The following is a 43362-nucleotide window of genomic DNA, read 5'->3' as shown; positions in this document are numbered from 1 at the left end:
TCGCTGGTTCGAACCCAGCCGGAGCAGTTCTTAAAAGTAGGCTTAGCGGCCTACTTTTTATTTTGCCATTTTTCTCATTTTGAGCCGATTGAGTTTGCGAACTTTTCACACATAGTGGAATATGATACGATACAGATACTGTTACCGAAATGAGTGTACAGCATTGGGGGGATTGCTTTGAACTTACATAAATCCATTCGAAGATTTTCCGTTATTGTCATTGCCTCTGTGGGCCTGAGCGTTTCAGGGCTTCTGATCCAGTCTGGGCGTGTGGCTGCCGACTCGGCTGTTAATTCATATATTTTCAACCAACACCTGACACCGGCTAATGTGACCAAATCCATCTGGAGCGGCTTTCCGAAAAACGCTTATACGGCCGGGGCACCCACTGGCGTCGTTGTGCACGAAACCGGCAACCCCAGTTCGACGATTTACGGTGAAATTGCCTACATGAAACGCAATTATCAAAATGCCTTTGTTCATTCTTACGTGGATGCGTCCCGGGTGATTAACATTGCCGACACCAACTATTTGGCGTGGGGCTGTGGATTTCCAGGTAACGGACGGTTCATACAGTTCGAACAAGTCGAAGTTCACAGTAAGGCTGCGTTCGCCAAAGAAGTCAATAATGCGGCCAATTATACGGCAGAGTTGCTGCACCAGTATAATTTGCCACTCAATAACGCGGTTAATGATGGCAAGGGGACAGTCTGGTCACACAAAGCAGTTGCCAAATACCTGGGTGGGTCAGACCATGTCGATCCGGACGGCTATTACGCCAAGGCCGGGCAAACCTACTTTGGTGAGGCTTATACCATGAATGATTTTTATACCCTGGTTAAACATTATTATGACAACAGTTCAGCTTCGACCAGCTCGTCAACTACCAATCAAACATCCGGCACCAGTGGGGCACTGAACGCCAACTCTGCTTCCCAGCAGGCGGCTGTTAAATATTATCGCGGTCAAGGCAACGAAACCGCAACGCTTCTTCCCACCTTCAGCCACTATCGTTTATACAATCACGTTAAGGGTGCCGGATACAGCACTTATAGCTACAGTTGGGCGTCTCTTCCGGCGTATACCGGCAAGAAGGTTTACGTCGACTCCCGGGGCGTCAAGACGCCGTCGAAGTCAACTTGGTACCGGATTCGTTTCAATAAGGCCGCCAATGCCCAAAAATATTGGGTTTTCTCAAAGACCTTGAGCTTCAATCCAGTCACATATAGTGATTCCAACGAGTCAATCACGATTAAGAGCGGCAAGTATGCGCTGCGCAATCACGTTTATAACACGTCGACGTTATCGAAGGTGACCGGGTCAACGCAAAGTATCCTCAACCAAACGTTTAAGGTTAATAAGAAAGCCAACAAGACCCACGGGAAAGGGACAACTCATTGGTATCGATTCAAGCTCAACGATCAAAACGTCTGGGTTTGTGAACAAGCAACGGAATAGCAATGAGGCTGGGACAAAAGTATCAACTTTTGACTCAGCCTCTTGTTTGGTGATTTTATACTATCTAGCTGAAACGTGAGACGACGGCCGGCTGAAAGCCTGCTTAGCCTACTTGGCAATCGGCTGATCCCGGCCATTTAAGCCCATCAATCAATCATTCCAAAACCAGGAATAATCGATTGATGGGCTTAAATTCTGGGATCAAAACGCCTTTTGTCTCACTCCCATTTTTATAAAAGACAACTAAATTATAAGTTGATTTCTGATGGCGTAGCAATAATTTGTCGATCCCCACTGTCATAGACGACTAAAGAATTTGGATAGTCGTTGTCATATGGGTATGGTGAGTCAAAAGTAGCGACCAGTTCATTTCCTTGAATGAAATCATAGGAAAGTTGACCATCGTTATTGACCAAGTTAAAGGTAATCAAATTCGACAGCGGAAAGACGCCCTGCAAATCATTGTCGATGATGTACCAAACGTTGTCGATAGCTTCATCGGGCAGGGTGGAGACGATACTGTAACTGGCAAAACGGGATTCATTTGGATTAAACATAAAGACACCTTCATTCCTAACTTTGTTTAACGTATGTAACCTAACAAAAATAAGACTGTATTTCAAGCAACATGTTATAGTTCGAATTCCTGATTGTTTAATATTAACCTGACAATGTGTTTTTCAGTCCGGGCATTTTCTGGCGGCAGCTGCATGTAATCACCGTAGATGCGTGTTAAAATGGCATCGTAATCGGCGGGAACTCGGATCACCGTATCTTCAAAGGGCAGCTCGACCACGTCACTTAATTGGTCTAAGGTGAGAATTTCCTTGTCGTAACCATACTGAGATGCCAAATTTTTGACATTCATCAAGGCCGGCTTGTCATTGTACATCGTCATGATATCGTCACGTTGTTTCTTGAAGTCCTCGGAAGTGACCAGCTGTTCATCTGATAACGGATTTTGAAATTTTCTCATTGGGTTATCAATCACATTATAACGCAACTTTAAATAGATTCGGCTGTCAAGCCTTCTAATATCAAGGATTTGCCGGCGCTGACGAGCAGAAGAGTCCGGAATCTTATCCAGTGGAAAGATATCCAAAAATACGCCTTTACGTGCGTTGTTAACGTTGTTCTTTTCTTCAATGAAGGTATTCCTATCCAATAGCTTGGAATAGCTTAGAGCGTAATTCTCGTCCGTCCAAGGGGTCTGGAGAAAATAGTGCTCGGACTTTAAGGCTTCGGGCGCAATTTTTAAGAAACGTTCATAATCGGAACGTAACATGCCGACGTCCATATCGTCATCCCAAGGGATAAATCCCTGGTGGCGAATAGAACCCAGCATGGTACCTCCCAGTGCAATATAATTGATTTGGTATTTTCGTGCAATCGACGCAAACATTTTGAAAATATTTAATTCAACTTGATGAATTAAAGCAATGACTTGGTTATCCATATTTGCCCCCAATTATTTTGTTGTTATAACAATCAGTATAAAGCATAATTCACTAAAATGTTAAAGGTTAGTGCATTTAGTTGCGACAATAGTGCCGACAATATATAATCAAGGTGATGTAAGTTTTAATAATTAAAGGGGAATGGTGAAAGCTATGAGTAAATCCAATGCAGATTTATTAAAAGAAGCAATTGACGTTTATTTGTCATCTTTAAAATACTTAGATAATTTCGTTTCAGAGCCGGCAACCAAGTATGGTCTATCCTTTGAGCAATATTTGATTCTTCATACAATTGCAGAACAGGATAATGTTTCTCTAATGGACATCGCAAGTGAACGGCGAGTGACGCGAAGCGCGATTTCTCGCCAAATCAAAGTCTTATTACAGCACGATTATATTTACCAAAAACCGGCTGAAAGTGATCGCAGAAGATTGTATCTTCACCTGACACCAACCGGAAAAGAAACCGAGAAAAAAGTGAACGATTTGATCACTGCCAGATTTGATCGTTGGATCAGTCGATACGGTGATGAAAAGGTCAAGGCAATTTTACAGTTTATTCGCGTATTCGCGGCTGAAGAAATGCAAAATACCACGTATGCTTCAAAGTAACAACTAACTGAAATAGTTCGGGGACCGGATCAGTCAAGACGACTTTCGGTCCTTCTTTTGTCATTCGCAAGATCTTAGATTGGGGGGGGATTGGATATGCTCATGTTAGCGGCGACGGCGGTTGTTTTTTTCGCCTTAGCCATCTTATTAGTTACATACTTAATTAAAAATCGCAATTCATCAGTCATTGGCTGGTTAGCCAACTTGGCCTTAATTGCCTTATTAGCATTGTTGGTCCAATTATTTGTCATGTTTGATCAGAAATATTACGCGTTGGTCATTGCCGTTGCCTTATTTGTGACCGGACTAGGGGTCGTTTTGGGACTCCTATTGAGTTTTATTTTTTTGTTTGTCAACGCCTTTATTGTCTGGCGGCGAGAAGGTTACAGTCTCAGCAGTTCATTGACTTTGATTGCCGGAATCGGGGTGGTTTTAGTTGATATTTTGATCTTCTTTAACCCGATTCAAACACCGCTGCCGATTCAGACATTTATTATCAGCTTTTTGACGATGATCATTTTGTACGTGCTGCTGACTGTTTGGACGACCTTATCTTCGATGTTGATTTATCAGCTGTATCTTCCTCGAAACAATAAGGATTTTATCATTGTGTTAGGAGCAGGGTTGGTCGATGGCCATAAGGTCGGCAGGCTGTTGGGAAGTCGGATCAACCGTGGAATCGCCTTTTATAATCACCAGATTCATAAAGCAAACAAGCACGCCAAACTCATTTTTTCCGGTGGGCAGGGCAGTGATGAAAAAATACCCGAAGGCGTTGCGATGCAGCAGTATGCTTGGGAACACGGTGCCAGAAAGGCGGATACGTTGGTCGAAGATCAGTCGGTAAACACGTCTCAAAATATGCAGTTTTCAAAACAGCTTATTTCTAAAGTCTCTAATGACTCCCAGCCAAAAGTGGTCTTTGTGACCAGCAATTACCATACTTTGCGGGCGGGAATACTTGCCCGAAAGGCTGGTCTTGATGCCTTCGGGATTGGAGCCAAAACGCCCTTTTATTATTTGCCCAACGCCGTCATTCGTGAATATTTGGCGTTAGCGGTGATGCATAAGAAGTTTCATTTAGTTATGTTGGGGTTGATTTTGGTCAGCTCGATCGCATTGGGTATCTTAGCCTGGGTTTCAAGTCGATAATTGAAAGTGTATCAACAGCCAATCTCTTAGGGGATGGCTTTTTTTGTTGTCTTTAAACCGATGATCAGGGGCTTGCGAAAATCTTCATACATTCTTCACATCTTATTCACACAATAAGTTTGTAGTTATTGTAGAATGAAAGCATAGCAAGAGAGCTATAAGTTCTATAAATTTATGTGCAGAAAGGATGATGATCATGTTTAGTTTAATTTGGACACTTATTATTGGTGGGCTGATTGGGGCACTTGCTGGCGCAATCGTTAGTCGTGACATGCCAATGGGCTGGATCGGAAACATTGTCGGTGGTTTAATTGGCGCCTGGCTGGGAGAAGCAATCTTTGGCTCCTGGGGGCCACAACTGGCGGGAATGGCAATTCTTCCTGCGATTGTTGGGGCGGTGCTCTTGGTACTGGTTGTTTCGATGGTCACTCGTGGAATGGCCAAGTAAATTACCTCTTTTGTGAAAGGAGGTCTGAAATTGAATCGATTCACGAAGTTTCTCATATGTCTGGTTAGTTTGGTCGGAATGATTCAATCCGGGTGGCTGCTGGGGATCGTTATCCCGATTGACCATGTTTCCCGGGTACTGCTGCCAAGCGTGCAAACACAAGCCACTTGGATTTGGGTGCTTGGGATCGTGATTTCTCTGATCGTCACCCTGGTTGGCATTGTTGGCATCGCCATTGCGATATTTGCCCCAAGAAAGGCTGATCGACTGCGGTTTAATTCACCAAATGGTAAATTAAGCATTTCCAAGCCGGCAGTTGAAAAGATCTTGCGAAACGCCATCATGGAGCAGGGAAACGTCAATGACGTCACTGTCAAATTGAAATTACGAACGAAAAATCGGGTCGCAACTGTCCACGTGACGGCTGTCGACAAATTGAACCACGATCTGGTAAAGCTTGGAGAAGATATTCAGACCATTGTGATTGATCAAGTTCATCGTTTGATGGACGTAGACGTCAAAAAGGTCAAAGTTAAAGTGAAACCCTTTGACTCAGCTTCCAAGCGCCAAAAAGCCGGCAGACCCCGGGTCGTATAGGAGGGAAAGTCAATGAATGCAATCATGTACGGTGCAATCTTCGGGATGATTTGTGGAATCGTTTGGGTCTTTTCCGGCCTGAGCGGGATGCTAATTGTCTTGGCGCTGACGGTCATTGGCGCGTTGATTGGTGCCGTGATCTGGAAATTCGGTGGGATTAAAAATCTCATTAGTCAGCTGATAAGTGATGATTAACAACACGTTTAAATAGAAAGTGAGTTGGAAATTATGGACGCAACTGTGAAAGCACCAGAATTAACGAAAAAATTAACGTTTGAAAATTCAGTGATTGAAAAAATCGCCGGATTAGTTTGCCGAAGTGTCGATGGGGTCCTGTCGCTTGATGGTGGGATGATGAGCGAATTAGCTGACCGCTTTTCAAAAACAACCGATCCAACCAAGGGGATTGATGCCGAAGTTGGTGAAAAACAGGTCGCTTTGGATATGGAAGCGACAATTGAGTATGGTGCTGATGCCCGGCAAATCTTTGACGAAATTTGTAGTCGAACACAAAAAGCCATCAAAAATTACACCGGGTTGGATGTGGTTGAGATTAATTTAAATATCAATGATGTTTTGACCAAAAAAGAATGGGAACAGCAAAGCTCCCGCAAAAAAGATGATATTGCCAATGACGTGAACGATGACCGGGTTGAATAACCTGTAAATGGAGGAAATCGAGATGACACAAGAAAATAACACCAACGTAGCAACGGTTTTAACTTATGATGATGATGTATTGGCAAAAATTGCCGGAAACACAGTTCGGGATGTTGATGGGGTGCTGTCATTGGAAGGAAACATTATCGATACCGTGACCGATAAATTCAGTGATGAAACGGATCCTTCCATGGGGGTTAAAGTAGATTTAGATAACGATGATAAAGAAGTCAAATTATCGATGGATGCTGTTTTGGAATATGGCAAGTCGATTCCGACCGTCTTCAAAAAGATTACCGCTAAATTAACTCAGACGATTACTGAGATGACGGATTTAAAGCCAACCGAGATTAAAATTCACGTCAAGGAACTTCAGACCCGTGAAGAATATCTCAAAAATAATAAGAAAACTGATAAAAAGAAGGACAAATGAGCAAAAAAGAGGCCTGTGACAAAACGCATCACGTTTTGTCACAGGCCTCTTTGACGTTTGAAAAGTCACCATAAATCCTCATTAAGGCGTCATTAAACACCCTTTGTTTTATCATGATTTTTTGATTGAGTAACGGCTACCTTTTTTTGGATGGTCCAAATGATGGTAACGAGTATCACCAATGTGGCCAAGGTGATTGCAAATGGTCGGTTATCGGTCAGGACCATCAAAATCAATCCCAGTGCGATCGTGACAACCATTGAAAGATCAAAATGAGACATTGAACTCACCTCGCATATCCTTATGCCATTGCTTCGTCTTCTTCCAACTCAAGCCAAAGTGCCAACGCGGTTGGGTTGAAATCAGGCCAGCTGGAAATGTGCTCATAACCGCGGGCAAGAAGCGAGCTGACCTTTCGTTTTTTGAGATCATCAAAAATGGTCAGGGCAAACACGTTGTCTTCAAGGTCGGTAATAACCGTTCCCAATTTGTGCTGCCATTCAGCGACCAAATCTTGATAGATCAGTAATTGCCGCGAATTTTTAATGGTGTAATCAACTCCTTGCTCCCGAAGCGTTTGTTTGTAATCTTCATATTCTTGTAAAACCGCTTCTTTGGCAGTTTCCCACTGCTCGTTATTGTACCTGGATACTTTATTAGCCATCGTTGTTCCTCCCTAGTACAAAATAATTAGAGAACGCCAAGAAGATGGCAGTAAAACATTGCTTTACACCATCTTCACTCGAAACTATATTTTGTCTACTGAAGAACATTAAACACTAAAAATCGGATTTTTGCAAAATCAAATCTGATTAGTCCTCAACTTTGGCACCTAAAACGTGTTCAAAATGATTTAAGGCCCAATCGTTTCCTTCAGGGGTCAGCCCTGCGACGCCACTCTTATGAACGACAATGTTGTAAGAAAGATTGTACGCATCGACTGCTGTATGCAAGACACAGATGTCGCTGCAGACGCCTACCAGGTGGACCGTATCGACGTGACGTTCTCTCAGTCGGATATCCAAATCGGTTCCGGCAAACGCACTATAACGCGTCTTGTCGTACATGTAAACTTTATCGTCTTTTTGATGATCCCGGTACCAGTCAGCCAGCTTGCCGTAAAATTCTCTTCCCCAGGTATTTCTAACATTGTGAGGGGGAAACAGCTTGGTTTCAGGATGGTAGGGGTCGTTTGGTTTATGAACATCAGTTGGTAAGATGACCCAGTCGCCATTTTGGACGAATTGGTCGGCTAAATTGATGATTGCCGGTTCCAGTTTTTGACCGGGAGCACCACAGGTTAAGGCACCTTTATCAGCAACAAAATCGTTTGTGTAGTCAATAATTAATAAAGCAGTATGCGAATCCATTTTGATAGCCTCCATAAATCAGATTGGGGTAAAAGTCCAATCAACTTTTATTACGTCAAACATACACGGGAATGCGGGAAAAATCAACTAATTAGCTGGATAAAAATGTCGGTGTACCCAAATGATGAACAAGTGTTTACAATTTGGGGTTGACATTTTAAATATGGCTCGTATACTTGTTAATATTCACAGAGAGCCAACACTTGCTGAAAGTTGGCACCGATATGGCAAATACTTACTGGCGGCAGCCTTATCTGCAATAAGAGGCAATACATATTGTATTGTAGAACTTGGGTGGAACCGCGTTGACTAACGCCCCTGGTACTGTAATTGGTACTGGGGGCTTTTTTTGTTCAAACAACTAAGGAGGAAGTTATGGAAAATCATGATCAGAAAAATGCACTATCACGTTCACTAAAAAGTCGTCACATTCAGATGATCGCTATTGGTGGTGCCATCGGAACCGGCCTGTTTCTGGGGTCCGGTTCGGCGATTCATACTTCTGGCCCCTCGATTATTTTATCGTACCTGATTGTCGGTGCTTTCTGTTTTTTACTGATGCGGGGAATCGGCGAACTGCTATTGTCGGATACCAGCAAACATTCTTTTTTGGACTTTGTTAAAATTTACCTCGGAGACCGCTGGGAATTTGTGACGGGTTGGACCTACTGGTTCTGCTGGATCAGTTTGGCAATGGCAGACCTGACGGCGACCGGAATCTATATTAAGTACTGGTTTCCAAACGTGCCTCAATGGATTCCGCCTCTGATTATTTTGCTGTGTTTATTTGGTGCCAATATGGTCAACGTCGGCTTGTTTGGTGAAATGGAATCCTGGTTTTCAATGATTAAAGTCGTGGCCATCATTCTCTTGGTGGTCGTTGGCTTCGGTTTAGCACTTTTTCACGCCAACGTTGACGGCTCGACCGCTTCTTTCAGTCAGTTGGTTAACCACGGTGGCTTTTTCCCAACTGGGGCGCACGGGTTCTTAATGTCATTTCAGATGGTGGTTTTTGCCTTTGTCGGCATTGAAATGGTGGGGCTGACCGCCGGTGAAACCGATGATCCGGAATCAAACCTGCCCAAAGCCATTAACAGTCTGCCGATTCGAATTGGGTTGTTTTACGTTGGGTCGATGATTGCGGTGATGAGTGTTTACCCTTGGGATAAGATTACAACAACGGCCAGCCCGTTTGTTCAGGTCTTTTCCGGCATTGGAATCGTAGGAGCTGCCGGGATCTTGAACTTTGTGGTTTTGACGGCTGCCGTATCGGCTACCAACAGTTGTTTGTTCAGTACCAGTCGGACCATGTACGCACTGAGTATGGGTGGAAATGCGTCGTCATTTCTCACGCGCCTCGGTCGAAATGGGGTCCCCAACATTGCGTTGAACTTTTCGACGGCATTTCTGCTGATTATCGTGGTTTTAAACTACTTTATTCCAGCTGGTGTCTTTAACCTGGTGTCATCCGTTTCCACGATCAACTTTGTGGTGGTCTGGGTGGTCTTGATCATTGTTCATATCCTATATCGCAGACAACACCCCAAGGGCAGTTCGGTCTTTAAAATGCCTGGGTATCCCATTACCGATTACCTCACGCTGGCATTTTTCGTCTTTATTTTGGGCTTCTTATTGTTCAATGAGGCCACTCGGGTCGCCATGATCATTTCACTTGTTTCCATTGGATCGATGCTGGTGATTTACCAGCTGATCTCAAAGAAATCACGTTCCTAAACCAGCTCAGGTTGAAATTCGGCAGCCAACCCTCTAAAATTTAGTATAAACAATCAATTAGGCCATTTATGAGGGACAAAAATGATCAAAATCCACAAACTTGCTTCATACACTTGGGTTGAGGTAATTTCGCCAACAAAAGAAGAATTACGCCAGGTGACCAATGATTACCAAACACCCGTTAAATTTCAAAGTTACATGATGGACCGCCATGAGCAGCCCCGGGCAACCTATGATGAGTTGTCAGGGTTTGGTGCGCTGGTGGTGCGGGCGATCGCAAATCAATCGTCGGAGCGGATGTTGACGATGCCAATCTTTCTGGGATTCAGTAACACATTATTGGTGACGGTTTGCCACGATGAAAAACAGGGAAAAATGCTGTCGGATGGGGCTCAAGTTGAATACCCATCAGTAGTCGAGCACATTATTTCAATTTTGTTTGATATGATTTCTCCTTATTTTGATCAATTGGATGTGATTAGCCATAAAGCTGAAGAACTTGAGGGGATGCATCATCGTTCAATCAGCAACCATAGTTTGGATGAGTTGGCAGCTTTAAAAACCAGCTTGGTTTACTTAAGATCGGCGACGGCGGGGAATTTGGTGGCTTTACAGGAGTTACAGCCGACAATTAAGACCAATGTGACGTTGTCGTCCAGCTTGATGCAGCAGTCCATGGCAGCCATTTCGGACCTCTTAATTGAGTATAAGCAGTGCCAAACGATGTTTGATGTTGTGGGCGATGTCGTCAGCGAGACCGAATCGGCCTTTGGCAATATTTTGAACAATAAATTAAATCAGACCATGCAGTTCTTGACGATCTGGTCGTTAGTCTTGGCGATCCCACCAATCGTATCCGGATTTTATGGGATGAATGTTAAGCTGCCTTTGGCAAGTGCCGATCAGGCCTGGTTTTATACGGTTGTTCTCACGTTATTGATGGTTGTTGTCATGATTTGGTACATTAAAAGAGACGGTCGCTTTCGCAAGTGACCATCTCTGAAATAATCGTTAAAACACCAAACTAGGTCTTTGAGCAAAACTTGCGTTTTACTCAAAGACCTAGTTTTTAGTTTGTTCAATTGTTAAATGTGGTTGATTTAAATCGCTGACAAGTGTTCCCCAAGCTGGGTGCCACCACTGTTGAAATGTTTAAGTGCTGCAATGGCGTTTGTGACATTGCCTCTTAAAATATCGTTGTGTTCAATCTCAATGATTTTAAAGTTCATCAAAAGTTCATCTGGAAGATCATCGATAATGCGCTTGTCCATCAAGATAATATCGGGACTTTGACTGGTTGGGTCGAAGAAATGGTCAGCTACGATGTCAACGTATAAATGCAGGGAAGTTAACTGCTTTTTTAATTGGTCACAGAAGTGCTGAATTAAGACATCGTCGACAATCGGGTTACCGGTTAATGAAGGTTGAATTTTTCCGATTCGGATGTCACCAACTACTTTAATATTCACGCTTTTCACCGCCTTACCAAGTTAATCAATTTACAATTATCTTACACGCTTGGCAGTGCGCTGGACGGATTATTGAGATTTCTTTTCGCAAAATTAATCATATTAACAAAATTATAATAAATGAACCTTAAAGAACGACAAACATTGAAAATAATAAAAATGAAATTCGCGACACATTGGCCCGTTTTTCGTGATTTCGCTGGTTGACCTTGGATTCGAAGAAAATGTAAAATGCCAACACAATTGTGATTAACAGCAGTTTAAAAAATGAAATTTCCAACGTCAAACATAACAGCAGGATGAGCACGCAGATGACGATCATTGAAAACTGGCTGCCTTTTTTCATGAATGCATAGTACGAAAAAAAGATGTTGGCAAAAATCATCAAAGTGATGTACATCAACGAGACCAGTGAAAAATAATGGTGGTATGAAAGATTAAATAAAAAGACCAGCCCGGTGCCGCTGATGAAGCCGTAGATAATCCAGCGACAGTGGGGTTCGTCGATAAATTTGCTTAACAACAGGACGTTGGCCAACAAAAAGTCAATCAGGATCAGCCAAATATTGACCGAAGCAGTTTTAAAATAGAGAAATCCCAAAAGAATCACTAAAAGTACGTCACTAACCGCAATCACGGAAAATGTCTTGATTGGACTGGAGACTTCGTTTAACAAAACCGCTAAAATCAGTCCGATTAAGGTGAGTTGACGAAGCTGTGGGTTGAGAAAAAATTGATTAAATGAAACGTTGGCAAACAGCATCCAGATGATTAAAAGTGAAATGATACGAAACACGGACTGTGCCAAACTTGATCGATTAAAGGTTAACAAGGGCATTCTCCTTCTTAAGTTTTCGAAAGATTGTTATAAAATTAATCGTAATGTTTTTCAGGGTGGGGGTCAACGACCAATTAAAAAATTGTTTACAAAATAAAATTTTTTATGATAAGATTGAAAAGTTATGAGTTCCCGATAGGATTCGCGCGCTGCGTGAAGAAGCCTTGTAACCTTAAAAATAAAGAGGGGGAAAATGAAATGCGTGAAAAACATTTATTTACTTCGGAATCAGTTTCAGAGGGCCATCCGGATAAGATTGCTGATCAAATCAGTGATGCAATTTTGGATGCCTTGTTAGCAAAGGACCCGGATGCCCGGGTTGCATGTGAGACATCAGTCACCACAGGACTGGTGTTTGTGTTTGGTGAAATTTCGACCACTGCCTATGTGGATATTCAAAAAGTGGTTCGAAATACAATTAAGCGAATTGGCTATACCCACGGTCGTTATGGCTTTGACGGTGATTCATGTGCTGTCATTGTGGCCCTGGATGGTCAATCGCCGGATATTGCCCTTGGCGTTGACGACGCGTTGGAACAACGTGAAGGCAACAACGATCCACTCGACCAGATTGGTGCCGGGGATCAGGGCTTGATGTTTGGTTATGCCATTAACGAAACACCAGAATTGATGCCGCTCCCAATCTCGTTATCTCATCAGCTGATGAGAAAACAAGCATCCCTGCGTAAGAGTGGCGAAATCGGCTACCTTGGCCCGGATGCCAAAGCCGAAGTAACGGTTGAATACAATGATGACGGAAAGCCGGAACGGGTTGATACGGTCGTTTTAAGTACCCAACACGACGATGGTGTTCGCTTGGACCAGGTTCGAAATGACGTGATCAATCAGATCATTAAGCAGGTTATTCCTGCCAAGTATCTTGACGATAAGACTCGTTATTTGGTTAACCCAACCGGCCGTTTTGTCATCGGTGGCCCTCAAGGGGATGCCGGCTTGACCGGCCGAAAGATTATCGTTGATACTTACGGCGGCTTTGCCCACCATGGTGGTGGCGCATTTTCCGGCAAGGACGCAACCAAGGTTGACCGTTCCGCCAGTTATGCAGCCCGCTACATTGCCAAAAACATTGTCGCTGCCGGATTGGCTGATGAAGCAGAAATCCAGTTAGCCTATGCAATTGGTGTTGCCAAGCCGGTATCGATCGACATCAATACTTTTGGGACTGGCAAAGTTCCGGAAGAAAAGTTGATTGATGCTACCCGGGCCATGTTTGATTTACGACCTGCAGGAATTATTAAGATGCTTGATTTGAAGCGACCGATTTATGAACAAACGGCTGCTTACGGCCACTTTGGAAGAACCGATATTGATCTTCCTTGGGAACATACCGATAAAGTTGATGCGTTAAAAGATTATTTCAAGTTATAAACAGCTGACAAGCAAAACGCCCTTGAAAATTCAAGGGCATTTTTTTGTTTAATTTAGAGAAAAAAGGGGTCATTTCATGACGAAAACAGCGACAAAAAGTAACGTGACATTAGTGACAATCGCTCTGTTCATTGCCACTTTTATGGCAGCGATCGAAGGGACCATTGTTTCAACGGCCATGCCGACTATCGTTGGTGATTTGCGTGGGGTTTCCCTCATGAACTGGGTCTTTTCGATCTTTTTACTTACCAACGCAATTGCGACACCAATCTACGGTAAATTGGCCGATAGTTTTGGTCGCAAGCCGATGTTTATTGTGGGAATTTTGATTTTCATTTTTGGCTCGGTCATGTCTGGACTTTCCAATTCGATGCTGGTTTTGATTTTTTGGCGGGCCATTCAGGGAATCGGTGCCGGATCGATTATGCCAATTTCAAATACAATTATCGCAGACATCTATCCATTGGAAAAACGCGCTCAGGTGCTGGGGCTAAACTCGTCAGCATGGGGGATTGCTTCTGTTATCGCCCCGCTGTTGGGTGGCTTTATTGTTGATCGTTTGAGCTGGCACTGGATCTTTTTTATTAACCTGCCAATCGGTTTGATTGTGATGGTAATGGTGCAATTTTTCCTCCACGAAGAAAAACAGCATGCCTCGACTAAAATGGATATTGCCGGCACCAGTTGGCTCACAGTCATGTTACTGGCAGTCATGTACGCGTTTCAATTAGTCGGCCAGGATCCGATTAATTGGAAGATTGTTGCCGTCTGCTTTTTGGTCGCTATTATTTCCTTTGTGATGTTTATCAGAACGGAACGCCTGGCCAAAGACCCGTTAATTCCAATGGAGCTGTTTGACAACCGGACGTTTGTTGTTCAAAACATCGTGGTTTTTCTGGTCAGTGGCTTTCTGATCGGCTATGAAGTTTATTTGCCCGATTGGACGCAGGGAATACTCGGACTGAGGGCCTCCATGGCTGGTTTTGCGGTTACCCCAAGTTCATTGATGTGGATCGTCGGGTCGTTTCTTGCCGGCAAATTATTAGCCAAGACGTCACCGTATCGAATTATTAACCTCAGTTTGTTCTTTATCCTGGTGGGTGCCGTTATTATGGTCCTGATTCCGGCCTATACGCCGTTTGTGGCCTTTTTAGGCATTTCAATGATCGTTGGTACCGGATTTGGTTTAACGGTCACCACGTCGATTATCAGCGTCCAAAACGAAGTTAAGCCCACTCAAATTGGGGTGGCGACTTCATTTAATACGCTTTGCCGAACCCTTGGACAAACCTTGATGATTTCAGTATTTGGCATCGTCATGAACACGACGATGTTACGAGGTGTCCGCCAAACTGACGGGACGTCGCTTAAGATGATGGACAAGTTGATTAATCCGTTGACTGCCCACGAATTAGGTGAAAAAGTGCTGCCTCATTTGCGAGAAATTCTGTATAACTCGTTGCACAATGTGTTCGTCGTCGGTCTGATTTTAATTGTCATCGCTTATGCAGTTAATTTAGCTGACCGGCGCAATAAAAAACAGCGAATCAATTAATCGATCCGCTGAATGGCCATCAAAATCGGTGGCCAATGGGTTTGATTTAAAAAGCTATACTTTAAAACACTGTACCGTTTTTGGTCTAGTTGACTGCCAAATTCGAGGACGGTGTTTTTTTCGCGTTCACCGCCTGGATGGCCATAGTAGGCAACCACAATGACCAGCCCATTATGAGCCAGGTGATTTAAACAACCCTTAATTGCCTCAATCGTGGTTTCCGGATAGGTGACGATCGTTTTATCGCCCCCTGGTAAATAACCAAGATTGAAAATGGCTGCTGAAATCATGGTTTGGTAGGGCAGAATTTCATCCACTTTTGAATGACTGATATTATATAAAAAAATGTTTTTAGCACTGGGTGGAGTTTTGCGAAGCAGCGCCTTGGTATTTTCAATTGCCTGGGCCTGAATATCAAATCCATAGACGGTCCCGTCCGTGCCAACCAAATTTGCTAAAAATAGGGTATCATGACCATTTCCAACGGTGCAGTCAACGACCGTATCGCCATAACTGACCACTTGCGATAACAGTTCGTGGCTGAAGTCCAGTGCGGATAATAACTGTTTCATGCAATCCCACCTCCAAATCGATTAAAGCAATAACGTGAGATGGCTAACGTTACGAAGCCTAAACTCCAACCACCCAAGACGTCACTGGCAAAGTGCACCCCGACATAGATCCGGCTGATGCCAATCCCCAAAATAATGATTGCCAGCAAAATCCCCACAATCAGCTTGGTTGTCGCGTTTTTCAAGAGTCGGTTGGCAATCAGGATTAGACTGCCGGCGACGAGCATGATACTCATTGAATGGCCGCTGGGAAAACTGCTTGAATGAACAGTGACCATGTGGGGTAACGTTGGCCGCGGGCGATTAATGAAGTGTTTGACTAAAACGTTGACGGGTCCAGCTAGGAGTACGCCATTAATTAAGAGGAACAGCGCCGCTTTAATTCGGCGGACTAAAAATAAAATCAATCCCGCCCCGACCGTAAAGCCGAGTAACGAAGTAAAGTTGCCAAATTTAGTAAAATGAATCATAAAAGTCGATAGCCCTGGACTGATAAATCTTCGGACTGCGTGACCAAAGTATTGATCAAACGTGTGAATCCAGGTCTGGTGAAACAAGACGCCATAAGCCAACATCAGAAAGATGACCAGGGAAACGCCGGCCGTTAAATTAAATCCTAATTGAGATTGTTTTTTCATGTTTTTCACTCCAATATCTAAAATTATAGCACGCTGGGCAGTTGTTTTTTACTGAACGTTTTGTTATGATAATAGGCAATAATTTCAATTTGTGAAAATGCAGAGACGAATTAGTAACTAACGACTTGTTATCCAGAAACTGAGTGGGTGCTGCGAACTCAGAGCAGGTGGTGGTGAACTCATCGTCGAGTGCCTGGCCGAACAAAGTAAGCCACGCCGGTTTATCGCCGTTATTGATCCGAGTGCTCAAGTAATTGAGAATATAGGTGGTACCGCGATAAATCGTCCTATAAGAAGCCCAGTGTGGTTTCTTATGGGACTTTTTTCATATCTTGAAAAATATTGAAAGGTGGCAATTGCAAAATGGCATACAATCATGAGGTAATTGAGCGAAAATGGCAACATTATTGGAAAGAACATAAAACATTTAAGACGACAGAAAATGCCGACAAAGAGAAATACTATGTCTTGGATATGTTTCCTTATCCATCAGGTCAGGGACTTCACGTTGGCCATCCAGAAGGCTACACGGCGACAGATATTATGGCCAGAATGAAACGTATGCAGGGCAAAAATGTTCTTCATCCAATGGGATGGGATGCGTTTGGATTACCCGCTGAACAGTATGCGTTAAAGACCGGCCACAATCCACGGGATTTCACGGCGAAAAATATTAAGACCTTCAAGCGCCAGATTCGGTCGCTTGGATTTTCATATGATTGGGATCGTGAAATTAATACCACGGATCCAAGCTACTACAAGTGGACACAATGGATTTTTGAACAGCTTTACAAGCGTGGTTTAGCTTATGAAGATAACATTGAAGTCAACTGGGCTCCAGACTTCATGGGGGGTACCGTGGTTGCCAACGAAGAAGTTGTTGACGGCAAGACGGAACGTGGCGGTTACCCAGTATACCGTGTCCCAATGCGTCAGTGGGTCTTAAAGATTACCGCATATGCCGACCGCTTAATTGACGATCTTGATGACTTGGATTGGCCGGAAAGCATCAAGGAACAGCAACGCAATTGGATTGGTCGTTCACGAGGCGCTAGTGTTTTCTTCGGTGTTAAAGGCCATCCGGATGATCAAGTCGAGGTCTTCACGACTCGTCCAGACACCCTGTTTGGCGCTACATACATGGTTTTGGCACCTGAACACGAGTTGGTGGCAAAGATTACCACGCCGGAACAAGCCGATCAGGTAAAGGCTTATCAAGAAGAAGTTTCTCGTAAATCTGACTTGGAACGAACGGATTTAAACAAAGATAAGAGTGGGGTATTTACCGGTGCTTACGGAATTAACCCAATGAACGGCAAGGAAGTGCCAATTTGGATTGGTGATTACGTCCTTGAATCATATGGAACCGGTGCAATTATGGCCGTTCCTGCTCATGATGATCGTGACTATGATTTTGCCAAGAAATTCGGTCTGCCAATTGTGCCGGTTATTGAAGGTGGTAATACCGATGAAGCCGCATTTACCGGCGATGGTCCCCACTTTAATTCAGGGTTCCTTGACGGCATGGGCAAAGACGAGGCTATCAAAGCAGCGATTGATTGGTTAACCGAACATAAGGCCGGCCACGAAAAGGTCAACTACCGACTTCGAGACTGGATTTTCAGCCGTCAACGTTACTGGGGTGAACCAATTCCGGTAATTCACTGGGAAGATGGCGAAACCACGCTGGTTCCGGAAGATGAATTACCACTTCGCCTACCAAAAGCCAAGGATATTCAAACTTCCGGCGGTAAAGAAAGCCCACTTGCTAATTTGGATGACTGGGTAAATGTCGTTGATGAAAACGGCCGCAAAGGGAAACGAGAAACCAACACCATGCCGCAATGGGCCGGAAGCTCATGGTACTGGTTGCGTTACATGGATCCTCATAACGACAAAGCGATTGCGTCTCCTGAAAAGTTGAAATATTGGTCACCTGTTGATCTCTATGTCGGTGGTGCCGAGCATGCGGTACTACATTTGCTATACGCAAGATTCTGGCATAAGTTCCTTTATGATTTAGGAGTTGTGCCAACCAAAGAACCATTCCAGAAGCTGGTTAACCAAGGGATGATTTTGGGAACCAACCACGAAAAGATGTCCAAATCAAAAGGAAATGTGATCAACCCAGATGACATCGTTGACGAATATGGTGCCGATACGCTACGGGTTTATGAAATGTTCATGGGCCCAATTGACGCTGCCAAGCCTTGGAGTACTGAAGGAATTCATGGTGCCTACCATTGGCTCGACCGGGTTTGGCGCTTGTTGATTGATGATAATAACCATCTGCGTGATCGTGTGACGACCATTAATGATGGCAAGCTCGACAAAATTTACAACCAAACCGTCAAAATTGTGTCTGATGATTTTAGTCACATGCGATTTAACGTCGGCATTTCTCAGATGATGGTCTTCGTTAACGACGCCTATAAGGCTGATTCGCTTCCAATCGACTACATGGAAGGTTTCGTTAAATTATTGTCACCAGTTGCCCCGCATATTGCTGAAGAGTTGTGGAGCCTCTTAGGACATGATGAGACAATTACGTATGAAGCTTGGCCAACTTACGATGCTTCCAAGCTGGTTGAAAACACCGTTCAAATGGTAGTTCAAGTCAACGGTAAAGTCCGTTCACACATTGAGATCGACCGTGATGCAGCTCAGGATCAAGTTGAAAAAGCAGCTAAACAAGATGAAAATGTTGAAAAGTACCTTGAAGGCAAGACGATTCGTAAGGTCATTGTAATTCCAAATAAAATTGTGAATATTGTTGTTGGATAAGTGACTGATGCGGTCGGAAGATAACTTTTGGCGCACAGTTTACCTGAGGCATATTTGAACAAATCGGGCTGGGACATGAATTCGTGTCTCAGCCTTTTTGTTTAGAAAAAATCAAAATAATCAGAAAAATAAAAAAATATCCAGCGTTTCTTGCGTATATATAATTATGAACGGGACGAGAGGGCCTGTTTGAATTAAATATAAAGGGGAAACGATTATGAATTATTTGAAGCGACAAAGAGTTAAGTATTTGGCACCAGTTGTTTTGGCAACCATTGGCGGTATGATGTTGTGGCAATCACCGACTTTAGTCAAGGCGGATGCCCAAGAACAGCGTACGGCCATTAAAACGCAACAGGTCACATTTTACGTTCAGCCACAGTATCAGCTTGATCGAGATGGCAGCTGGGCAAATGTACCCGGCACCAGGCCGATTAAAATGACTGGAACTGTTGGAGAAAAGTTTGAAGCACCAGCATTGAAGAATTATGTTCCTGCCAATTCGGAGTCCAATCTAGTGCCGAAGACCAATCAAAGTCAGGGCGATCCAATCAAGATCCGCTATCGGTCACAAAGTACCGGGCTATATACCGCAACTGTCAATATTAATTACGTTGAGAGTAAAAAACGCTATGTTATGTCAACAGACATTAAGACACTGCATTATGCCGATAAGGTCACGCTTGTTCCCAAACAAATTGAAGGTTATATACTAGATAACGTTGAGCTTCCGAACCAATATTTTGTCAAGAATCCGGACAATTCAGTCACGTTTACGTTCCAGGAATTAAAAGATCCGACCTATAAAGTGACGTTCTTCTATCTGCCAAAGGGCGAACAGGGAACAGCGCGCACAGAACCTGCAGAACCAACAAAACAGGCACCCTCCCAGCATGTCGTGGGTGAAACAACGAGCGAAGTCTCAATTTCAAACTTACCTAAACCACTCACCCCGCAGCAACCTGAAGTTGCATCCACCGGTCAGATTCCTTCTAAGAACGAAAAGTCTGATGGCCAAACTAAGGAGCTGGCGGTCGATCACGGAAAGCCGACCCAGCCAGTTACCAAAAACCTGGCAGCAACGGATAAACCCGCAACAGAGGCGACTAACGGTGATAGTCAGCCGCGTCGGAACAAAACTGAGCAGACTGAAAAAGAAAAGCGCGTCAACAATCCAGGCAATCACAAGCCGGCGGTTCCGGAGTTGCGCCCGGCGCCCAGAGATCACAAAACAGCTAACGTGGTGTCACAGGGCCCAGCGACACCCGTTGTCACGCCAAATCAAACGGTAATCAAGCCATCTGAGAGGGTTCAACTGCCAACAAAATCATCAGCAGATCTCGTCATGAAATCAACGGTAACCGCAAAAACTGCAAAGGCCGAACACAACGGTGAAAAATCTGCGGTCAAAGGTTCTCAAACACATGAAAAGTCGTCAACACTGACGCGGTCGAACATGGTTTCGGAAAAGGCTGGCAAACTTGTTTCAAAAGGGACGGTTGTTTATGCGCTAAAACGAATTGGTTTATACAAGTCAGTTAACTTTGCGAAATATAACCGGTTATTTAGTTACGCCAAACAAAAGCGCCACGCCCGGCCAATGTTTGTGGTGACCGGATATGCCAGATCGAAGAATGGCCAGCTTCGATATCGGGTCCGTGATGTTAATCATTTGAGTCGCTCCGATGGCAAACGTGGGTATATCACCGCAAATGAACAGTATGTCCGCCCAGTGTACTATCAAGGCAAACACACAAAAATTAGAGTGATCAATCCAAGGGGCGTTAAGGGATACCGTCACCAAAATTTAACTGGTCACGTCACAACTTATCGCTATGGAAAGCTGGTGAGACCCGTCAAAATTGTGCGTTATCATTTGACAACCCGTTTTGTCTTAAAAAATGGTCAATACATCACGGCCAACCGCAAATTGGTCAAATCAGTGCATTAGGAAACGGCCTTTTGGCACACGTTTTGGCTATATAAAATTGAAAAAGCAAGGGGCTGTTGGCAAAACGTTAGTTTTGTCACAGCCCCTTGCTCGTTTAGTTGAGATGGTTGGTACGGATGCCCATTTGAGATTATTGCATCAATTCACTTGCCGAATTATCGCGGTAATTTTTATCCCAGAGAAATTCGGTTAATATTTTATTGACCGCCAAATTGTTGTTGTGCAACGCACTGTGTTGGGCTTTGTCGCCAAACGCCTCAAATGTTTGGTAAAAGCTGACATGGTCGCGTAAAATATATCCCAGTGAAAGGGCGGATGCGGTTGTGACCACACCGTCTGAATTAGAACCGTCACCCAAATTACCATAGATGTTTAATACCCTGGCTTGATGCGGAAAGTTCTTTCGCAATCGATACAGCAGGCGATATTCAGGGTGAATAATTTTAGGCTTGCCAGTTGCTAAAATCCGATTTTGGTTTGGCGCATCATCCCATAACTGCATTAATGGACCGGAAGTGGGTTGGTTGGATTTATGATTATCCATAATGCCATCGTACGGCCCGGCAATGACGCATAACTTGTTCGCCCGAGGCACATCTTTGTTGTTTCCATTCATCAAATTATAGTAGATGACCGCGTAAGCACCCATGGAGTGGCCGACAAAATTGAGTTCATTCACGTGGTATTTCTGCTTAAGCATCTTACAAACTTTGGTGAGCCAGTGGGCATACTGAACCTCTCCAGCTCGATTATTGTCCATTCGAACTAAAATAATCGGGTTGACCATCCATTTCTTGATTGTGCCGGTAACCTTTAGTTTTCCGTTAGGTCGAACATGGATAATCATCCGCCGTGACGCAGCGCCACTGACTTCAGCAGCCGAAACCATATCTTTTTCGGAACGGAGAGAACTGCTCCAACCGTGAAGAAAAATCGTCGGCGTATTTGAAGTCACATACTGTGTTTTGAGTTGATCTTGTGCCCGTTGAGTCTGCCAAATATTGAAACCGAAGCTCAAGATAAGAATGCCGCCTATTAAAAAGTATAGTATTTGCCATTTTCTTGAGCGCCGATAATTTATCAACTAGCTGACCGCCTTATTTGAGAATTCTTGAATCGTTGTTTGATGAAGCCGTACAGCAGCGATAAAGCAAACGAAATTAGGACCGCTAGAACTGTTTCCATGATCGCACCGTTATAGCCGGCTTCATCAATAATATCAATAACCGCTTTATGAAGGAACATGATCCCCAATGTTTGCTGACCCAATAATTGAACCGGCTTGATGATAAATTGAGGCATAAATTTACAGAAATAATAGCTGGCACTAAATACCACCAGACAGACAATGATTGGAATAAAGGTCACGTAAGAAACCCGTGAGATTGCAATGTGGTGATAGGATGCGTGAATGATCTTTGACTTTAAGAAAAGCGCAAAGTTGAAACGGTCCATGTGCTGCATCCAAAATAACCAGACAGTCAGCATGGTTGCCGGAATAATCACCCAGAGATCCTTTACTAGTTGCTGAATCTTGTGGAAATATAAATAGCCAAATATCATGAAGAACATCGCAATAAAGGCAACGTCTAAATCCCAAGGAACATATTTATACGACAAGAAGTAAATATGTTTGTAACTTGTTGAAATAATTAACGATGAAAAGGCAACGATTATTTGTGCTTCCCGGTTTTTAACGTATGTAATGACAATTGAGGTAAAGACCAGGGCTAACAGGTAAACGTTGATGTACCAAAAGACACTTAAATAATGATTGAGCGTTCGGCCACCATATAGGAGACGTGCAAAGTAGAAGATGGTGTAAGACCAGCTCTCACCGCGGATAAAGTGTGAAAGTAAGATTAAAAAACTTCCACAAATCAAATATGAAATGAGCAATGGCAGGATTCGTTTTTTGAAAAATCCCATCCAGTCATTATTCACAATTGGTTTTAAGAAAAATCCTCCCATGATAAAGAAGATCGGCATATGCCACCAATAAAGAAAATGGAACATGGTTCCGTGCCGTGTCATAGCGTGACCAAAGACAACGGCTACGATACCGACTGCTTTGGCGACGTCAATCCACTCGATTCTTTTTTTACTCACAAGCGTTTCACCTCGAAAATTATTAAGACCATATATAAAAATATTCTAGTGCATTTAGGGCATATCTGACAACACTTTTTCATTACATCGCTGTAAATCAATTGATGCTTAAGTAATTTTTAATATCTCCAGCGGTTATTGCTATTCATTAATATCTTGATTAAAATAAGGCGAGTATTAAAAGCAAACGAAAGTAGGAACGATGATGATTGATAACAATCCAAATCAGTCGGAAAGATCTCGGGATGTCATGCTGTCAGGAACCGCATGGATGACGGCCGGCAGTATTTTAAGCCGGTTTCTTGGCGCTGTTTATATCATCCCCTGGGGGATTTGGTTTGGCAACTATTTTTTCCGGGCAAACGCCCTTTATGGACTGGGTTATAACATTTATAGCTTTTTCCTAATCGCCGCAATTGCTGGGATTCCTTCAGCAATTGCCAAGCAGGTTGCGCATTATAATGCCCTTAATGAGTATGGTGTCGGCGTACGATTATACAAGCGTGGGTTAGTGCTGGCAGTTGGGACTGGAGCAATTTGTGCGTTATTTCTATATTTCGGTGCACCGTTGATTGATGGCGGCAATCCAAATGTCATACCTGTCCTTCATTCATTGGCCTGGGCCATTTTGATTATTCCGACAATGAGTTTAACCCGTGGTTATTTCCAGGGTTATCAACAAATGGCACCATCAGCGATCTCACAATTTGTCGAGCAGCTTGCCCGAGTGGCCTATATGCTGATTACCGCCTTTATTATCATGCGGTTATTTCACGGCAGTTGGGTCCATGCGGTATCGCAATCCACTTTTGCAGCGTTCATTGGAGCCGTCGCCGGCTTGATCACCCTTGGCGTGTATTACCTCAGGCGGCGGGAAGACTTTCGGTCGTTGGTTAAAAACAGCAGCAATGACATCCATGTTGAAGCAAAACAATTATACCAAGAAATCATTGCGCAAGCAGTTCCGTTTGTCATTTTGGGAGCTGGCATTACGATTTTTATGTTAATTGATCAGTTTACCTTCTTCAAAATTATGAATATTGCAACTCACTATACCTATACAACATTGTCAGATTTATACGCCATGTTTGCGGTTAATTCGAATAAATTGATTATGATCACGATTTCGTTGTCATCCGCTTTAGCAATCACAGCTGTCCCTTTATTATCTGAAGCATTAACGAATGGGGATCAGGATCAAATTAAACACCAAAATTCCAATGTCTTGGCATTATTTATGTTTGTGATGATTCCCGCCGCATTGGGGATGGCAGCCATTGCCGGACCGCTCAACCGAGTCTTTTACGGCACTAATCAGCAGGCATTGGGCGCCAATATATTGACATTTTCATCAATTATTTCGATTCCGATGGGACTCTTCGTTGTGGTGTCAGCAGTTATGCAGGGGCTTTCCCAGAATAAACGGGCGGTGAAGTTTTTTGCGATGGGGACCGTTGTCAAACTGGTCCTCCAGTGGCCGTGCACTTATTATTTGGGCGCCTTTGGGCCGCTTTTGTCCACCGGGATTGGCTTAATGGTCGCTAACTGGCTGATATTGCGGTACTTAAACCGCCACTTTGGGTTTGACAAAAATATGTTGGATATCGGATTTAGGAAAATTACCAAGTATTCGTTATTTATGTACGTGGCCGCGCTGGGCACAGTCTACGGACTGAATTTCGTGTTCAATTTGTTCAGTAATCCATTTGGCCGGGTTGTCAGTTTGATTGTCACGTTAGCGGCTGTTGTTATCGGTGGTTTGATTTATATTTATTTGGCACTCAAGAGTCGCATTGCCGATATGATACTGGGACCCAGAAGTGAAGGATTGAGACGATTGCTGAAAATTGACTAGTCGTGATCAGATTAAAATTCAGTGGTGGGCAAATAACGATTAGAGCTGAAAGAGGGCGGCACAAAACGAAACGTTTTGTCCGTCCTCTTTGGTTTATCGTCGTTAATTTGCTTGGTTTTTATGCATAAATTTTGGCAGTGCCTCACTAATTTGATGGGGTAAAACGACATACTGCTTTTCGGCCAATTTATCGGCGATTGCGCTGTGACTGTAAACGGCGGCCAAGACGGCTTTTGGCGTATCTCTGAATTGGGCAGCAAATCCGCCAACCATCCCGGCAAGCGTATCGCCCATGCCACCAGTTGCCTGAGCCGGGGTCCCACCGGTATTTTCGTATATCTGGTCATTGGCATAAACCTGCGTCCGGTGAGATTTGACGACGACAATTGCGTTCAGTTTTTGAGCTGCTGCTTGATTTTCTTGCGGGGTTTGGTCGGCCATTTGAATTCCGGATACCCGTTGCCATTCCATCTGGTGAGGCGTCAAAACATTGATTGAATCTTGTGGTAGCGCCAATTTGTTAGCTGCAAGTAACGTCAGAGCGGAGCCGTCGATCACAAAAATTTGCCCCGGCTTGGCTAGTTGGAAAGTTTTCGTCAATAAATCAAAGGCCTGATTATCGGTGCCAAGTCCCGGTCCAATGACGACAACGTTTGCGGCTTGGATAATCGGCGCCGCTTGTTCAAATTGGTTCCAGTCAACAAACATGGCTTCAGGCAGCCAATCATGGAGGCTGGTCTGATTTGTCTGGTCGGTAATCGTTGTCACCAAGCCGGCGCCGGAATAAACGGCTGCAAGCGAAGCCATGATAATTGCCCCGCCAAAGTTTTGACTGCCGCCGATTAAGGCAATTTTGCCGTAAGTACCTTTAAAACTATCGGCAGGACGTTTTTGAATAACCGTATTTAAAATATTTTGGGTGATTTTTCTAACTTTTACCATATTTCAGATCTCCTATCAAATCTGTATTCAAATTCATTATAGCATTTCAGCGAGTTGGTCTATCTCAAACGTCGGTACCGGATTGTGATAAAATTAAACTATAAGAAATGAACGGGAGCGAAAATGAAATGACAATTGATTGGAAACAGACGGCTCAAGATTACAAACAAGCTTATTTAAACGACCTTAAAGAATTAATCAGCATTAAAAGTGTCCGGGATGATGACCATCAAACAAAGGACTATCCGTTGGGTGAAGGACCAGCCAAAGCCATGCTGAAGTTTTTAGATTTCGCTGAGCGTGATGGCTTTACTACCAAAAACTTGGATAATATCGTTGGCTATATTGAATATGGTTCAGGTGAGAAGACCATGGCGCTGCAGGCGCATGCAGACGTGATGCCCGCCGGAGATGGCTGGGAAACCGATCCGTTTGAAATGGTTGAAAAAGATGGTTTGGTCTTTGGTCGTGGTACATCTGATGATAAGGGGCCGGCTTTGGCCGCTTATTACGGGTTGAAGATGCTGAAGGATCATGGCTTTATGCCGCACACCAAAATTCGTTTGATTATCGGGACTGATGAGGAAAGTGATTGGACCGGTATGAAACACTACTTCGATGTAGAACCGGAACCTGATTTTGGTTTCTCACCGGATGCTGAATTTCCATTAATTAATGGTGAGAAGGGGAATGCCACTTATGTCACGACCTTTGGTCATACAAATGGTTCGGATTACACGCTTAAACAATTTGAATCCGGTTTGCGGCCAAACATGGTTCCTGGCAATGCTGATGCTTTAGTGGAAACAGGCGACAATGAAAAATTTGTCGATGCCTTTACCCGATTTTTGGATGAAAATCCAGTTGCAGGAGACGTCAAGGCGACTGGAGATGGTATTGCGCTTCATATCACCGGCAAAGCTGCTCATGCCATGGAACCCAAGAATGGGGTTAACGCTGGGACTTACATGGCGACATTCTTGAATCAATTCCCATTTGAAGGGGCGGCCAAAAACTTTATTGCCTTTTTAGCTGAGGACCTTCACGATGATTCACGGGCTACCAAAATTTCTGCCGATCACGTCGATGATATTATGGGTGAGGTGACCATGAACGTTGGTATCATGAAATTTGATATGCAAAATGGCGGCATGGTGAACACCAATTTCCGTTATCCAAAGGGAACTGATGATAAACAAATTTTGGGTAAATTGCAAAAAGCGGCTGGTAAGCATGACGCCGGCGTTAATGAAATCAGCAACATGGGCACCCACTATGTTGACCCAAGTGACCCGATCGTCAGCACGTTGATGACTGTTTATCGCGAACAAACTGGCGACACAACATCTAAACCTGAGGTTGTCGGCGGCGGGACATATGCCCGCTTGATGAAGCGAGGAGTCGCATTTGGCGCTTTGTTCCCAGGTACAAAGGACACAATGCATCAGGCAAACGAATTTCAGCCGATTGACGACTTGCTAAAAGCGATGGCAATCTATGGTCAATCAATCTACGAACTGACAGTGAAGTAAAGACATTGAGGTGGTACCGATGATGGATTTTAATTATTCGCATATTTTGGTCGGCATTGACGGTTCTAAAACGGCAGCCAAAGCTGTTAGACAGGCCATTACGATTGCTGAGCACAACCACGCTAAATTAACGATTGTCGCAATTATTAATGACCGTGAAATTTTAGGAGTCTCAAAAGCAGCGCTTATCGGATTTGGCAATGCCAATCAGACCACGATTGATGAGGTGAAGTCACGGTACCAGCGCCTCATTCACAAGTATGCGCTGATGGCAGCGGATCGCGGCATAGAGGTTAATTCGTTTGTGACGTCCGGAGACCCCAAAAATACCTTGGCACATACGTTGGTGGATGATGAAGATATTGACGCAATTGTGGTTGGAGCGACGGGGGCTAACTTTGTTGATCGAATGACAATGGGGTCCACGGCAGCGTTCGTCATCGCGCAGGCACCCTGTGACGTGTTTGTCATACATCGTGATTAGCGAACGATTCAATTTAGACGATCATTAATCATTTCATTACAAAAAGTTCCCAGCAAATTTGCGTTTGCTGGGAACTTTTGTATGATACAACAGCTATTTATCTAAGGTTTTTTAGCGTTTCTGTGGGTGATTGACAATCAATCCCCAGATGCCGGGAACAATGTATAAAAAGCTGCCAAGAAACGCCAATACAATTAAGACGATTGGCCACAGGTAACCACCATTTTTATGAAGCAACTTAATGGCAAAAAAGGCAATAATTTGCTGGGTCACGTATAGCAAAGAAAAGAAAATATCGATCAGTTTATACTGAAAAGTCGTGCTGGCGCCGGCACCATCTGCGGACCTGGTGAACAAGATGATGATTACGCCAATAATCACAATTGTCACTAACCACCAAATAATCCAACCGCAAATCTGTGCGGCAGATAATTTGTGCTTGGTTTTATTCTGCATCCTAACATCTCCTCGTATGATGCCTTTTAGCGTACCAAAAATATGCTAAAACCGTCAAATAAGATTTGCATAGCGACCACCAAAAAAGTTATACTTTTCGAAGCACATCATTGAAGAGTGATGATTTCGAAGGGTGAGGAATGTCCATGATTGACATAGTGTTTAACGGTCGTTTCGCGTCAACTTTGACCGAATATGACAAGTTGCGACAAGTGAATCGGCAGGTTTTAGCGTTACCAATGTATCTAGGCTTGGGGGATATTAGCCAGGGGACTTTTATTGAAAACCGACAAACGGTTTATAAAATTCAGTATGCCCACCAAGAAAATTCGGAGTACCATACGGCTCAAGCGGTTCAAAATCTCCGTAACGCGCTAAAATTACTCGATGAAGCGATTGCAAGAAACGAACCGCTGCGAGCTTGGTGGTCGGACGATGTGAATGATTACTGCGGTTTTTTATGGTTGTGTAACTATTTGAAAAACTCAACGGTGGAAATGTCCAGCATCAAAGTGCCAATGACCTTTGTCACTTCCGATAACGCCTTAGCAATCATTTCGGGATTAGGCGACCTCACCCCCGAAAACATTGATGAATTCAATTTGTTTGATTTAGAAAAGTCAGTATCGAAGAATCGACGAACTGCCTATAGTTATTATTGGCGCGATCTCAGAAGTGAGAATAATCCAATTAGGGCGGTTATTAACGGGAAGTGTATCAGTCAGTCAATCGACTTTTACGATCGCTTTATCCTGTTAAATTTAAGCTATGAACGATTTCGAAAAATTATCCGCGTCATTGGCGAAACCATTGGGAACTATCCATTCGCACCTGAGTGGTGGTACCGGCATCGCATCGACTATTTGGTATCGAAGGGCAGTTTGGAATATAAGATCGATCCTGACATGATGGTGGGAAAGATTCGGATTCGTCATTAACCCGATGAAAAATGGGACTTGGCTAAACGTGCTAATTTTTGATGCAATCTCTGAACGTTCTCATATTACTTAGCTGAAAAAACGTGCGAAAAAAATTTAAGCCCGGCAATCAACCATTCCAAATCAAGGAATAATCGATCGCCGGGCTTAAATTCTGAGTTCAAAACGCCTTTTCCATTCGGATATTAAAGGGCATCGCTTTGAGGTTGGCGAATCTTGGCCAACGCGTCATCGATTTGCTTTAAGACAATGTCGATGTTTTTGGGATCAGACAAATCATATTTTTGTAAATTAATTTTGATTTTAGGTGACACATCATATTCGTCAAACCATTTCTTATAGGCCGCCCACATCTTGAAGTAGTATTCCTGCAAGCCGGGATTGTCGTCAAATTGCTCGTAATCACGGCCGCGCTTCTTGATCCGGTGTTTGATCGTCTCGAAGTCGCTATCGGCGTATACAAGCAAATCAGGGGCCTTTTTAGGCAGTTCATTGAGTTCTGCCATCATATTATCGAGCAGTTTTAAATAAACTGAAAGCTCCGTATCGGTAATGTTTCCCTGAGCATTGTTTTCGCGGGTAAAGAGGGCATCCTCATAAATTGACCGGTCTAAAACATTATTATCATCGCTCAGGGCTTGTTTGATCATTGAAAAGCGTTTATTCAAAAAGTAGATTTGAAGTAAAAAGCCATATTGTTTGGGATTGGAGTAGTAGAGTGGTAACACCGGATTGTCGCCAACGGGTTCAAAAAATGCCTTGCTCCCTAAATGTTCAGCAATCTTTCCGGTTAAGGTGGTCTTTCCGACACCAATCATTCCTGCAGTTATTATCACCATGAGTAGCCCCTTCTTTAAGAAAATTACAATATCTAGTGTACCACAAAATGTTGTCACACAATATATGTAATCTTGCTGTTCTCCCGAGTTAAATTTCGAAATGGTTAACATATTAAGTAGTACAATGTAGTTAATAAGGTAATAATGGAGGGAATTCAATGTATAAAGCGGTTGTGTTTTTTGATTTGGACGGGACACTCTTTGATAACGAAAAAAATGTGTCCGATGAAAATGTCGCAGCTATCAAAGAATTGCGAAAAAATAACATTTTGCCGGTCATCTCCACTGGGCGAAATATTTTTGAAATTCAATATGTCATTGATGCTACCGGAATCAACTCACTGGTGAGTGCGAATGGAAGTTACGTTCAGTACGAAGGCAAGAAGTTAAAGGCAGAACAAATCGATAACAAGGTGATCGAAGATATTTTGGCATTCGCAAAAGAACAGGGCGACGTGATTTCATTTTACAATAATAAGGAATTTGCCCTAACTGCTGAAAATGATATGACGAAGGTCAATTATCGTTTATTGCGTTTAACACCGCACGTTGACCCCGAATTTTATAAGCACAATGAAGTGAATTTCTTAAACGTCTTCAACTATGATAAAGATAAGTTGTATCAAGATAAATTCAAGGGTCAGTTGTCCTTGGTCAGAAACAACCCCCGCTGTTTGGACACTATGAAATGGGGCGTTTCAAAGCAGACTGGCATTCAGGCATTGATGAAGAAGTTGGACTTAGGCGATGTGCCATCCTATGCATTTGGTGACCAAATGAACGATTTACAAATGTTTGCGGAAGTCAAGTTCCCAATTGCGATGGGAAATGGGGTCCCTGAAGCCAAAGAAAAAGCCACTTACGTCACTAAATCAAATATCAATGGTGGCATTGTTAACGGATTGCGCCATTACGGACTGATCAAATAACTTGGTGGGCTAGTGGATGTTTTCTGGAATGACAATTAAGATTTGAATAATTTGTGACAGTCAAAAAGGCCTGGATAAAAGCGTTTAAACCTTTGTCCGGGCCTTTTAATGTACAATTCAATTCAAACTTTAGGCGTCCATTTGGGCTTCAATATTTTTCAAAGTCATCTCAGCAGTATCGGCAAAGTTGACGTCAGCATCCTTTAAAATTGTTTTGTCACCAATTCCAATTGACGTTTCACCCGCCGCGTTGATTGATTCAACACCAGCGGCCGCATCTTCCACGCCGATGCATTGTTCAGGCTCTAAGTCGATCAATTCAGCACCTTTAATATAGATTTCTGGATCCGGTTTGCCGTGGGTCAAGGTTTTGGGGTCAACGATTTTGGGGAAGTAGTCCGTTAAGTTGAGCTTTTGTAAAACTTTTGGTGCGTTTTTTGAAGCAGAAGCCAACGAGAGGAGATAGCCGCCATCTTTGATTTCGTCGAGGAAATCTTTGATTCCAGGCAGAATGTTAGCCGGCGTCATTTGGTCAACCAATTTTAAATAATTGGTATTTTTTTCCGTGGCTAAGTCGACTTTTTGGTCATCGGTATATTTATCTTGGAGATTGCCGGCCTTGAGGATCATTTCCAGCGAATCCATTCGACTGATTCCCTTGAGGCCATCTTCTAATTCTTTGGACCACGGGGCACCCACCTTGTCAGCGACTTGATGCCATGCTTGACTGTGAAAGACCGACGTATCGGTAATCACACCATCTAAATCAAATACGAACCCTTTAATATCAGAAAACTTTGCCATTTTATTTCACTCCTTCGGATTATTTGTATGCGACTGTCGTCATTTTATTTTTCGTTAATGAATAAGCTTTACCAGCAATATTGACGTGGGTGTCGGCATCGGCTGTAACATCAAGCCGGTGGTGCCCAATTACAAATTGATAGTTGATGCCTTGATAAGTTTGCTTGAAGGAAATTTTACTCCAAGTACTTGGCAGGTGAGGGTTAATTGTGACTTGGTCGGTATCGAAACGCACACCGCCATAGTATTTGGTTTCAATCTGAAGCGTCGCACCCATCACGCCAAGGTGAATACCTTCTGCGGTCGTTCCACCTTGAATATCGTAGTAATCGGAGAACAGCGCAGTTGAGAATAACTGCCAGGATTGGTCCATGTTGCCATCAATCTCGTCGAGAACCGAGTATACAATTCTTGAAAGTGTTGATCCATGAGTTGTCCGGTCAAGGTAGAAACGTAGATTGCTGGTAAAGAAGTTGGCAGGCAATGTGTAGCCCAAGCGGTTAATGACTTTCTGGACTTCATCGAACGGTAAAACATAGTATGCCATCAATGTATCAGCCTGCTTGGCAACTTGGTAGGCGTCCGGTGATTTGCCTTCGCCTTTAAGCAACCGGTCAATTCGGGAAATGTCGCCGTACTTCTTACGGTACGAATCAAAGTTCAGCTTCGATAGGTTGAAGTATCCGGTAAACTGGCCGATAATACCTTCTTCGTTGATATCCAAACGCAGCTTATGAGCGATATCATTCATCTGATCCAGCAGTTGTTGGTCAAATTCAGCTTTCTCACTGGCCGCTTTTAAAACGTCCGGGTCTGCATTGCCAACCAACGTCGCCACTTGGTCAAACAACCAGGAGACCATAATGTTGGTATAGGCATTGTTGGTTAAACCGTGGTCATTTGAGTTTGGATATTCCTCGTGAAATTCGTCCGGTCCCATGACATGGTGAATATCATAGCGATCCGCATCCTTGTCATAGGTCGTCATGCTGACCCAGAACTTGCAGATAGAAAGCAGCATTTCTAATCCATAGTCGTTCATAAAGGCTTGATCGCCGGTAATGTGGACGTAGTTAATCACGTCATAGGCAACGGAAATGGAAACGTGTCGTTGAAGCCGGCTGTTATCAGGATCCCATTGACCGCTGACCGGGTTCAAATGAACGAATTGGGACTGTTCATCACCATACATGCCGGACTGCCAAGGATACATGGCGCCTTGTTTATTTTCGGAAGCGGCATATTTTCTTGCTTCACCAATTCGGTGATAACGATAGATCAGGCATTGTTTGGCAATGGCCGGGTAGTGAATCGCATAAAAAGGCAAGTCAAATGTGACATCCCAGAAGATATGCCCCCGATAAGCTTCTCCGTGAAGTCCACGGGCACCAACCGACGTGTCCAGCTTCCCGGAAGCCAACGCCGCACTGGTGACCAGCATATGAAAAATATTCACCCGAGTCAGCTTTTGCGAGGTTAGATCATTTTCGATCTCAATGTCTGAATGCTGCCAAACGTTTTTCCAGAACTTTTCACTATCGGATAACGTATCTTCAAAGGAAGCGTCGTTTAGTTCGTTTTGGGCGTCAACATCGAGATTGGCATTTGGATCATCACTGGTAAAGACCGTGACATTTTTTTCGAACTCGTATTCCTGTCCAGGTTCAACATTGATACTCAAGGATTGTTCAATTTGCTTTTCCTCAGTAGTCGTACTGATTAATTTCTTGGTATCATAATCCTTGCTGGATAACTTAGCATTAATGACAAACTGGACGTGGGAGGTCTTGGTTTGGCCGGTCATTGAAATCTGATCGTCGTGTGCGGCCATTCCAATCACGTCGATATGGTGTTGATCAAAGTCTTGATATCGCTCCACATTGCCGTTAATGACACTGCCGTCAATGCCGGAATAGATCTGAACACTGCCGGAAAAGTTGATCGGCTTTAATTCGTATTTGATGGCATAACGGTGCCACTGGTTCATGTTGGCTGCCTTTGTGGCCCGAACTTGGATGATGTGGCCGGTAGCCAGCTGGATGTGCAACGTCGTCGTCAACGTGCCGGTCTTAAGATCAAGGCTTCGGTAAATATCTTGAATATCGGCTTTCTTAATGGTAAATGGTTGCTGATGATCAACACCAAAGCTCAGGTACTGGGCATTCGGCAAGTTGACCAAGTCCTCATTGACAACGTCGCGATCGTTAATTTTAGTGGTTAACTGGTTGAAGACACCGGCAACGTACATGCCTGGATAATTATCCTTGTCGGCGTGGGATTCAACGTAGGCACCCCGCAGTCCAAAGTAACCATTTCCGATTGTCAGCATGGCTTCTTGACCATAGTTTCGCTTCCCGGCATATTCGCCGTAATAGTCTAGATGCCACTTTAAGTATGCTTCTTTTTCCGCGACAGCTTTTTTCAGGCCAACTTCTTTGACGTGGTGCAAATTAACAACCGGAATATTCATCATATTGGCAATCGCCAAGCCAATGTCAATTTTTTGATGATTGATGCCGATGACGGTGTCAGAAAATTCATAGTCGAGTGAATTTTCAATAATTGCGGCGTCAATGGGTAATCCTGTCAATGCTGCTTTGATGTTCTCAAGATTATCGCCAATTGAAAATTTGGGGTTATAAGTGATCATAAACTTCCGAAATGGGGGTCGGTTGGAATCTTCTGAATAGTTTAATTCCATAACCCCGTCTCGGGCCCTGATAGCAAACGTTCTCATAACAAAACCTCTTCTCAAATTTTGGAAATAAAAATTTCTGTTCACACTTCTGATTCTATCCTACAAGCGCTTGAATCGCAATGAATTGGCGCTTTTGAATCATTTAGGCGGCTGAAAAGCAGGCTATTGTTTATCTTTTAACAAGTCCCTAATTTCTGAAAGTAGAACTTCTTTGTTATCGACAACTGGTTTTTGTGGCTGCCGTTTGAGAAACTTATTGAGCATTTTAATTAAGATGAAGACGACAAAGGCGACAATCAGGAAATTAATAATCGAGTTGATAAACGCACCATACTTAAACGTTGCCCCGCCAACCTTGACCATCAGATTTGACAGATCAATTTTTCCTAAAAACAAGCCGATCAGTGGGTTAATCAAGTTGTTGGTCAATGAGGTGACAATCGCAGTAAATGCGCCACCAATAATAACCCCGACTGCCAGGTCGATGACATTTCCCCGAGCAATAAAGGCTTTAAATTCTTTTAACATAATCATTTTTCTCCTCTCAATGGGTGTGTTATTGTCATTACATTCATTATATCGGTGGCAACGCGGTAAAGACAAACTGTAACTTTGACAATTCATTCGTGAATTCAACTGGTGAAGTATGATAATATGAAATAAGAAATTTGACTGGAGAAACACCTTGAAAAAGAACAAATTATTTTTAATACTTGCCGCAGTCCTGTTTGTGCTGATTGCCGCGTTTTACATAACAAAAACATTGTCATTATCGGTTTGGTCATTTGCAATTATTTGGTTGATTGCAATTATTTTAATTCGACTGATTTTGACGCCGCTGGTGGTGGTTTTAGTTCGCCAGCATGACGCCAAAATTCAAGCGAAGCGAGACCAACAGGAAAAGGATCAAGAAAACAAATAAGATTTTATTGAACTGAAGGGGAATTGGATGAAAAAGGATTTGCTTAAGAGACTATTGATATCTGCCACAGTTGGGGTCGTGATCACACTGACCCTGTTTGTTGGTGCGTTTGGATCAGTTCAGGCAAGTTCAACAACGAATGTGTCTGATTCCAAACAACAACTAGTCGATATCGTCTTACGGCCTAAAAGCCAAAAGACACTTCACAAGTTCGTTTATGACTCAGTTAATCCCAACTCCTCGAGCTATCGAAAATTTGTGACGCCGGGGACTTTTTCCAAACGGTTTAGTCAAAGCCCAAGTAAAATCAAGGCCTTAAAAAATTACTTACACAAGCATCATTTGAAAGCCCAAACATACAAGGGTAATTTAATTATGGTCGTAAAAGGGTCAACGAAAAACATTGAAAAAGCATTTAAGGTTAAATTAGTCAACGTTAATAATGGCGAAGTGAAGTTTCAAAAGGCCACTTCCAACCCGAAATTGCCCAAAAAATTATCTAAGGTTGTTTATACAATTTTTGGATTATCCAACTATTCACCATTTTCTTCGAATAAGGTTGCCTATCAGCCTTCCTCACTTCATACGATCACGCCGCATTCAGCAACATCCGGCGCATCAAAGAAGTATTCGCCAATCCGGTTCGTCAATCGTTACAAGCTGCAGTCCTTATATGACAAAGGCGCAACTGGCCGAAGTAAGACGATTGGGATTATTTCATTCGCTAATTTTCACCCAAACGATGTTTATCGCTACTGGGATGATGAAGGAATCAACGTCAAATCAAATCGGTTGAGCATTTATCGAACCAACGGCTACAAGGGCAGTTGGGACGGGTATGACGAATCCACAATCGACGTGGAGCAGGCAGGGGCGATTGCGCCAGACAGCAACATTCGGACATATATTGCCAAGCCAAATATCATCGGGATGGTGAACTCAATTGCCGCGGCAGTTGGCCAAAACGTTGCGGACACGCTCTCACTCAGCTGGGGCCAAAGCGAAGCCCAAGTGGCTTACGAAATGAAACAGGGGATCACACCCAAAAAATATAATCAGATTATGAACCTGCTGTTTGAACAGGCTGCTGCACAAGGGATCAGTGTCTTTACCGCAACTGGTGATAACGGCGCTTATGATGGGATTACTACCGGCTTAACCACTGGGCTTTCCGTTGATACGCCTTCCAATTCACCCTATGTGACGGCTGTGGGTGGGACGACTTTACCCAAGACCTACACGGTGAATAAAAAGAAAGTATCGATTACCAAGGAGCGTGCGTGGGGCGTTGAATTTCTGTACCCTAACTATAAGCACCAACGCTTCTTCGGCAATTTAGATATGCTGCAAAGCTTCTTTGCCGGCAGTGGTGGCGGTTTTAGCCGATATAATCCGGTACCCAGTTATCAAAAAGGGGTCAGCGGAATCGGCACTTATAACGCGATCAAGTTATGGCAGTTTAAGCTGGGCCAACCAGTTCTGTTGAAGCATGCCGTTAAGCAGAGTGGCAAAAAGAGTGGGCGGAACCTACCGGACATTTCCGCCAATGCGGATCCAAATACCGGGTACAGTATGTTTATCACCCCCAAGAACAATCGCAATTCCAAGGGACAGTGGCTCATTACCGGCGGAACCAGTATTGTTGCGCCGCAAATGGCTGCGGCCAGCGTGTTGCTGTCTGACTTTAATACGACTGGGCGATTAGGTTTTTGGAATCCTCAAATTTATAAATTTGCCAAGCGATCTGATTCGCCATTTAAGCCGTTGGACAGCCGAACAAATAATACAAATTTGTACTACACGGGCCAACCCGGTAAGCTTTATAATCAGGCAACTGGATTAGGAACCGTTGATTTTACTGCGTTGAATAAAGCGTTTAACGAATAAGCGTTCTTGAGGAGATTTTGTATGAAAAATACCGAAAAATTAACGTTTGGTGACTATTTTGAACGTTTAATGATTTTTTTTGCCTTGATCATTTTGGTCGGCGTCGTTCAGCTTCCATTGATGGTTATTGTTTCAGGAAAATTATCCAATTTAGCAAATTATGTGGTTGGGATCGGCTACATTTTAGGGTTTGTCGTTGCGATTTGGTTGGCTCAATACGCTTACCGTAAATACGGTCGGCCTGAAAGAAAGCCGCTGACTGGCAATAACGTGAAACAAATCGTTATTTTCTGGGTAGCCTTTATTATTCTTGAAATGGTTTTGGGAAACCTTAACAAAGTGGTCTACCACGTTACCCAGACTGACAATAACCAGGAAATTCAAACGATTTTATCGAGTAATCATTTAAGTCTCATTTTGATGGGATTTACGGCCATCTTTTGTTCACCAATTTTAGAGGAAACCATTTTTCGGGGCTTTTTGGTGGATGCCTTTTTCAGTTCAACCAGCAAATGGGCACCGATCATCGTCAGTGGCGCCGTTTTTTCAATGATGCATATGGATCCAAACTGGGCCCATTTTAACGTCATCAGTTTTTTGACGTATGCCATTTTAGGTGGAATGCTTGCATATTTGTATGTAACAACTCGCAATCTGAAAGTTTCGATTGGGCTGCATTTCCTGAATAATTTGGTCGCTGTGGGAGCAATGATTTTTTCGATCTTTTCTATACAATAAATCTGGAAGGATGATCATTCATGGGACTAACAGTTGATTTACACAATGATGTTTCACAACGGGTAAAAGGGCCACGTAATCTCATTACCGACGTTTCCGGCGTTAAGGTTGGTCAAACAACCGTTGATGAGGGCGATGTTCACAGCGGGGTGACCACAATCTTTCCTCACACCGGCAATTTATTTCGCCACAAGGTGCCCGCAGCCGCTTATGTCATTAACGGATTTGGCAAGAGCGTCGGCCTGGTTCAAATTGATGAACTGGGAACGCTCGAAACGCCGATCGTCATGACCAACACGTTTGGCGTTGGAACGGCGGTGAACGCACTCACCAAGTGGATGTTGAAAGACAATCCAGAAATTGGGGATACCACCAGTACTGTCAATCCAGTGGTGGCTGAGTGTAATGACGGCGATGTTTCAAATATTCGAAAAATGCGGATTACCGAAGACGATGTCAATCGCACGTTGAATGATGCTGGTGAAACCTTTGAAGAGGGCGCTGTCGGCAGTGGCCGGGGGATGATGTGTTATGACCTCAAGGGTGGCATTGGCTCCGCTTCTCGGGTCGTAACCGTTGATGACAAACATCAATATACGGTTGGGGCGTTAGTCATGACTAATTATGGCTATCTGACCGATTTGATTGTCAACGGTATGCCAATTGGCGAACCACTGGCAAAATTATTGGCAGAAACGAAGAAAAAAGAAGAAAAGGGTTCCATCATCACTGTATTGGCCACAGATGCTCCCCTGAACGCCCGCCAACTCAAACGAATGGCAAAGCGGGCAACTGTCGGAATTAACCGGACTGGCGGCTATATTGGCAATGGCAGCGGTGAAATTGTATTCGCCTTTTCAACTGCCAATCAAGTTGATCACTTTCCGACAACTGATTTTGATACGGTCACCCGCTTCAACGATAACAAGATTGATTTATTTTTCCGCGCCACCGCTGCAGCCGTTGACGAATCAGTTTTAAGCTCGATGGTGCATGCTGAATCAGTCGTGGATCGTAAGGGCCGTTTGCGCCTGAATTTAACTGACGCCTGTGAGCAGTTAGTCGCTCAACAACCGCAATATCAAGAAATGGTGTCAAAGGTTCTGACTGATCTTGGGGTGATTAAATGAGTCGGAAAATTTTACTCGGTGCCGAAAATATTCAACAACTTTCTTGGGGCGCTAATAATGGTTGTGAGGCAGCCAGCTTACTAGAAGGTCTCCATTACCAGCACCATGCATTAAATATGAGTTATGGCCAGTTCCTACTGGATATGCCGATTAGTTCAAATGCAAATCCCTATGAAGGCTTCGGCGGCTCTCCATTCAAGAATCAGCCGGGTGACTTTGAAGCGATATTTGTCCGGCCATTGATGCGGTGGGGCAGTCGTTACGGACGTTTACAAAATTTGTCTGGCGCAAATCCCAGCTGGTTGTATGACGCCGTTGGCCGGGGCAATCCGGTAGTGACCTTTGTGACCGTTCATTTTGAAGAACCGCAGTGGGAAGATTACCCATTTGGGCGGGTTCCGGTAAATAACCATGCAGTCTTATTGGATGGCATTGCTGACGGTCAAGTTCACGTCAGTGACCCGATTGACGGAACCTACTGGTTATCTTCCGACAAATTTGAACGCATCTACCTTGCCCGCCGGATGGCGATTGCCGTTTTTCAGTAAAATCACATTTAAAATCGCATACGAGGACAGGCTTTCTGGAATCAATATTAGAAAAAGCCTGTTTTTTTTACATATTTATGCTAAATTAGAACCAAGATGAGTTTTTTCTAATCTTACATATCATTGAGGAGTGATTTATATGCATTTATCTCGTAGTGTTGCCGCACTTGCAGGTGTGGCCAGTATCGCATTGATTTTGGCCGGTTGTGGAAACAAATCGGGTCAGGCAAAGAAGACAATCACCACGTCAACCGATTCTGAATTGACAACTGTTGATCCTTCAAAGACCACTGCTGTTGGCACTTTCAACGTATTAAACAACGTTGACGAAGGCTTAGTCCGGTTGGGTAAGGATAGTAAGGTGACCCCGGGAATTGCCAAATCTTGGACAGTTTCTAAAGATGGTAAGACCTACACATATAATCTGCGTAAGGGCGCTAAATGGAGCAATGGTGATCCAGTGACCGCCCAAGACTTTGTTTATTCTTGGCGCAGAACGTTGAATCCGAAGACTGCCTCACAATATGGGTATCTGTTCTCAGGAATTAAGAATGCCGATAAGATTCAAAATAAAAAGGCAACTGTGAACTCCTTGGGAATTAAAGCTGACGGTAATTATAAATTAACCGTTAATCTTGAACAGCGGATTCCATACTTTAACTTGCTGATGGGCTTCCCGGTATTCTTCCCACAGGACTCCAAAACCGTCACCAAGTATGGCAATGACTATGGAACTTCAGCCAAAACCCAAGTATATAACGGACCGTTTACTTTGACTGGCTGGACTGGGACTAACAACAAATGGACATTGAAGAAAAATACCCATTACTGGGATAAAAAGGCTGTTAAGTTAGACTCCGTTAAATTTAGTGTTCAACCAGACACATCAACCTCTTTGAACCTGTACAATCAAGGCAAGCTTGATATGTCGCAATTATCTGCTACACAAGCAAAGCAAATGGGTAACAAGAAGGACATGATTTCTCGAAAGCAATCGTCGAATTACTACATTGCCTTTAACCAGAAGAAGAAAGTTTTCAAGAATTTGAAGATTCGTCAGGCAATGTCGATGATCATCAACCGCAAGACATTAGCCAACAAGGTTATGGGTGGCGGTGCCATTGATAACCGAAGCTTTGTATCTGAAGGACTTGCTGTTTCTCCTAAGAATGGCACTGATTTTACCAAGGATACGACGGCACCTGCATCAATGAACTACAATCCAACTGAAGCTAAACAATTGTTCAAGCAGGGCTTACAAGAAGAAGGGTTGACCTCACTTCACTTTACCCTGTTGAACTCAGATGGTAGTGACCAAAAACAATTAAGCGAGTATCTGCAAAGTGCTTTACAAAAATTGCCTGGATTAAAAGTCACACTCAACAACATTCCGGGTCGTTCAATCTTGTCACGTCAAGCCAGTGGTCAGTTTACCGTAACGGTTGCCAACTGGTTCGCTGACTTCTCGGATCCAATTACATTCCTGAACATCTTGACTTCAAACAACCCAAGCAACATTTCCGGTTGGAAGAACAGCGAATACGATAAGCTGATTAAAGCAAGTAATGCCGATGATGGCAGCAATGCCAATGCCCGTTGGGATGACATGGTCAAAGCGCAGAACTTGGCATTAAAGGACCAGGCAATCATTCCACTTTATCAATCAGGTGAAAAATGGATGGTTAATTCTAAAGTTAAGGGTGTTATTTATAACACTGCCGGCGCCAACTACAACTTTAAAGACGCTTATGTTAAATAATTTTGAAAAGTAGGAGTGACTGTTCGTGCAACCAATCATTAAACAAATTGACATCCAATCGGCAGCCGTGCCGTTGAAACGGCCGTTTAAGACCGCTTTAAGAACCGTGACGACTGCCCAAACGTTGATTGTCAAAGTGGCGACTGATGATGGTCGAATTGGGTATGGTGAGGCGGCGCCGACACCTGTGATTACCGGAGATACACTCGCCAGCATCCAAGACGCCGTCAAGAACGTGATTGGGCCCAAGATTATCGGTAAATCACTGGCAAATCCAGACGATATTAAAGCAACGATTGATCAGTCGATGGTTCATAATTCGAGCCCCAAAGCTGCCCTGAATATCGCGGTCAATGATCTGTTGGCGCAATTGTATGGTGTGCCGTTATATCAACTACTTGGGGGTCACCGTGATCGGATCCAGACCGACTATACGGTCAGTGTTGGCACAATTGCGGATATGATCGACCAGGCAAATGATTTGATTTCAAAGGGATTCGATACTTTGAAAATTAAAGTGGGGGATGACTCCGAAGAAAACGATCTTCAAAAAATTGTCGCAATCCGAAAAGCCGTTGGCCCAGCAATTCATCTGCGACTTGATGCTAACCAGGGATGGCACCCCAAGCAGGCCGTTGCCGTCATCAATCGGATGGCAGATTTGGGATTGGATATTCAATTGGTTGAACAGCCGGTTTTAGCGGCTGATTTCGAAGGGATGGCGCATGTAACTGCCAATACTTCGACGATGATCATGGCAGACGAAAGTATTTTCTCTGTTGAAGACGCTGCTCGAATCATCGCGATGCATGGCTGTGATATTATCAACCTGAAGCTGATGAAGGCCGGCGGTATCGATAATGCGCTGAAAATCAACACCTTAGCGGAAGCAGCAGGGATTTCCTGCATGGTCGGCAGCATGATTGAATCGTCGGTTTCCGTTACAGCAGCGGCGCACCTTGCTGCCGCGAAGCGCAACATTCAATATGTCGACCTTGATGCATCGATGATGTTTACAAGCAATCCGGTATCTGGTGGGATCAGTTATCAAAAAAATGAAATTACCTTGCCTAATGTACCAGGATTGGGATTTAAAAAATAATCGGATAGGGGCTGGTCGAAAGTATGAATTTTTGACTCAGCCCTTTTCTGGTGATTCGATGTACCTTAGTTGAAGCGTGCGAAAAAAGCTGAATCCAGCCGTTTAAGCCCGGCAATCAATCATTCCAAGCCAAGGAATAATCGATTGCCGGGCTTAAATTCTAGGTTCAAAACGCCTTTTTCCCACGCTCTTCTATTTTTGTCTGAAACGACGTCTTCTCTAGCGAAAGGGTTATAATATATGTATACTTATAGTTAGTGTTACGATAAAAAAACGAATGGAGGTGCCCAGATGGAAACAAGACGTGTCAAAGTTCCGGTCGCAACTATCTGGAAATCTAAAGAGTCACCCAGAAAGGTTGACGAGCCTGCCTTAAATGGGGATGTCAAAACCTGGGTGGAACAAATGAGCGATCAGCAATCCGTTGATTTGTCGGAGGATGATTTGCTTGAAACTCAAGCTTTATTCAACGATGAAGTGATTATTGATCATATCGAAGGCGACTGGGCAAAAGTCTACGTTGCAAGTCAACGCGACGATTCTGACTCGAGAGGATATCCTGGTTGGGTACCG

The 43362-nt window shown here is 43.6% G+C and carries 44 protein-coding genes, 1 riboswitch and 1 other annotated feature (1 of these 46 cut by a window edge); of the genes, 27 read left to right on the top strand and 17 right to left on the bottom strand.

Annotation, left to right across the window (positions count from 1 at the left end; all coding sequences use genetic code 11):
* Nucleotides 1-177 precede the first annotated feature (177 nt).
* Nucleotides 178-1458 (top strand): peptidoglycan recognition protein family protein, encoded by a 1281-nt coding sequence (locus FC51_RS02570; protein ID WP_225355086.1) that lies wholly within the window; start codon nt 178-180, stop codon nt 1456-1458.
* Between the two features lie 248 nt (nt 1459-1706).
* Here the strand turns inward: FC51_RS02570 and FC51_RS02565 are convergent, their stop codons facing one another.
* Together FC51_RS02565 and FC51_RS02560 are read right to left on the bottom strand one after the other, a co-directional pair.
* Nucleotides 1707-2015 (bottom strand): DUF960 domain-containing protein, encoded by a 309-nt coding sequence (locus FC51_RS02565; RefSeq protein ID WP_057910515.1) that lies wholly within the window; start codon nt 2013-2015, stop codon nt 1707-1709.
* A gap of 74 nt (nt 2016-2089) precedes the next feature.
* Nucleotides 2090-2914 (bottom strand): LicD family protein, encoded by an 825-nt coding sequence (locus FC51_RS02560; protein ID WP_057910514.1) that lies wholly within the window; start codon nt 2912-2914, stop codon nt 2090-2092.
* A 142-nt stretch (nt 2915-3056) separates the two neighbouring features.
* On the opposite strand from FC51_RS02560, the gene FC51_RS02555 reads away from it, so the two are divergent.
* The 7 genes from FC51_RS02555 (at nt 3057) to FC51_RS02525 (ending at nt 6817) form a co-directional block, all read left to right on the top strand.
* The gene (locus tag FC51_RS02555; RefSeq protein WP_167547574.1) at nt 3057-3527 is read left to right on the top strand and encodes a MarR family winged helix-turn-helix transcriptional regulator; all 471 of its coding nucleotides are present in this window, start codon (nt 3057-3059) and stop codon (nt 3525-3527) included.
* A 96-nt stretch (nt 3528-3623) separates the two neighbouring features.
* On the top strand, nt 3624-4679 hold the full coding sequence (locus FC51_RS02550; protein WP_057910512.1) for a YdcF family protein: 1056 nt from the start codon (nt 3624-3626) through the stop codon (nt 4677-4679).
* Between the two features lie 196 nt (nt 4680-4875).
* Nucleotides 4876-5127, top strand: coding sequence for a GlsB/YeaQ/YmgE family stress response membrane protein (locus tag FC51_RS02545; protein WP_057910511.1), 252 nt, complete (start codon nt 4876-4878; stop codon nt 5125-5127).
* Between the two features lie 30 nt (nt 5128-5157).
* Complete coding sequence (gene amaP, locus FC51_RS02540; protein WP_057910510.1) at nt 5158-5724, top strand: alkaline shock response membrane anchor protein AmaP; 567 nt, start codon at nt 5158-5160, stop codon at nt 5722-5724.
* A 12-nt stretch (nt 5725-5736) separates the two neighbouring features.
* Nucleotides 5737-5919 (top strand): hypothetical protein, encoded by a 183-nt coding sequence (locus tag FC51_RS02535; RefSeq protein ID WP_057910509.1) that lies wholly within the window; start codon nt 5737-5739, stop codon nt 5917-5919.
* A gap of 33 nt (nt 5920-5952) precedes the next feature.
* Nucleotides 5953-6384 (top strand): Asp23/Gls24 family envelope stress response protein, encoded by a 432-nt coding sequence (locus tag FC51_RS02530; protein WP_057910508.1) that lies wholly within the window; start codon nt 5953-5955, stop codon nt 6382-6384.
* Between the two features lie 22 nt (nt 6385-6406).
* Nucleotides 6407-6817 (top strand): Asp23/Gls24 family envelope stress response protein, encoded by a 411-nt coding sequence (locus FC51_RS02525; RefSeq protein ID WP_057910507.1) that lies wholly within the window; start codon nt 6407-6409, stop codon nt 6815-6817.
* A gap of 92 nt (nt 6818-6909) precedes the next feature.
* On the opposite strand, the gene FC51_RS02520 is transcribed toward FC51_RS02525, so the two are convergent.
* From FC51_RS02520 to FC51_RS02510, 3 genes are all read right to left on the bottom strand, one after another.
* Nucleotides 6910-7098: a hypothetical protein gene (locus tag FC51_RS02520; RefSeq protein ID WP_057910506.1), complete on the bottom strand. Its 189-nt coding sequence runs from the start codon at nt 7096-7098 to the stop codon at nt 6910-6912.
* Between the two features lie 20 nt (nt 7099-7118).
* Nucleotides 7119-7481, bottom strand: a complete 363-nt coding sequence (locus tag FC51_RS02515; RefSeq protein WP_057910505.1) for a hypothetical protein — start codon at nt 7479-7481, stop codon at nt 7119-7121.
* A gap of 148 nt (nt 7482-7629) precedes the next feature.
* The gene (locus FC51_RS02510; RefSeq protein ID WP_057910504.1) at nt 7630-8187 is read right to left on the bottom strand and encodes a cysteine hydrolase family protein; all 558 of its coding nucleotides are present in this window, start codon (nt 8185-8187) and stop codon (nt 7630-7632) included.
* Between the two features lie 375 nt (nt 8188-8562).
* Here FC51_RS02510 and FC51_RS02505 point away from each other — a divergent pair, with 375 nt between their 5' ends.
* Both FC51_RS02505 and FC51_RS02500 read left to right on the top strand, forming a co-directional pair.
* Nucleotides 8563-9921 (top strand): amino acid permease, encoded by a 1359-nt coding sequence (locus FC51_RS02505; protein WP_057910503.1) that lies wholly within the window; start codon nt 8563-8565, stop codon nt 9919-9921.
* Nucleotides 9922-10002: 81 nt separating this feature from the next.
* Nucleotides 10003-10914, top strand: coding sequence for a magnesium transporter CorA family protein (locus FC51_RS02500; RefSeq protein ID WP_057910502.1), 912 nt, complete (start codon nt 10003-10005; stop codon nt 10912-10914).
* 107 nt (nt 10915-11021) lie between these two features.
* Here FC51_RS02500 and FC51_RS02495 read toward each other — a convergent pair whose 3' ends face one another.
* Together FC51_RS02495 and FC51_RS02490 are read right to left on the bottom strand one after the other, a co-directional pair.
* Nucleotides 11022-11390 (bottom strand): hypothetical protein, encoded by a 369-nt coding sequence (locus FC51_RS02495; RefSeq protein ID WP_057910501.1) that lies wholly within the window; start codon nt 11388-11390, stop codon nt 11022-11024.
* Between the two features lie 127 nt (nt 11391-11517).
* Entirely contained in the window at nt 11518-12228 is a 711-nt protein-coding gene (locus FC51_RS02490) for a hypothetical protein (protein ID WP_404802709.1), read from the bottom strand.
* Between the two features lie 117 nt (nt 12229-12345).
* Nucleotides 12346-12429: riboswitch (SMK box riboswitch) on the top strand.
* On the opposite strand from FC51_RS02490, the gene metK reads away from it, so the two are divergent.
* A complete protein-coding gene (metK, locus tag FC51_RS02485; protein WP_057910500.1) occupies nt 12427-13617 on the top strand; it encodes a methionine adenosyltransferase in 1191 nt (396 codons plus the stop codon). Its footprint overlaps the riboswitch before it by 3 nt.
* A gap of 76 nt (nt 13618-13693) precedes the next feature.
* Nucleotides 13694-15172 carry an MDR family MFS transporter gene (locus FC51_RS02480; protein ID WP_057910499.1) on the top strand — a complete coding sequence of 493 codons (1479 nt, stop codon included), beginning with the start codon at nt 13694-13696 and terminating at the stop codon, nt 15170-15172.
* Here FC51_RS02480 and mnmM read toward each other — a convergent pair.
* Both mnmM and FC51_RS02470 read right to left on the bottom strand, forming a co-directional pair.
* Entirely contained in the window at nt 15169-15744 is a 576-nt protein-coding gene (gene mnmM / locus FC51_RS02475) for a tRNA 5-(aminomethyl)-2-thiouridylate-methyltransferase MnmM (protein ID WP_057910498.1), read from the bottom strand. The two genes, FC51_RS02480 and mnmM, sit on opposite strands and share 4 nt — an antisense overlap.
* On the bottom strand, nt 15741-16382 hold the full coding sequence (locus tag FC51_RS02470; protein ID WP_057910497.1) for a phosphatase PAP2 family protein: 642 nt from the start codon (nt 16380-16382) through the stop codon (nt 15741-15743). Before FC51_RS02470 ends, mnmM begins: the two co-directional genes overlap by 4 nt.
* Nucleotides 16383-16473: 91 nt before the next feature.
* Nucleotides 16474-16675 (top strand) — a binding site (T-box leader).
* Between the two features lie 70 nt (nt 16676-16745).
* On the opposite strand from FC51_RS02470, the gene leuS reads away from it, so the two are divergent.
* Both leuS and FC51_RS02460 read left to right on the top strand, forming a co-directional pair.
* Entirely contained in the window at nt 16746-19166 is a 2421-nt protein-coding gene (leuS, locus tag FC51_RS02465; protein WP_057910496.1) for a leucine--tRNA ligase, read from the top strand.
* Between the two features lie 217 nt (nt 19167-19383).
* Nucleotides 19384-21117, top strand: coding sequence for a DUF5776 domain-containing protein (locus FC51_RS02460; protein WP_057910495.1), 1734 nt, complete (start codon nt 19384-19386; stop codon nt 21115-21117).
* Between the two features lie 130 nt (nt 21118-21247).
* On the opposite strand, the gene FC51_RS02455 is transcribed toward FC51_RS02460, so the two are convergent.
* Both FC51_RS02455 and FC51_RS02450 read right to left on the bottom strand, forming a co-directional pair.
* The gene (locus tag FC51_RS02455) at nt 21248-22135 is read right to left on the bottom strand and encodes an alpha/beta hydrolase (RefSeq protein WP_404802708.1); all 888 of its coding nucleotides are present in this window, start codon (nt 22133-22135) and stop codon (nt 21248-21250) included.
* Nucleotides 22136-22197: 62 nt separating this feature from the next.
* Entirely contained in the window at nt 22198-23226 is a 1029-nt protein-coding gene (locus FC51_RS02450) for an acyltransferase family protein (protein WP_057910493.1), read from the bottom strand.
* Nucleotides 23227-23431: 205 nt separating this feature from the next.
* On the opposite strand from FC51_RS02450, the gene FC51_RS02445 reads away from it, so the two are divergent.
* Nucleotides 23432-25081 carry a putative polysaccharide biosynthesis protein gene (locus tag FC51_RS02445; protein WP_057911137.1) on the top strand — a complete coding sequence of 550 codons (1650 nt, stop codon included), beginning with the start codon at nt 23432-23434 and terminating at the stop codon, nt 25079-25081.
* 102 nt (nt 25082-25183) lie between these two features.
* Here the strand turns inward: FC51_RS02445 and FC51_RS02440 are convergent, their stop codons facing one another.
* Nucleotides 25184-26023 (bottom strand): NAD(P)H-hydrate dehydratase, encoded by an 840-nt coding sequence (locus tag FC51_RS02440; protein ID WP_057910492.1) that lies wholly within the window; start codon nt 26021-26023, stop codon nt 25184-25186.
* Between the two features lie 128 nt (nt 26024-26151).
* On the opposite strand from FC51_RS02440, the gene pepV reads away from it, so the two are divergent.
* Both pepV and FC51_RS02430 read left to right on the top strand, forming a co-directional pair.
* Entirely contained in the window at nt 26152-27555 is a 1404-nt protein-coding gene (gene pepV, locus FC51_RS02435) for a dipeptidase PepV (RefSeq protein ID WP_057910491.1), read from the top strand.
* A 19-nt stretch (nt 27556-27574) separates the two neighbouring features.
* On the top strand, nt 27575-28039 hold the full coding sequence (locus FC51_RS02430; RefSeq protein WP_057910490.1) for a universal stress protein: 465 nt from the start codon (nt 27575-27577) through the stop codon (nt 28037-28039).
* 111 nt (nt 28040-28150) lie between these two features.
* Here the strand turns inward: FC51_RS02430 and FC51_RS02425 are convergent, their stop codons facing one another.
* Nucleotides 28151-28495, bottom strand: a complete 345-nt coding sequence (locus FC51_RS02425; protein ID WP_057910489.1) for a hypothetical protein — start codon at nt 28493-28495, stop codon at nt 28151-28153.
* Between the two features lie 146 nt (nt 28496-28641).
* Here FC51_RS02425 and FC51_RS02420 point away from each other — a divergent pair, with 146 nt between their 5' ends.
* Entirely contained in the window at nt 28642-29433 is a 792-nt protein-coding gene (locus FC51_RS02420) for a DUF3658 domain-containing protein (protein ID WP_057910488.1), read from the top strand.
* 185 nt (nt 29434-29618) lie between these two features.
* On the opposite strand, the gene FC51_RS02415 is transcribed toward FC51_RS02420, so the two are convergent.
* Complete coding sequence (locus tag FC51_RS02415; RefSeq protein WP_057910487.1) at nt 29619-30272, bottom strand: deoxynucleoside kinase; 654 nt, start codon at nt 30270-30272, stop codon at nt 29619-29621.
* Between the two features lie 158 nt (nt 30273-30430).
* Here FC51_RS02415 and FC51_RS02410 point away from each other — a divergent pair, with 158 nt between their 5' ends.
* Nucleotides 30431-31201, top strand: coding sequence for a Cof-type HAD-IIB family hydrolase (locus tag FC51_RS02410; RefSeq protein WP_057910486.1), 771 nt, complete (start codon nt 30431-30433; stop codon nt 31199-31201).
* 129 nt (nt 31202-31330) lie between these two features.
* Here the strand turns inward: FC51_RS02410 and pgmB are convergent, their stop codons facing one another.
* From pgmB to mscL, 3 genes are all read right to left on the bottom strand, one after another.
* Nucleotides 31331-32005, bottom strand: a complete 675-nt coding sequence (pgmB, locus tag FC51_RS02405; RefSeq protein WP_057910485.1) for a beta-phosphoglucomutase — start codon at nt 32003-32005, stop codon at nt 31331-31333.
* Nucleotides 32006-32024: 19 nt separating this feature from the next.
* Entirely contained in the window at nt 32025-34742 is a 2718-nt protein-coding gene (locus FC51_RS02400) for a glycoside hydrolase family 65 protein (RefSeq protein WP_057910484.1), read from the bottom strand.
* Between the two features lie 123 nt (nt 34743-34865).
* Nucleotides 34866-35231 (bottom strand): large-conductance mechanosensitive channel protein MscL, encoded by a 366-nt coding sequence (gene mscL, locus FC51_RS02395; RefSeq protein ID WP_057910483.1) that lies wholly within the window; start codon nt 35229-35231, stop codon nt 34866-34868.
* 157 nt (nt 35232-35388) lie between these two features.
* Between mscL and FC51_RS02390 the strand changes: the two genes are divergently transcribed.
* The 8 genes from FC51_RS02390 to FC51_RS02355 form a co-directional block, all read left to right on the top strand.
* Nucleotides 35389-35625 carry a hypothetical protein gene (locus tag FC51_RS02390; protein WP_057910482.1) on the top strand — a complete coding sequence of 79 codons (237 nt, stop codon included), beginning with the start codon at nt 35389-35391 and terminating at the stop codon, nt 35623-35625.
* A gap of 27 nt (nt 35626-35652) precedes the next feature.
* The gene (locus FC51_RS02385) at nt 35653-37512 is read left to right on the top strand and encodes a S53 family peptidase (protein ID WP_057910481.1); all 1860 of its coding nucleotides are present in this window, start codon (nt 35653-35655) and stop codon (nt 37510-37512) included.
* Nucleotides 37513-37533: 21 nt separating this feature from the next.
* Nucleotides 37534-38250 carry a CPBP family intramembrane glutamic endopeptidase gene (locus tag FC51_RS02380; RefSeq protein WP_057910480.1) on the top strand — a complete coding sequence of 239 codons (717 nt, stop codon included), beginning with the start codon at nt 37534-37536 and terminating at the stop codon, nt 38248-38250.
* A gap of 20 nt (nt 38251-38270) precedes the next feature.
* Entirely contained in the window at nt 38271-39380 is a 1110-nt protein-coding gene (locus FC51_RS02375; RefSeq protein WP_057910479.1) for a DmpA family aminopeptidase, read from the top strand.
* Nucleotides 39377-39928 (top strand): C39 family peptidase, encoded by a 552-nt coding sequence (locus tag FC51_RS02370; protein WP_057910478.1) that lies wholly within the window; start codon nt 39377-39379, stop codon nt 39926-39928. The genes FC51_RS02375 and FC51_RS02370 overlap by 4 nt, the downstream gene beginning before the upstream one ends.
* A 139-nt stretch (nt 39929-40067) precedes the next feature.
* Nucleotides 40068-41687, top strand: a complete 1620-nt coding sequence (locus tag FC51_RS02365) for a peptide ABC transporter substrate-binding protein (protein WP_057910477.1) — start codon at nt 40068-40070, stop codon at nt 41685-41687.
* Between the two features lie 25 nt (nt 41688-41712).
* On the top strand, nt 41713-42789 hold the full coding sequence (locus tag FC51_RS02360) for a dipeptide epimerase (protein WP_057910476.1): 1077 nt from the start codon (nt 41713-41715) through the stop codon (nt 42787-42789).
* Between the two features lie 291 nt (nt 42790-43080).
* Nucleotides 43081-43362: the 5' portion of a C40 family peptidase gene (locus FC51_RS02355; RefSeq protein WP_057910475.1), read on the top strand. Its footprint extends 609 nt past the window's final position; 282 of the gene's 891 nt are visible here — the first part of the coding sequence; its start codon is at nt 43081-43083; its stop codon lies beyond the right edge, outside the window.

This window comes from Lentilactobacillus parabuchneri DSM 5707 = NBRC 107865, assembly GCF_001435315.1.
Lineage (GTDB): Bacteria > Bacillota > Bacilli > Lactobacillales > Lactobacillaceae > Lentilactobacillus > Lentilactobacillus parabuchneri.
This window is presented reverse-complemented; position numbering and strand designations above follow the sequence as displayed.

Excerpts from the sequence above, each read along its gene's own strand:
- FC51_RS02565 (WP_057910515.1), bottom strand. The coding sequence starts at position 2,015 with ATGTTTAATCCAAATGAATCCCGTTTTGCCAGTTACAGTATCGTCTCC.
- FC51_RS02560 (WP_057910514.1), bottom strand. The coding sequence starts at position 2,914 with ATGGATAACCAAGTCATTGCTTTAATTCATCAAGTTGAATTAAATATT.
- FC51_RS02555 (WP_167547574.1), top strand. The coding sequence starts at position 3,057 with ATGGTGAAAGCTATGAGTAAATCCAATGCAGATTTATTAAAAGAAGCA.
- FC51_RS02550 (WP_057910512.1), top strand. The coding sequence starts at position 3,624 with ATGCTCATGTTAGCGGCGACGGCGGTTGTTTTTTTCGCCTTAGCCATC.
- FC51_RS02545 (WP_057910511.1), top strand. The coding sequence starts at position 4,876 with ATGTTTAGTTTAATTTGGACACTTATTATTGGTGGGCTGATTGGGGCA.
- FC51_RS02535 (WP_057910509.1), top strand. The coding sequence starts at position 5,737 with ATGAATGCAATCATGTACGGTGCAATCTTCGGGATGATTTGTGGAATC.
- FC51_RS02530 (WP_057910508.1), top strand. The coding sequence starts at position 5,953 with ATGGACGCAACTGTGAAAGCACCAGAATTAACGAAAAAATTAACGTTT.
- FC51_RS02525 (WP_057910507.1), top strand. The coding sequence starts at position 6,407 with ATGACACAAGAAAATAACACCAACGTAGCAACGGTTTTAACTTATGAT.
- FC51_RS02520 (WP_057910506.1), bottom strand. The coding sequence starts at position 7,098 with ATGTCTCATTTTGATCTTTCAATGGTTGTCACGATCGCACTGGGATTG.
- FC51_RS02515 (WP_057910505.1), bottom strand. The coding sequence starts at position 7,481 with ATGGCTAATAAAGTATCCAGGTACAATAACGAGCAGTGGGAAACTGCC.
- FC51_RS02510 (WP_057910504.1), bottom strand. The coding sequence starts at position 8,187 with ATGGATTCGCATACTGCTTTATTAATTATTGACTACACAAACGATTTT.
- FC51_RS02505 (WP_057910503.1), top strand. The coding sequence starts at position 8,563 with ATGGAAAATCATGATCAGAAAAATGCACTATCACGTTCACTAAAAAGT.
- FC51_RS02500 (WP_057910502.1), top strand. The coding sequence starts at position 10,003 with ATGATCAAAATCCACAAACTTGCTTCATACACTTGGGTTGAGGTAATT.
- FC51_RS02490 (WP_404802709.1), bottom strand. The coding sequence starts at position 12,228 with ATGCCCTTGTTAACCTTTAATCGATCAAGTTTGGCACAGTCCGTGTTT.
- metK (WP_057910500.1), top strand. The coding sequence starts at position 12,427 with ATGCGTGAAAAACATTTATTTACTTCGGAATCAGTTTCAGAGGGCCAT.
- FC51_RS02480 (WP_057910499.1), top strand. The coding sequence starts at position 13,694 with ATGACGAAAACAGCGACAAAAAGTAACGTGACATTAGTGACAATCGCT.
- mnmM (WP_057910498.1), bottom strand. The coding sequence starts at position 15,744 with ATGAAACAGTTATTATCCGCACTGGACTTCAGCCACGAACTGTTATCG.
- FC51_RS02470 (WP_057910497.1), bottom strand. The coding sequence starts at position 16,382 with ATGAAAAAACAATCTCAATTAGGATTTAATTTAACGGCCGGCGTTTCC.
- leuS (WP_057910496.1), top strand. The coding sequence starts at position 16,746 with ATGGCATACAATCATGAGGTAATTGAGCGAAAATGGCAACATTATTGG.
- FC51_RS02460 (WP_057910495.1), top strand. The coding sequence starts at position 19,384 with ATGAATTATTTGAAGCGACAAAGAGTTAAGTATTTGGCACCAGTTGTT.
- FC51_RS02445 (WP_057911137.1), top strand. The coding sequence starts at position 23,432 with ATGATTGATAACAATCCAAATCAGTCGGAAAGATCTCGGGATGTCATG.
- FC51_RS02440 (WP_057910492.1), bottom strand. The coding sequence starts at position 26,023 with ATGGTAAAAGTTAGAAAAATCACCCAAAATATTTTAAATACGGTTATT.
- pepV (WP_057910491.1), top strand. The coding sequence starts at position 26,152 with ATGACAATTGATTGGAAACAGACGGCTCAAGATTACAAACAAGCTTAT.
- FC51_RS02430 (WP_057910490.1), top strand. The coding sequence starts at position 27,575 with ATGATGGATTTTAATTATTCGCATATTTTGGTCGGCATTGACGGTTCT.
- FC51_RS02425 (WP_057910489.1), bottom strand. The coding sequence starts at position 28,495 with ATGCAGAATAAAACCAAGCACAAATTATCTGCCGCACAGATTTGCGGT.
- FC51_RS02420 (WP_057910488.1), top strand. The coding sequence starts at position 28,642 with ATGATTGACATAGTGTTTAACGGTCGTTTCGCGTCAACTTTGACCGAA.
- FC51_RS02415 (WP_057910487.1), bottom strand. The coding sequence starts at position 30,272 with ATGGTGATAATAACTGCAGGAATGATTGGTGTCGGAAAGACCACCTTA.
- FC51_RS02410 (WP_057910486.1), top strand. The coding sequence starts at position 30,431 with ATGTATAAAGCGGTTGTGTTTTTTGATTTGGACGGGACACTCTTTGAT.
- pgmB (WP_057910485.1), bottom strand. The coding sequence starts at position 32,005 with ATGGCAAAGTTTTCTGATATTAAAGGGTTCGTATTTGATTTAGATGGT.
- FC51_RS02400 (WP_057910484.1), bottom strand. The coding sequence starts at position 34,742 with ATGAGAACGTTTGCTATCAGGGCCCGAGACGGGGTTATGGAATTAAAC.
- mscL (WP_057910483.1), bottom strand. The coding sequence starts at position 35,231 with ATGTTAAAAGAATTTAAAGCCTTTATTGCTCGGGGAAATGTCATCGAC.
- FC51_RS02385 (WP_057910481.1), top strand. The coding sequence starts at position 35,653 with ATGAAAAAGGATTTGCTTAAGAGACTATTGATATCTGCCACAGTTGGG.
- FC51_RS02380 (WP_057910480.1), top strand. The coding sequence starts at position 37,534 with ATGAAAAATACCGAAAAATTAACGTTTGGTGACTATTTTGAACGTTTA.
- FC51_RS02375 (WP_057910479.1), top strand. The coding sequence starts at position 38,271 with ATGGGACTAACAGTTGATTTACACAATGATGTTTCACAACGGGTAAAA.
- FC51_RS02370 (WP_057910478.1), top strand. The coding sequence starts at position 39,377 with ATGAGTCGGAAAATTTTACTCGGTGCCGAAAATATTCAACAACTTTCT.
- FC51_RS02365 (WP_057910477.1), top strand. The coding sequence starts at position 40,068 with ATGCATTTATCTCGTAGTGTTGCCGCACTTGCAGGTGTGGCCAGTATC.